The organism is Pseudoalteromonas sp. SG44-1, from assembly GCF_014164315.1.
GTDB lineage: Bacteria > Pseudomonadota > Gammaproteobacteria > Enterobacterales > Alteromonadaceae > Pseudoalteromonas > Pseudoalteromonas rhizosphaerae.
In genome coordinates, this window is sequence record NZ_JACJEW010000003.1 from 1 (window position 1) to 57,671 (window position 57,671).

Annotated in this window: 51 protein-coding genes and 1 riboswitch (1 of these 52 running past the window's edge); of the genes, 27 read left to right on the forward strand and 24 right to left on the reverse strand. The window is 40.6% G+C overall.

The annotated features are described in order from the left end of the window. Positions 1 to 479 (forward strand): energy transducer TonB (locus H5187_RS01840; protein ID WP_182797498.1); only part of this gene is annotated, 479 nt, incomplete at its 5' end. Between the two features lie 146 nt (positions 480 to 625). Here H5187_RS01840 and H5187_RS01845 read toward each other — a convergent pair. Next, on the reverse strand, positions 626 to 871 hold the full coding sequence (locus tag H5187_RS01845) for a DUF3297 family protein (protein ID WP_149982278.1): 246 nt from the start codon (positions 869 to 871) through the stop codon (positions 626 to 628). Between the two features lie 79 nt (positions 872 to 950). After that, positions 951 to 1,112: a hypothetical protein gene (locus tag H5187_RS01850; protein ID WP_182717542.1), complete on the reverse strand. Its 162-nt coding sequence runs from the start codon at positions 1,110 to 1,112 to the stop codon at positions 951 to 953. Positions 1,113 to 1,223: 111 nt separating this feature from the next. Between H5187_RS01850 and H5187_RS01855 the strand changes: the two genes are divergently transcribed. The 5 genes from H5187_RS01855 to H5187_RS01875 all read left to right on the forward strand — a co-directional run bounded on the left by H5187_RS01855 (position 1,224) and on the right by H5187_RS01875 (position 8,934). Then, positions 1,224 to 3,296 carry a TonB-dependent siderophore receptor gene (locus H5187_RS01855; RefSeq protein WP_182739473.1) on the forward strand — a complete coding sequence of 691 codons (2,073 nt, stop codon included), beginning with the start codon at positions 1,224 to 1,226 and terminating at the stop codon, positions 3,294 to 3,296. Next, positions 3,286 to 4,431, forward strand: a complete 1,146-nt coding sequence (locus tag H5187_RS01860; protein WP_182739472.1) for a DUF1624 domain-containing protein — start codon at positions 3,286 to 3,288, stop codon at positions 4,429 to 4,431. Before H5187_RS01855 ends, H5187_RS01860 begins: the two co-directional genes overlap by 11 nt. Before the next feature lie 399 nt (positions 4,432 to 4,830). Continuing rightward, positions 4,831 to 7,104, forward strand: coding sequence for a ferritin-like protein (locus H5187_RS01865; RefSeq protein ID WP_259398452.1), 2,274 nt, complete (start codon positions 4,831 to 4,833; stop codon positions 7,102 to 7,104). A gap of 13 nt (positions 7,105 to 7,117) precedes the next feature. Then, positions 7,118 to 8,059, forward strand: coding sequence for a DUF692 domain-containing protein (locus tag H5187_RS01870; protein ID WP_149982274.1), 942 nt, complete (start codon positions 7,118 to 7,120; stop codon positions 8,057 to 8,059). Then, positions 8,056 to 8,934: a DNA-binding domain-containing protein gene (locus H5187_RS01875; protein WP_149982273.1), complete on the forward strand. Its 879-nt coding sequence runs from the start codon at positions 8,056 to 8,058 to the stop codon at positions 8,932 to 8,934. The genes H5187_RS01870 and H5187_RS01875 overlap by 4 nt, the downstream gene beginning before the upstream one ends. 45 nt (positions 8,935 to 8,979) lie before the next feature. On the opposite strand, the gene nudB is transcribed toward H5187_RS01875, so the two are convergent. The 14 genes from nudB to H5187_RS01945 all read right to left on the reverse strand — a co-directional run bounded on the left by nudB (position 8,980) and on the right by H5187_RS01945 (position 23,673). Next, complete coding sequence (gene nudB / locus H5187_RS01880; protein ID WP_182717536.1) at positions 8,980 to 9,423, reverse strand: dihydroneopterin triphosphate diphosphatase; 444 nt, start codon at positions 9,421 to 9,423, stop codon at positions 8,980 to 8,982. 65 nt (positions 9,424 to 9,488) lie between these two features. Further along, on the reverse strand, positions 9,489 to 10,217 hold the full coding sequence (locus tag H5187_RS01885; RefSeq protein ID WP_149982271.1) for a sulfite exporter TauE/SafE family protein: 729 nt from the start codon (positions 10,215 to 10,217) through the stop codon (positions 9,489 to 9,491). 28 nt (positions 10,218 to 10,245) lie between these two features. After that, complete coding sequence (locus tag H5187_RS01890; protein WP_182767421.1) at positions 10,246 to 10,935, reverse strand: pirin family protein; 690 nt, start codon at positions 10,933 to 10,935, stop codon at positions 10,246 to 10,248. 116 nt (positions 10,936 to 11,051) lie between these two features. After that, positions 11,052 to 11,948, reverse strand: a complete 897-nt coding sequence (locus H5187_RS01895; RefSeq protein ID WP_149982269.1) for a LysR family transcriptional regulator — start codon at positions 11,946 to 11,948, stop codon at positions 11,052 to 11,054. Then, positions 11,941 to 13,794, reverse strand: coding sequence for a monovalent cation:proton antiporter-2 (CPA2) family protein (locus H5187_RS01900; RefSeq protein ID WP_145240191.1), 1,854 nt, complete (start codon positions 13,792 to 13,794; stop codon positions 11,941 to 11,943). Before H5187_RS01900 ends, H5187_RS01895 begins: the two co-directional genes overlap by 8 nt. 52 nt (positions 13,795 to 13,846) lie before the next feature. Next, positions 13,847 to 14,698, reverse strand: a complete 852-nt coding sequence (locus H5187_RS01905) for a pirin family protein (protein ID WP_145240193.1) — start codon at positions 14,696 to 14,698, stop codon at positions 13,847 to 13,849. A gap of 446 nt (positions 14,699 to 15,144) precedes the next feature. Then, a complete protein-coding gene (locus H5187_RS01910) occupies positions 15,145 to 16,035 on the reverse strand; it encodes a DUF4097 family beta strand repeat-containing protein (protein ID WP_145240195.1) in 891 nt (296 codons plus the stop codon). 227 nt (positions 16,036 to 16,262) lie between these two features. Then, the gene (locus tag H5187_RS01915) at positions 16,263 to 18,659 is read right to left on the reverse strand and encodes a PKD domain-containing protein (RefSeq protein ID WP_182767420.1); all 2,397 of its coding nucleotides are present in this window, start codon (positions 18,657 to 18,659) and stop codon (positions 16,263 to 16,265) included. A 317-nt stretch (positions 18,660 to 18,976) separates the two neighbouring features. Next, positions 18,977 to 19,819 (reverse strand): DUF4198 domain-containing protein, encoded by an 843-nt coding sequence (locus tag H5187_RS01920; RefSeq protein WP_182717530.1) that lies wholly within the window; start codon positions 19,817 to 19,819, stop codon positions 18,977 to 18,979. A gap of 36 nt (positions 19,820 to 19,855) precedes the next feature. Then, entirely contained in the window at positions 19,856 to 20,359 is a 504-nt protein-coding gene (locus tag H5187_RS01925; RefSeq protein WP_182735003.1) for a DUF2271 domain-containing protein, read from the reverse strand. Next, positions 20,359 to 20,991, reverse strand: a complete 633-nt coding sequence (locus H5187_RS01930) for a PepSY-associated TM helix domain-containing protein (protein WP_149982265.1) — start codon at positions 20,989 to 20,991, stop codon at positions 20,359 to 20,361. The genes H5187_RS01925 and H5187_RS01930 overlap by 1 nt, the downstream gene beginning before the upstream one ends. A gap of 76 nt (positions 20,992 to 21,067) precedes the next feature. Further along, positions 21,068 to 21,463, reverse strand: coding sequence for a YbaN family protein (locus H5187_RS01935; protein WP_145240205.1), 396 nt, complete (start codon positions 21,461 to 21,463; stop codon positions 21,068 to 21,070). A 298-nt stretch (positions 21,464 to 21,761) separates the two neighbouring features. Continuing rightward, positions 21,762 to 23,060 carry a porin gene (locus tag H5187_RS01940; protein ID WP_145240207.1) on the reverse strand — a complete coding sequence of 433 codons (1,299 nt, stop codon included), beginning with the start codon at positions 23,058 to 23,060 and terminating at the stop codon, positions 21,762 to 21,764. Positions 23,061 to 23,178: 118 nt separating this feature from the next. Continuing rightward, positions 23,179 to 23,673, reverse strand: a complete 495-nt coding sequence (locus H5187_RS01945) for a MarR family winged helix-turn-helix transcriptional regulator (RefSeq protein ID WP_145240209.1) — start codon at positions 23,671 to 23,673, stop codon at positions 23,179 to 23,181. Positions 23,674 to 24,008: 335 nt separating this feature from the next. Here H5187_RS01945 and H5187_RS01950 point away from each other — a divergent pair, with 335 nt between their 5' ends. The 4 genes from H5187_RS01950 (at position 24,009) to H5187_RS01965 (ending at position 30,015) form a co-directional block, all read left to right on the forward strand. Further along, entirely contained in the window at positions 24,009 to 24,860 is an 852-nt protein-coding gene (locus H5187_RS01950; protein ID WP_182739467.1) for a D-hexose-6-phosphate mutarotase, read from the forward strand. 68 nt (positions 24,861 to 24,928) lie between these two features. Continuing rightward, positions 24,929 to 25,501: a PH domain-containing protein gene (locus H5187_RS01955; protein WP_182739466.1), complete on the forward strand. Its 573-nt coding sequence runs from the start codon at positions 24,929 to 24,931 to the stop codon at positions 25,499 to 25,501. Continuing rightward, positions 25,494 to 27,029 (forward strand): PH domain-containing protein, encoded by a 1,536-nt coding sequence (locus tag H5187_RS01960; protein ID WP_182739465.1) that lies wholly within the window; start codon positions 25,494 to 25,496, stop codon positions 27,027 to 27,029. Before H5187_RS01955 ends, H5187_RS01960 begins: the two co-directional genes overlap by 8 nt. Before the next feature lie 145 nt (positions 27,030 to 27,174). After that, positions 27,175 to 30,015 carry a PD40 domain-containing protein gene (locus H5187_RS01965; RefSeq protein WP_182797517.1) on the forward strand — a complete coding sequence of 947 codons (2,841 nt, stop codon included), beginning with the start codon at positions 27,175 to 27,177 and terminating at the stop codon, positions 30,013 to 30,015. A 44-nt stretch (positions 30,016 to 30,059) separates the two neighbouring features. Here H5187_RS01965 and H5187_RS01970 read toward each other — a convergent pair whose 3' ends face one another. Continuing rightward, positions 30,060 to 31,199 carry a PepSY domain-containing protein gene (locus H5187_RS01970; RefSeq protein WP_182739464.1) on the reverse strand — a complete coding sequence of 380 codons (1,140 nt, stop codon included), beginning with the start codon at positions 31,197 to 31,199 and terminating at the stop codon, positions 30,060 to 30,062. 300 nt (positions 31,200 to 31,499) lie between these two features. Between H5187_RS01970 and H5187_RS01975 the strand changes: the two genes are divergently transcribed. The 4 genes from H5187_RS01975 (at position 31,500) to H5187_RS01990 (ending at position 34,312) form a co-directional block, all read left to right on the forward strand. Continuing rightward, positions 31,500 to 32,114 carry a PQ-loop repeat-containing protein gene (locus H5187_RS01975; protein ID WP_149982258.1) on the forward strand — a complete coding sequence of 205 codons (615 nt, stop codon included), beginning with the start codon at positions 31,500 to 31,502 and terminating at the stop codon, positions 32,112 to 32,114. 81 nt (positions 32,115 to 32,195) lie between these two features. Further along, on the forward strand, positions 32,196 to 33,023 hold the full coding sequence (locus tag H5187_RS01980; RefSeq protein WP_182797499.1) for a hypothetical protein: 828 nt from the start codon (positions 32,196 to 32,198) through the stop codon (positions 33,021 to 33,023). Next, positions 33,020 to 33,505 carry a pilin gene (locus tag H5187_RS01985; protein ID WP_182717523.1) on the forward strand — a complete coding sequence of 162 codons (486 nt, stop codon included), beginning with the start codon at positions 33,020 to 33,022 and terminating at the stop codon, positions 33,503 to 33,505. The genes H5187_RS01980 and H5187_RS01985 overlap by 4 nt, the downstream gene beginning before the upstream one ends. A gap of 18 nt (positions 33,506 to 33,523) precedes the next feature. Continuing rightward, positions 33,524 to 34,312 (forward strand): PhzF family phenazine biosynthesis protein, encoded by a 789-nt coding sequence (locus H5187_RS01990; RefSeq protein WP_182797500.1) that lies wholly within the window; start codon positions 33,524 to 33,526, stop codon positions 34,310 to 34,312. A 59-nt stretch (positions 34,313 to 34,371) separates the two neighbouring features. On the opposite strand, the gene H5187_RS01995 is transcribed toward H5187_RS01990, so the two are convergent. Beyond that, entirely contained in the window at positions 34,372 to 34,614 is a 243-nt protein-coding gene (locus H5187_RS01995) for a hypothetical protein (protein ID WP_182717521.1), read from the reverse strand. A 333-nt stretch (positions 34,615 to 34,947) separates the two neighbouring features. On the opposite strand from H5187_RS01995, the gene H5187_RS02000 reads away from it, so the two are divergent. The 5 genes from H5187_RS02000 to H5187_RS02020 all read left to right on the forward strand — a co-directional run bounded on the left by H5187_RS02000 (position 34,948) and on the right by H5187_RS02020 (position 42,851). Next, positions 34,948 to 36,126: an efflux RND transporter periplasmic adaptor subunit gene (locus H5187_RS02000; RefSeq protein ID WP_149982253.1), complete on the forward strand. Its 1,179-nt coding sequence runs from the start codon at positions 34,948 to 34,950 to the stop codon at positions 36,124 to 36,126. Positions 36,127 to 36,141: 15 nt separating this feature from the next. Next, positions 36,142 to 39,312 carry an efflux RND transporter permease subunit gene (locus tag H5187_RS02005; protein ID WP_149982252.1) on the forward strand — a complete coding sequence of 1,057 codons (3,171 nt, stop codon included), beginning with the start codon at positions 36,142 to 36,144 and terminating at the stop codon, positions 39,310 to 39,312. Positions 39,313 to 39,447: 135 nt separating this feature from the next. Beyond that, positions 39,448 to 39,540: riboswitch (cyclic di-GMP riboswitch) on the forward strand. 119 nt (positions 39,541 to 39,659) lie between these two features. Next, the gene (locus H5187_RS02010; RefSeq protein WP_149982251.1) at positions 39,660 to 40,226 is read left to right on the forward strand and encodes a chitin-binding protein; all 567 of its coding nucleotides are present in this window, start codon (positions 39,660 to 39,662) and stop codon (positions 40,224 to 40,226) included. Between the two features lie 102 nt (positions 40,227 to 40,328). Then, entirely contained in the window at positions 40,329 to 42,404 is a 2,076-nt protein-coding gene (locus tag H5187_RS02015) for a S9 family peptidase (protein ID WP_182761805.1), read from the forward strand. A gap of 48 nt (positions 42,405 to 42,452) precedes the next feature. Continuing rightward, on the forward strand, positions 42,453 to 42,851 hold the full coding sequence (locus H5187_RS02020; protein ID WP_182761806.1) for a hypothetical protein: 399 nt from the start codon (positions 42,453 to 42,455) through the stop codon (positions 42,849 to 42,851). On the opposite strand, the gene H5187_RS02025 is transcribed toward H5187_RS02020, so the two are convergent. Next, positions 42,852 to 43,325 (reverse strand): Dps family protein, encoded by a 474-nt coding sequence (locus H5187_RS02025; RefSeq protein WP_145240248.1) that lies wholly within the window; start codon positions 43,323 to 43,325, stop codon positions 42,852 to 42,854. A 349-nt stretch (positions 43,326 to 43,674) separates the two neighbouring features. On the opposite strand from H5187_RS02025, the gene H5187_RS02030 reads away from it, so the two are divergent. Continuing rightward, a complete protein-coding gene (locus H5187_RS02030) occupies positions 43,675 to 43,884 on the forward strand; it encodes a hypothetical protein (RefSeq protein ID WP_149982248.1) in 210 nt (69 codons plus the stop codon). Here H5187_RS02030 and H5187_RS02035 read toward each other — a convergent pair. Further along, the gene (locus H5187_RS02035) at positions 43,881 to 44,477 is read right to left on the reverse strand and encodes an alpha/beta hydrolase (RefSeq protein WP_145240252.1); all 597 of its coding nucleotides are present in this window, start codon (positions 44,475 to 44,477) and stop codon (positions 43,881 to 43,883) included. The genes H5187_RS02030 and H5187_RS02035 overlap by 4 nt on opposite strands. Positions 44,478 to 44,505: 28 nt before the next feature. Next, the gene (locus H5187_RS02040; protein WP_145240254.1) at positions 44,506 to 45,042 is read right to left on the reverse strand and encodes a YaeQ family protein; all 537 of its coding nucleotides are present in this window, start codon (positions 45,040 to 45,042) and stop codon (positions 44,506 to 44,508) included. Positions 45,043 to 45,132: 90 nt separating this feature from the next. Here H5187_RS02040 and ylqF point away from each other — a divergent pair, with 90 nt between their 5' ends. Next, a complete protein-coding gene (gene ylqF, locus H5187_RS02045) occupies positions 45,133 to 46,077 on the forward strand; it encodes a ribosome biogenesis GTPase YlqF (protein WP_182717516.1) in 945 nt (314 codons plus the stop codon). Between the two features lie 422 nt (positions 46,078 to 46,499). On the opposite strand, the gene H5187_RS24530 is transcribed toward ylqF, so the two are convergent. From H5187_RS24530 to H5187_RS02055, 3 genes are all read right to left on the reverse strand, one after another. Further along, positions 46,500 to 47,420, reverse strand: coding sequence for a hypothetical protein (locus H5187_RS24530; RefSeq protein ID WP_259401702.1), 921 nt, complete (start codon positions 47,418 to 47,420; stop codon positions 46,500 to 46,502). A gap of 311 nt (positions 47,421 to 47,731) precedes the next feature. Next, the gene (locus tag H5187_RS24535; RefSeq protein WP_259401703.1) at positions 47,732 to 49,438 is read right to left on the reverse strand and encodes a DUF3857 domain-containing transglutaminase family protein; all 1,707 of its coding nucleotides are present in this window, start codon (positions 49,436 to 49,438) and stop codon (positions 47,732 to 47,734) included. An 88-nt stretch (positions 49,439 to 49,526) separates the two neighbouring features. Next, on the reverse strand, positions 49,527 to 50,111 hold the full coding sequence (locus tag H5187_RS02055) for an ATP-binding protein (RefSeq protein WP_182783464.1): 585 nt from the start codon (positions 50,109 to 50,111) through the stop codon (positions 49,527 to 49,529). Positions 50,112 to 50,414: 303 nt separating this feature from the next. Here H5187_RS02055 and H5187_RS02060 point away from each other — a divergent pair, with 303 nt between their 5' ends. From H5187_RS02060 to H5187_RS02085, 6 genes are all read left to right on the forward strand, one after another. Next, positions 50,415 to 52,061 (forward strand): methyl-accepting chemotaxis protein, encoded by a 1,647-nt coding sequence (locus H5187_RS02060; RefSeq protein WP_182717510.1) that lies wholly within the window; start codon positions 50,415 to 50,417, stop codon positions 52,059 to 52,061. Positions 52,062 to 52,340: 279 nt separating this feature from the next. Beyond that, a complete protein-coding gene (locus tag H5187_RS02065) occupies positions 52,341 to 53,582 on the forward strand; it encodes an OprO/OprP family phosphate-selective porin (RefSeq protein ID WP_145240101.1) in 1,242 nt (413 codons plus the stop codon). A gap of 12 nt (positions 53,583 to 53,594) precedes the next feature. Beyond that, positions 53,595 to 54,578, forward strand: coding sequence for a tripartite tricarboxylate transporter substrate binding protein (locus tag H5187_RS02070; RefSeq protein WP_145240099.1), 984 nt, complete (start codon positions 53,595 to 53,597; stop codon positions 54,576 to 54,578). A gap of 11 nt (positions 54,579 to 54,589) precedes the next feature. Continuing rightward, positions 54,590 to 55,057, forward strand: coding sequence for a tripartite tricarboxylate transporter TctB family protein (locus H5187_RS02075; RefSeq protein ID WP_145240097.1), 468 nt, complete (start codon positions 54,590 to 54,592; stop codon positions 55,055 to 55,057). A gap of 3 nt (positions 55,058 to 55,060) precedes the next feature. Next, the gene (locus tag H5187_RS02080) at positions 55,061 to 56,602 is read left to right on the forward strand and encodes a tripartite tricarboxylate transporter permease (protein WP_145240095.1); all 1,542 of its coding nucleotides are present in this window, start codon (positions 55,061 to 55,063) and stop codon (positions 56,600 to 56,602) included. A 12-nt stretch (positions 56,603 to 56,614) separates the two neighbouring features. Next, positions 56,615 to 57,671, forward strand: the 5' portion of a protein-coding gene (locus H5187_RS02085; RefSeq protein ID WP_182797501.1) for a sensor histidine kinase. Its footprint extends 566 nt past the window's final position; 1,057 of the gene's 1,623 nt are visible here — the first part of the coding sequence; its start codon is at positions 56,615 to 56,617; its stop codon lies beyond the right edge, outside the window.

Consider the following 57,671-nt stretch of genomic DNA (forward strand, 5'->3'; position numbering starts at 1 on the left):
AACCAGAGCTTAAACCGAAGCCTAAACCAGAGCTTAAACCAGAATCTAAGCCCCTAGAGAAACCAGCCCAAGGTGCAGAGGGTGCAAGCTTAGCAATAAATGCAGAGAGCGTTGTCTCTAGTAATAAAAAAGTTGCAACGAATACGCAAAGCTCCCCCCTTAACAAGGGGGCTATTAATGCTAGTTTTGCAAACAAAAAAAACTATGCAACGACCTTATTAACATGGCTAGAAAAGCACAAAGAATACCCAAGAATAGCTAAAAGTAGACGCCAGCAAGGCACTGTAATCGTATACTTTATAGTTGGTCGTGACGGTATGATCGTCACAAGCCGCATAGAGCAAACATCGGGTTACCCAGCACTGGATGATGAAGCCCTCAAAATGTTACAACGCGCACAGCCATTACCCGCCATACCAAATGGTATCGCAGGCAATAATCTTGAGCTTGTTGTACCTGTTGAGTTTTTTATAAGGTAACGGCTTTTAATTGCCAAGGTATCAATGAGTTTAAATAGAGCCGAGTGCAAAAAGGTATTAAAGTAATGTTATAGCGTTATCTAGCGCTAAGTAAAAATCAGTGATGAAAAAGCCGACAAAAGTCGGCTTTTTCAATTAGTTAGCGGTTACTTATAAAACGCTTCTACTGTGCCTTTTACTTTCATAAGTAATGGCTGGCCGCGGCGGTCTAGTGCTTTAGGTGCGGCTACTTTGATCCAACCTTCACTGATGCAGTACTCTTCAACGTCAAAACGCTCTTTGCCGTTAAGTGTAATGCCGATTTCATGCTCGAATACTTCTTCTACATAAAATTTGCTACGTGGGTTGATCGAAAGTTGATCTGGTAATTCTGGTTTATTTGTATCAGTCATAATTGTGATCTGCATTGAATATATTGTGTGCCATTGTAGGCAATACAGGCCTTAGGCTCAATATACTGATCAAAATAAATTAACTGCACAGTTGCTTTGATTGCTTAATACAGTGGCTAATTATTTCGTCACGAGTGACATCTTTGTCAAAGTAATAATCAAAGCGCATAGTGAGGTTAGTCGCTTGCTCTTGCTCAGGCCAATGCCATTTACGAACAAGTTGCAGAGTAGCTGACACCATAGCATTTAGGGTTGGTATTATTTCTTATTAAATTGAACGTTATATTGTATCACCGCTTTGCAATTATGTTATATTATATCCAAACAAGACTAGCAATCATTAAAGTGGATCATGAAGTACTCAGCATTAACTCTTGCCTTTGCAGCACTCTCTTTTGGCTCTAATGCCACAGAATCAGATATAGAAACCATCACAATTGCACATAAACAAGCCTTTAGAGGAGATATTCCTGTTAAAGAGCTGCCGCAGTCAATTACCACATTAAGTAAAGAAATGATGGTTGATAATGGCATCACTAAATTCAGGGATGCACTTGATTTTTCTGCCAGTATTTCTCGCAAAAATAATGGTGGGGCATTGTGGGATAGCTACTCTATAAGGGGGCTATCGGGTAATGAAAATATGCCATCAGGCTATTTAATTAATGGCTTTAGTGGTGGGCGAGGTTTTGCGGGCCCACGTGATGTATCTAACATTGAATATATTGAAGTGTTAAAAGGCCCAGGTTCTGCACTCTATGGTCGCTCTGAACCAGGCGGTACAATTAATATTATTACTAAAAAACCACAGTTCTATCAGCAAGGCCAGTTAAAAGCTGAACTTGGCAGTGATGATCATAAACGTGTGCAAGGTGATTACACTAACGGCCTAACTGAAGATATTGCATTTCGAATTAATGGTGCATGGCAAGATAGTGACAGTTTTCGAGATCACGTACATCATGATAAGTTTGTGATCACGCCTTCGGTGTATTACAGCATCAATGATAAATCGTCATTAACGTATGAGTTTGAGTACGTTGACCAGCAGCAAATGTATGACCGAGGTATTGTTGTACTTAACGATAATTTTGACACCGTACCTAGAAGCCGTTTTTTAGGTAACCCTAATGATGCGCCAACTAAAGTGCACTCTCGCGGACACCAACTTAATTATGACTATGACTTTAATCGCGACTGGTCACTCTTATTGGGCGCTAACCATCGTACCGCTACGTTAACAGGTTTTTCGTCTGATGCTGAACTATCTCCTCCAAGACAGACTTTGTCTTTAGATAATCCTATGCTTACGCGTCAACACCGTTATAGAGATTATTACTCTGATGATTTGTCAGTACGCGCAGAATTAAGTGGTCATTTTGATCTTGCTGATATCACTAACCATGTTTTGATTGGTGTTGATGGGTATGACTATGAGCTTCGCACTGGGCTTTATCGTTATCGTGGTGGTAAAGATACGTACACATTAAATATTTATCAGCCAAACTACAGTGAAGGGCAAGGCCCCGATGTTGCGCAACTGTATGAAAACAATGAAAAGCAAAAGGCATACGGTATTTATGTACAAGATCAGTTAGACCTTACCGAGCGTTTTAAATTAATGCTGGGATTGCGGTTTGATGAAATTGAGCAGAATATTTTCGAGACTAAGTCAGGTGTTGCTTCAGATAGCACGATGAATCGACTTAGCCCACGGCTAGGCATGGTATATGAGCTAAATGATGCGATTAACCTTTATACCAGCTATTCCGAAGGGTTTATACCTTTAAGTGGTACTGACGCTCAGGGTAAATCGTTTGGTTTTGAAGAAAGTGATTCCTTTGAAGTGGGTGTGAAGTTCGGCTTTGACAACGTTAGCGGTATCATCGCTTTATTTGATGCTAGCAAAGGCAACATGTTGGTGGCTGACGATAAGGGTTATTCAAAACCTATTGGTAAAGTAACCAGTAAAGGTATTGAGGTTGATCTGACTGGTAGTTTAGGTGAAAACACTCAGTACACACTTTCGTATGCTTACGTAAAGGCTGAAACAGCCAAAGACATGATTAATGTTGAGTGGTTAGAGCCTATACCTAAAGGTAGCCCGTTAGTTAACGTACCAAAAAATAATTTTTCGCTTTCTTTAAATCACAATACCCGTGTACTTGAGCAAGACATTAAATTTGGTGGTCATTATCAATATATTTCAGAGCGACTAGGCGACCCAGTAAACTTATCTTTTAACTTACCAAGTTATCAGCTGGTGGGTTTATTTGCTCAATGGCAGGCGACTGAACGGACAAATGTTTCACTTAATGTTGATAATGTATTTGATGAAAGCTACATAGCCAGTAGCTACAATGCATTATGGGCCTACCCTGGTGCACCAACACAGTTTAAATTGGGTATAACATATGACTTCTGAACAAGTTAAAAACCGTATTCATAGTATCGATATCATGCGTGGCGTGGTTATCTTATTAATGTTACTTGATCATGTGCGAGAGCGTTTTTTCTCGCAAATGCCGGTATTAGACCCAATGGATGTTGACGTTACCTCTCCAGGGCTGTTTTGGAGCCGTTTTGCAGCGCACTTTTGCGCGCCAACCTTTATCTTTTTAACAGGGCTTTCGGCGTGGCTTTATAGCCACCCAAGCTCAGGTAAAGTACGCTCTGCACGTAGTTTTTTAGTTAAGCGGGGGTTGTTTTTAATTGCCCTTGAAGTTACGGTTATTTGCTTTTTGTGGATTTGGTTTATCCCGACTATTTTTCTACAAGTGATATGGGCTATTGGCCTGTGTATGCTGGCTCTGGCATTACTAATTAACTTACCGCAACGACTATTGTTAGCATTGGGTTTATTGATCGTTTTTGGCCATAACTTACTCACACCAATTACCTTCAGTCCAGATGAGTGGGGTTATACCTTATGGACTATTCTGCACGATCGCGGCTTTATCTCTGAAGGTGGTTTAGTTAATGTCAAAATCAGTTACCCAGTATTACCTTGGATTGGGGTTATATTACTTGGTTACTGCGCAGGCCCACTGTACGCACATAATCGAGACAGTGAAGATCGTAAACAGTGGCTGATTGGTTTGGGCTTAGCGTGTATAGCGTTATTTGCTATTTTACGCGGCTTAAATATCTATGGCGAAACGCTACCTTGGCAGCAGTTTTCAACAGCAGTGCAAACGGCTATGTCGATATTTAACGTTACCAAATATCCACCTTCACTGAGCTTTTTATTAATCACTTTAGCGCTGATGTTTTTTGGCTTATGGTTTTTTGAGCGTCCGTTAAATCGCTTTAGTAATGCTTTAAGAGTGTATGGCTCGGTGCCGATGTTCTTTTATATTTTTCATCTTTACGTTTTATTGATTTTATACACAATTTGCAGAGCTATTTTTGGTGCTAATCATGGTGCATATTTTGCCGTAAATGATATTACATGGATTTGGTTAATTACGGTTGTGTTAGCCGTTACGTTATATTGGCCAACTAAGGCATTTAGTCACTATAAGCGCAAAGCAAATAAACCTTGGTTAAAGTATTTATAGTAACAAACAGCGGTTATAGCGCCGGCTATTTATCCACTTGTTATACCTAGCTTTTGGGGCTGGGTATAACAAGGATATTCAGTATTAAATCTTACTTGCAAATCTACAATGATGCCGATAGAGGTAAATATTCGCAGTAAAATGATTGCTACTAGCGGGTAAACGATATTACTGAGCCGAAACAGCATAATGCTTGTTGGGTGAACGGACGCCACTTTAATGTGCTTATCAACGCGCTTTTTACTGTTTTTGAATAAAGTATTAGTTTTACTTCTGTACCAAATATCTACTTTTGTAATGTATTGTAATACTGCATCGCTGATGAAACCTTCTACACTCATTTGACTTACGCGACAAGTTTCTTGGTCGCATATAACTGTCATCATGGAGCAATTGAAAATGCAGAGTGCACAAAAGGCGGTAAGGATTAACCTCGATCTTGATCTTAAAGTCAGCATCAAACAATACAAAAAAATTAAAGAGCGTCCCGTAAGTTACAAAGACGCTGATATTGCGTGTATAAAAGCCATCGCACAAGCTGCGATTAACGTTGAGTTATTTACCATCCCGTTATATATGACAGGTCTGTATTCAATACAAGGCATGCATGCAATAGGTGGGGATGAAGGCTTGTATCCCGAGCGTTTATGGCCTGGGTTAGGGGCAACAGCAGGCTTTATTCCTAATGAACGAATAGCAAAATTAGATATTACTCCAACGCCAAAACCCAGCAAGCCACTGAGCGTAAATGAACAGGCGTTTAATGCTGTTTATAGTGTGTTTATAGAAGAAATGCTGCATTTACAGTTGGCTTCTAATATCGCCAGTAAACTAAATCTAACTCCTTCATTTACCAGTAATGCACTGCAAACAGAAAAGTTTGGTTGGCATTGTTATGACGATACAACGCAAATCCCGCATATCTTAGATTTTAAAGACTGCAGCCGTGATTTATCAAAACTTAGCCCTAAAGTGAAAGAATACTTTACAACTCACTTTCAGGGTCAAACGCTACAAGATATGCGAGTCAATGCAGCTGCATTGACAAAAGAGCAGGCTTTACTGTTTTTATTGATTGAAGAAACCGAGGAAAGTGCAAAAAAATTAATAATTAATAAAGATTTAGATGGCGTTCGCCCTAAATACTTTGAAACAGCTCCTTTTGATTGGTTTAAAGCAACAGATACAGAAGTTGATTTACCTATGTTTGGTTCTATCGGGCATATGTATTGCTGTTATTGGGACTATCTTGAAATTGTGTATGAGGATGGTAGTAGCTTAATTGATATTTTGGTGAATCCAGCTAAACCTGATTCCGTGCAACGTGATTACTTTAATACTCGTGACTCAGCCGAATATAAACCGCAATACCCGGGGATTAATGGTTCAATCAATGAAAGTAATGATCTAGATAAGTTAAAAATTGAGATTGTTAATAATATCAATGCAATAACGGATCAAGGTGAAGGTAAAGGTGTTGTTTCTGAAATCTGCAGCCGCTGGGCGGCAGAGAGTTGGGTAATAACGTATTTGCAGCAACAAACGGTAGCATTGAAAAGCACACCGATTGAGGCAGATGATCATCAGGTCGCTGCTAAGTTTCAACCTAATGCTGATAACCTAAAAGAAGATTACCCAGCGGATAGCGCTGGGCAAAAGCCACTTCCTGTATCTGGTATTGCATGCGCACGTATTACAAATACTAAAAAAGATCATTTTATTACCTTTGCTGATGTACTTGATTTGATTATTCAATATGAATACCAAGAGGGTCAATCTTACAGTGATAACAACGCGGCCCAAGTGTATATGACCTGGCAAACGTGGCATAACTTGTGCGGTAAATTTACAGTAGCAATGCTTAACCCGCAAGGTGGCGATAAGGCTAAGCAGAAGCACCCAGATTTACCTGCTGTAGTTGATGTAGAAAAAGCATTGAATAATTTGTTTTCTAGCCCTGAACGTCGTGCACAAACACATCAAATTTTTAGTGAATCAGCGGTTGGCACTTTAAAAGGACTTACCACAGCATTGGATCGCTATTGGGGTGGTAAAACGACTGAGTTTCCAGGTCCTGCAATGGGGGGTTCGGGCGATCGAGTATCTATTTGTTGGGCTACAACAGGGCAGGCTCCAGATCTGGTTGCGGGTATTGCGGATATGTCTAAGGATGTTTTATACCATGCGTGCCAAGGTATGGATTATACAAAAGAAAATTCAAATAATTTACCTCCCGCAACAGTGTTCCACAGCTGTAAAGGTTCGAACAATTGCAAAGCGCAAGGTGGGTGTGGGTTTGTGCATAGCACAACACCGGGAGGAAGCTGTGGTGGTAGCGCCCCTGCTGATGGTCCATTTAGCGCTCCTGCAAATAACAAATGTAATAATTTAGGTGGTTGTGCTGTGCCGATTTCTGCCTCGCAGCTATTCCCAAAAGAGCCATCAGCAAAACCCCAGATGCAATTATTTGAATTTGGTGATGGACCAGACTATGCATCTACGGCTAAACCATATACCGACCCAGAAACAGGTAAAGTTCTAGAGCAAATGCCATTTAAAGAAGGTGATGCGGTTTACAGTATCGCGTGGCAGGCCTATTGTAATGCAAAAGGAGTGCAAACTACGCCGCCACCTGCAGATGATATTCGCTTAGCGCTTCCGCCTTCAACTTAATTGGATTGAATACATGACATCATACATACAGAAGCAGCCTTTTGCTGCTTCTGCTATTGAGCAAATAAACCCGCTAGGCTTTGGTTTGGGGTTGCGCAGTGAGCATTATCCGTACTTAATGCAAAAACCAGTAACAGGGGTTGATTGGTTTGAGATCATTAGTGAAAATTACATCGATAATTATGGCTATGGCCGTCATGTATTAGAACAATTGATGGCTGATTTCCCTATTGTTATGCATGGTGTGTCTATGAATATAGGCAGTAGCTCTGCGCTTGATTTTGACTATTTAGAAAAGTTAAAAGCATTGGCGGATTTTGTAAAACCAGCGTGGATATCAGATCATCTATGTTGGACAGGCTTTGCAGGAGTAAATAGCCACGATTTACTACCTATGCCGCTTACTGAGGAAAGCTTAAAGCATGTTATTAACCGGGTTAATCAGGTACAAGACTTTTTACAGCGGCCATTAGTGCTGGAGAACCCCTCTACTTATTTAGAGTTTCAAAACTCGTCGCTCACGGAGCCGGAGTTTTTTACGCAGCTGGTCGAACAAACACAGTGTGCTATGCTGCTAGACGTTAATAATGTTTATGTGTCGGCGTATAATCACGGTTTTTGCCCAAGGACATATATAAAAAACTTACCGCTTAAAAGTATTGTGCAAATGCATTTGGCGGGGCCAACACTCAGCGGGCATTGTTTGATAGATACCCATGATAAACCAGTTCCTGAACCTGTATGGGAATTGTATCAACTCGCGCAATCTTTATGTGGGCCTGTCTCGACTTTACTGGAATGGGATGCAAATATTCCTGCGTTTCCTGAATTAGTCGCTGAGTTAAACAAAGCTAAAACTGTATTAGCGGGTCAAATTCCTCATGCTCCAGTACAAAATAACCACCAACAAGGTTGTATTTCTACACCGCTGGTTTTAGCTAAAGAGAAATTATGAGTGAACATTCATTGAGGCAAGTGCAGCATTGGTTGCAAACAGTATTAATTGTTCGTGGTGATTTGGATGATAAACTCTTACAGGCATATGCGCATGATGGCGTTATGCTTGATACGCTAATTAAAAGTACAGATAAAATTTCAGCCCAGCAGCGAGTAGATATTTACGCTGCAGGTTATGTGCTAAGGCTTGTGGATTGTTTACGTTGTGAGTTTTCATTGTTGGCGCAGTATATGGGAGATACGTTATTTTCCACATTTGCTAAAGCATTTATTGTGACGGTGCCTTCTAAAAGTTGGAGTCTATATTATTTAGGTGAGCAATTCGCCGAATTTTTAGCACAAACTAAACCACAAGGTATAATCGATGTTGCTCAACAAACTATGGTCGATTTACCTGCTCAAATAGCCTTATTTGAACGCACCAAGTCTGAGGTGTTAGTAGCCCAAGGTCTTGAAAAAAATGTAACGGCAACCGAGCTTTCTATCGAACAGCAAATGCTCACGTGTTTAGTAAATAATACTGATATTCAAGCGGCGCCTTGTTTGCGAGTAATAACATTAGATTACCCTATTTTAGAGCTCATTTCACAAATTGAAGCCTGCATAGCAAAATTAGAAGTAATGCCTGATGAGTTGATTTTACCTATTCAGCAACCATGTTACCTTGCTTTAACACGTATACATTATAGATTTAGAGTCTGGTCTTTAGCTCATTGGCAGTATTTGCTACTCGGTTTTTGTATACAAGGAAGTAGCTTTAATATGGCGATTAAGCAAACAGCATTACAGCTAGAGGTTTCTAGCGATGAGTTAACCTCAGACGCAATGATGTGGTTGCCACAAGCAATCAATATGGGCTTGTTGTTTCAATAAGTGCTACAAGTAAGCAGTTAACCTAATTGATAACAATTAAATAAACTATAACGCCAAGATTTCATCGCGATTACTTGGCGACCAGGCTTTGTCAGCCGCTTGTTGTTGCGTTAGCCAAATAAAATCAGTGTGCTCATTCGGATCTAAAGTAATGGCGATATCATCGGGTACGCAAATACTAAAAACATACTCAGTATTAATTAACGCATTGGCTTGATAGCGGTGTCGCCATGACTCTCTAATGGTATATTGATTGGTTTTTTGGTGATCACGTATTGTTAAACCCAGTGCGCGGGCATCTATCCCTGTTTCTTCTAATAGCTCACGGTAAGCTGTCACAATAGGCGTTTCGCCTTCATCAATCCCGCCGGTGACTGATTGCCAAAAGTTAGCATCATCGGTACGTTGGATCAGTAAACAGTCTTTATTTTTTTTATAAATAACAACCAGTACAGAGAAGGGTTTACGAAGTGGTTGGTTATTTAACAAAATAGAGCCTTAAATAGCGTTTGTTGAATCAGTTTACCTAACTACGAAATGTTTAACTAGCCAGATCACATCACTAACAACCAAATACCCAGCAACAAGAGTAGTACATTCATTATTTTCAGAAACTGCGAAGTATTGAGTTTGCCCTGCAACCAGATCCCTAAACGATTACCACAAAAAGCAATCGGCAAGCTGGCAAGTGCAATTAATGCCCACTTTATTTCGATTAAACCCAGACTAATAAAGCCAATAAGCTTGACGGCATTCATCATCGCAAAAATAATCGCCACAGTTGCGACAAATCGTTTCGGTGGTAACTTAATGGTACTGAAATACATTATTAAAGGTGGGCCGCCAGCATGTACTAAGGTACTTGCAATACCGGCTAAACCGCCCATAGAGAAGGCACCTAAACGGCTATTTAAGGCACTCAAAGTAAACTTGCTAAAGGCTAAACTGCGAATAGCAAACACTATACATAAAATAGCAATCGCTGTTTTTATAAACGCCGCGTCTAACCAGCCAATTAACGCATGTGCAATAACTACGCCTACCAATAAACCCGGTAGTAAGCGTTTAAGTTGCTGTATATCCCATTGTTGCCAGTAACTTTTTAAACTAAAGACATCGGCAACAATAAGTACCGGTAGCATCAAACCGATTGCGGCAACAGGGGGCATCACTAGCATTAGTAAAGGGACACTAAACACTCCAAGCGCTCCTGCAAAGCCTGATTTTGACACGCCGGTGAGCAATACGACAAATGCGATGATAGAGAGGGTTGTTACTGTCATTAGTTTTTCTACTTACTGATTATTTACTTTATGCTGGTAGATCAAACCACAGCGCTTCTAAGCTGCTGGTGGCTGTTAATGTTACCCGTTCATTGCGATTTAGTGCAAAGGCATCGCCGTTACTAAAATTTTGCTTGTTTGCGTCTATATGCCCGCAGATAATATGCAAATAACCTTTTCTATCCGCTGTTTGCAATGTATGCGATTGACCCGCATCAAGTTTTAAACGATAGATACTAGCATCTTGGTTGATGCTCACGCTGCCGTGTTCGCCATTTGGTGTAACAAGTGGTGTAAGCTGAGTTGTTTGCGGAATACTTTTTTGCTCATAGCTAGGGGCTATACCACGCAATTTGGGTTGTATCCAAATTTGTAAAAAGTGCGCTGTTGCAGAATTTGAAGCATTATATTCGCTGTGCATAATGCCACTACCGGCACTCATCCGTTGCACGTCACCAGCAGGAACAATGTATTCATTACCAGTGCTGTCTTGGTGTTTTAATGCGCCTGAAATGACATAGGAAATTATTTCCATATCTCGGTGTCCGTGAGTGCCAAAGCCTTGGCCTGCAAGTACTTTATCTTCGTTGATCACTCTAAGTACTGACACCCCCATGTGTTTTAGATCATGGTAATGGCCAAATGAAAAACTATGCTGACTTTGTAACCAACCAAGATCAACTTGGCCGCGCTCGCTGGCTTTGCGTATGTAGTGCATAACTTAACTCCTGATTAAACGCTAATTTGAATAGCAGCAGTATAAGTTTTATAAGGAAGATTAAAATCGCTTTTAAAAGGACTATTTGTTCTAATTAATAGAATGAAAGCCCTTGATTAGCAATCAAGATCAGCCTGCATTACTTGATATCGTAACTCGCCAATGAATGTGCGCGCTGCCGGGCCAAGGCGATCACCGTCTTTAAATAGTAAATGTAGCATGGCACTGCGCTTACTATTGTGGCTAAGATTAAGGGGCTTGAGCCGATTTTGTGCTAACTGATTGGTAATCGCTGTGCTAGGTAGCCAAGCAAAGCCTAAGCCGTTGCTGATCATATCAATGGAAGTCCGCATATGGCTTACTGTCCAGCGCTGGTCGGCACCTAACCAGCCACCGTCTTGTTTATTGTGTAAGGCTGAATCGCGTACCACAATTTGTCGGTGCGATTTTAAATCTTCAAGGGTGATAGGTCGGGTGATGCTATGTAACGCATGATCTGGGTGCGCAACAGCAGTAAACTCGATATTGCACAACTCTTCACTAAACCCGGCTTTGCCAGTGAATCCCGATATTGCAATATCGGCACTGGTGTTCTCTAGTAATTCATTCGCGCCAGTCAGTACTGATTCGTATAATTCAATACGTAATAATGGATACATTGCCGAGGTATTGTTGAGTACTTTATAAAGCAGTGCTTGCGGAAAAACTTCATCAACAGCAATACGTAATTTGCTTTCAATCCCCTCACTGAGGGTCTGCCCAATTGCTTCTATTTTGGCGGCTTCATCGAGTAGGTAATTAGCGCGGCGCATCATCATCTCACCAGCTTCGGTGATCACGGTTTTACGTCCTTCAATAGTAAATAACTTAACACCTAAAGCGGTCTCAATTTTACCAACAGCATTGTGAATACTTGACTGGCTTTTATAAATTTTTAGTGATGCTTGATTAAAACCGCCATGTTCAACCACAGCCCTAAACATACGCCATTGCTCTAAAGTTATTTTAAGCATCTTTATGGTTGTCCTCGCAGTCACCTTGGTCACAGGTATTGAGTGATTCTCTGGCACGTTTATCTTGATTGAGTACTTGTTTTAGATCTTCAGTACGTTGGCGTACAGCTACACCATAACTGTGATCATCGCCCCACAGTTTTGCTAGTTGCAGTACTGAGGCACGATCGTGCTCTCTAAATAAGTGTCCTGCGCGCTGCGAGTCTTCTTTTGAATTTCCTAATAGTTCTAGGGTTTCAACGGCAAGGTTGATGGCAGAGTCAACGGTTTCTCGGTTAAACGCATCAACGTGCAAATTAAGTAATTGGTAAGCATGGCGACGATCTTTAGCGCGCGCCACAATCTTTAAGTGCGGAAAGTGTTTGCGGACAAGTTTAACTATTTCGAGAGTTTTGTCGGCATTATCAATAGCAATAACCAGTAATTGTGCGGTATCAGCTCCAGCGGCTTCGAGTAGTTCTTTACGTGCTGCATCACCATAATGCACCGTATTACCAAAGCGGCGCAGCAGATCAATTTGGCTAGGACTGTGATCAAGGACACTAATATCATACCCTTGGGTGCTCAGTAAGCGCCCCATAATTTGTCCAAAACGGCCGTACCCAGCAATGATTACGTGTTTGGCTGGGCTTATCTGCTCTGGTTTATCAAACTCAGGTTTTGTTGTTGTGTTGCTACGTTTTTGTAATGTGTCGTAAAGCATTAATAGTAAAGGGGCTATTAACATTGAGATGGCCACGACTAAGGTGGTTAAGTTGCTTTGTTCTGGGGTTAAAATTTGCAATGTATTAGTCATCGTCAGGAGCACAAAAGCAAACTCACCACCTTGTGCTAAGGCTAAAGTGAATAACAGTTGCTGGGTATGATGAATTTTAAAAGTTCGTGCTAAGGCATACAAAACAGCGGCCTTTACAACAATTAAAGCGGCAACCAATGTAACCACTAAAGTAAATTGATTAAATAACAATGCAAAGTCGATAGAGGCACCGACAGCGACAAAAAACAATCCTAATAACAGTCCTTTAAAGGGTTCTATATCGGCCTCTAACTCATGACGAAATTCACTTTCTGCCAGTACCACACCAGCTAAAAAAGTCCCTAACGCTGGAGATAAGCCAACATTTTGCATAATCAGCGCAATCGCTACCACTAAAAATAACGCAAATACAGTGAATATTTCCCGCATTCTGGTTTCAGCAATGTACCTAAATAGCGGCGCAGAAATATACTTACCAGCTAAAATAATTGCCGCGATCACTGTTACTGAGGCGGTTACTTGCCCCCAAACTGGCCAATCAGCAGTTAGCGAATTATGCGTGCTGGTGGCATTTAACATTGGCTCAAACGCCAATAATGGTAGTAATGCTAAAATAGGAATAACGGCAATATCTTGAAATAGCAGTACCGAAAACGCATTTTGGCCGGCTTCATTTTTCAGCCAACCTTTTTCTTCCAGGCTTTGTAGCACAATTGCTGTTGAAGAAAGCGCGAGCATTAAACCAATTGCTAGTGCTGTTTGCCAATGCATGGCCATAAACCAATAACAAATTGCAAAAATTACCGCGGCTGTTAGGGTTACTTGCAAACCCCCAAGCCCTAAAATAGAGTGGCGTAACTTCCAAAGCCTTGCTGGTTGTAGTTCAAGGCCGACTAAAAACAGCATCATTACTACACCAAATTCAGCAAAGTGCATAACAGACGTTTGATCGCCCACTAACCCCAGCAAATACGGGCCAATTAAAATACCTGCCAGCAAATAGCCGAGTACGGAGCCTAACCCAAGGCGTTTTGCGATAGGCACCGCAACAATGGCTGCGGCTAAATAAATTAATGCGATCTCTAACATAGTTGTCCTTTGCTAATACTGGCTAACTTATTATGCCTTAAAATACTGTTTACTATAGCGGAATAAATTCTTTATCGTCACCAGGGATTTTTGGGAAACGTTGAGTTTGCCAGTCTTGTTTTGCCTGCTCTAAGCGTTCTTTGCTATAAGCAACAAAGTTCCAATGCAAGTATGGGACTTTTTCAAATTTATCGCCACCGAGCAAAATAAAGCGTGCATCACTGGCAAAGTGAATATCAGTATCGAGGTTATCAAGTAGGATAAAATCACCTGCTTGATAATCCTGTTGACCCACGGTAACGCTTCCATAAATAACATATAACGCGGTTTCTTGCTGTGGGTTAGGCGACTTAATTTGACTATTGGCGCTGCCAACCACATCAATATAAAACATGGGGGAGTAGGTTTTAACTGGGGAGCTTAATCCGTAAGCTTCACCAACAATTAAGCGCATCATGATACCTTCATGAATTATGTGTGGTAGTTGCTGTTTTTTTATATGGGTGAATGAAGGCTCAATCTCAGTCATATTTTCTGGTAGCGCAATCCAGCATTGTAAGCCGTCAATATGATGCGGGTTAGCGCGCACTTCAAAGCTTTCTCGTTCTGAGTGAACAATGCCTTTACCTGCCGTCATCCAGTTCACATCGCCTGGGTGGATTTCTAAATTATTACCTAGCGAGTCGCGATGTAAAATGCTGCCGCGAAATAAATAAGTGAGTGTTGATAAGCCTATGTGCGGGTGAGGGCGAACATTGATCCCTTGGCCAACAGGAAAATCGTTTGGTCCCATGTGATCAAAAAAGATAAATGGTCCCACCATTTTTTTATCAAAATTAGGCAGTACGCGCTTTACGTTTAAGCCACCAATATCATGTTCAGTTGGGTTGAGTATTTTAGCCATGTTTTGCTCCTTAAAGGTGACCAAGCAGAGTCACGTTGATTCGATTAATTGAATACATAAGTTATAGCCCTAACAATAGATGATCACTTAATTTCGAGTGTCACTATTGATGCTTGATTAATAATATACTCAGGTTAAAAGAACGAAAATTAGTAAAAATAGGCATTAACATTCTTTTTTAAAGAATTTTAATGGTGTGTTGTATGGCACTAAAAGGAGCTTTATGCGTAGTAAACAGTGCTTACTATTACTTGTTGATGTTTTTAATGCAAAATACCGCAGGTAGGGAAACTAGCGACGACACATTTACGCTCATCAAGCATTGCGATAAGACGCTGAGGGTATTTGCGATTAGCAAAACATAGCAGTTGTTGTGATCACACGACCGACAACACAAAATTAGACAGTAAAAAACGGCCAATTACTTGGCCGTTTTACATCAAGAGTTAGTTAAGTTTTACTGGGCCGTTGATATTATCGATGCTCAAATCACCAGAGCCAGCGTCAATGATGGTGAGACCTTTACTGTCGTTAACACGAATACTGCCTGAGCCATCCTCAATGGTGACTAGGCCATTTACATGTTCAACATAAATATCACCCGATTCATCTTCAATGGTGATGTAACTGCCTAGAGTTTTGGCATTGATGCTGCCAGAGTTATCGTCAATATCTACGCTGCCAGTGATATTAGTAAGGGTTATATCACCCGAATCATCTTCAATAGTCATATTGCCAGCAACGTTACGTGCAGTAATACTGCCAGAGTCATCACTGATCTCTACATTACCAGTAATATTTTGCAGATCGATATCCCCTGAATCATCGTCAATTGTGACGTGATGACCTTGATCAATACGAATGCTCCCTGAGTCGTCATCTATAATGATATTACCTAGTACACCAGCAATATCTATATCGCCAGAGTCATCGTCAATCTCAAGGTTAAATGAGCTTGGCACAGTAATAACTAAATCAATACTGGGTGAATTACCTTGATATACCACTATTCCTGATGAACTATAATTTTTTGCTATAAGTACGGCTTTATCGCCTTTTTGTTCCAGAGTAAGTATGTAAGGGTCATCACTTTTTGCTGTATAAATAGTGGCATCTACGCTGATGTTAGTTGCTGTGGTTGAGCCGATCACTTTAAGTGAACCCGCCTCAGCATTAATACTTAGTTGCTGTAATTGTGACGCTGATATTGAGCGTTGCTGCTGTTGTTGTATATTGGCTGACGAGGTTGAAACATGCACAATACAGCCACTGAGAAACAATAGGCTAGTGGCAATAGGAAGGGCTTTGGCTAGCAAAGAAAGAGGTTTGTTGATCATTATTTATTTTCTCATTGTTAATTATATTTTACGATTTGCTAATTTATAGCAAAAACAAAGCCAAAATTTAATGATTTGTTTTTATTGGTTTTTATTTTTATTATCAGATAAGTATAGCGAATAAGTGGTCAAAAATACCAAATTTAGGGTTGTTCTTAATATTCTTTAGATTGGATCTGGAAGGTACGCTAAGCCACTTCAACACGCGTGAAGTGGCTTAGTTTTTTCTAATTATTACAAATGGTGATTATCGCTAAGTTTGGGGGCGACTGAGAGTAGTAAATAGCAGTACTTGAATAAGATGTATTGCGCACATTGTCTTCAACCACGGTTATTTCATATGTTGCAGTTACAGGGAGTGCAATATTTAGTGTGCTATCTAGATATGTGTTATTACTTTTTTGTAATATCAAAGGCTTGGTTTCATCATACTGAGCCTGAAAACTATTCGACGTTAAAATAGTATCGATCATTTTAAAGCGCAGATTTACGGTGTCGGGTCCAGTAAAATCAGGACAGACGAATACAGAGACTTCTACATCTTGAAAAACCGGTAGGCTTGTTTGATTAATATTAATGATAAAATCATTTTGTGTTATCGCTGCTGAACTATACTCGCTAGTTGCCAGTCTTTCATCTGCTGTAGAAATACTAACAGTTGCGCCCTGTTCAACACTAACTATTGCCTCAAAGAAGCCGCTGCTATTTGTAGTATGCTGCTTACCATTTATCATCAGTATAGCGTTATTGATACCAACTTTAGCTACGTTGGTAATTTGTCCTTTAACTATGCCTGTTAGTAAAGCGGAATCGGTAGCAGAGATCGCAAACTCCATTACAGCTGCATTGCCCTCAGCATCAGTAACAGTAACAGTGACATTATAGCTACCTATAATATCAGGGGTAAATTCAGCGACGCCATCTTTTATGTTTACCAGTGCTGCATTTGACTCATTAGGCTTGGTAAGCCCCCAAGTATAATTAAGATTGGTCTCTTCAGGGTCGTAACTTTGGCTAACATCAAATGTTACTATATTACCAACAAAAGCCTGACGTAATTGTTCGCCTTTAGAAATAATGACTGGCTTTGCATTGTCTCTAACTATGATAGTGATTGTTTGCGTATCGGAGTCTTTATTACCATCATTGGTACGTAACGAAATAACAAAACTTCCTGCACCTGATGCTTTAAAGTAAGGTTTAGCAACGTCTGTGTTAGAAAGCGTAGCACGTCCTAATGGCGATAAAATTTCCCACTGGTAGGTAAGCTCTTTGCCTTCAGGATCTGTGCTTTGTGAGCCATCAAGTTGAATTTCTTCATCGACTAAAATAGGTGCTACATCAGCAATAATCGCTGTTGGTTTTGCATTGGCTTGAGCGTGAAGAACGCTTATTACTTGCTCAGAATTAAGCTGTCCGTCTGATACGATTAATGTGATCACATAATCACCTTCAATATCAGCACTGATAGAAGGGGTTGCTGTCGTACCTTGGATTAGCTGCGCTTTACTATTCTCAGGTCTGCTTTTTATCTGCCAAAGGTAGCTTAAGGGTTGCCCTTCAGGATCGTTGCATTGTTCGCATTGCAGAGTAATAGTTTCAGCTAAGTTAATGTTTCTCTCAGCTACAAGTTGTGCAATAGGAGCTTGATTTGCTATCTCTACAGTTAAAGTAACTGTGGCGGTATCAGTTTCACCATATTGATCTTTAACTGTTAGTGAGAGCGTGTACTCACCGAGGTCTAAAGAAGAGAAGCCTGCGGTATTGCTTAAGTTATCAGTGAGTGTCGGGTTGCTATCGGCAGGTTGTGCGGTAATAGTCCACAGATAACTTAGTGTATCACCTTGATCAGGGTCACTGCTTTGCTTGCCATCTAATGTGACTATGCTGCGAGGAGCGACGGTTTTATTTTGTACTTTAATAACCGCTTGAGGAGCTGAATTTTCGTATAAAGATTCACTTTTTATCATTACCTCGTTGCTTGCTGTTTCCCCCAGTGAATTAGTAATGGTTAGCTTTATTGCGTAAGCACCTGTTTTATCTGCAATGAATTTGCTGGTAACGCTATTATTATTTTCTATGATTGCATTGCTGGTAAGAGGCTTTGCCGTAAACTGCCATAAGTATTTATTTATTACACCGTTAGATGTGCTACTTAGCGCACCATTTAATGCAACCACATCACCTTGTTTTACTGTTTGAGTAAGTCCTGCATGAGCAATTAATTGCGTTGGATCGGCTTTAATTTCAATTAATTTTTCAACTGGGGCGCTCGAAAGTTTGCCATCGCTCACAACTAAAATTAGTTTATAACTCTTTGCTTCAGCAAGTGATACTTCAACTTTATTTTCATTATCAACAGCAAGAGCGATCTCATTTTGTCCGTCTGCAGTGGTTAAGCGCCATTTATAAACTAATGAATCGCCGTCGGGATCGCTGCTTTTTGTACCGCTAAATGTTAGCGCGGTATTTACCCGCATTTCACCGGTTGGTGCACTGATCATGGCAACGGGTTTATTGTTAGTGACTTTATTGGTTGGTTTTTTTTCTGAGTCACCACCTCCTGAGCCACAGGCTGTGAGAGTTAGGATCAAAGCTAGCTGGATTAAAAAACTCCATTTCATATTACTTTCCTTGTTGTTGGTTTTGTTGTGTTTAGTGGTACTGTAAAGCTAAGCCTGTAGTGCTTGCTATTAAATTTAAATGAGGATTATTTCTGGTTTGAATTAGATTGGTATAAAGTCCATTTTTCATAATATTTATTTCCGTTAAATATTTTATAGTTATGTTAATTTAATTGTTTATAATATGAACCCAAAAGAGGGAAAATAAAAGAATTAAATTCAAATTTTAGAAAAATTTTGGCGCTAAGTTGTTTATGTGTTTATTTCGAGTTGTAGGCCAAGCTAAGTTACTTGGCCTTTATTTTTAATGAGGGGTTTTATTCAGGTGCTACATCTAAGGTAGTAAATAATGAATAACGTACGCTATCGATACCTTTTTCAGTTGAACCTTCGCTCACACTTGCTTCAATAAGGTATAGTCCAGGGTGTTGCCATGTGTTAGTGAAAAAGCCGTTTTTATCTGTGGTTACTTTAACTTCGCCACGTTCGTTACGATAACGTGTATCACCTTTTAAGATGGCAAGTTCTATGTTGGCAGCAGGTTTACCGTCTTTTAATAACTGAAAACGCGCCTCTTCACCAACAAATAAATCATTAGGATGAGTCGGGCCGCTGATCTCTAAGCCTTGACCAAGTAGCGCAGGTTTTGAGGTGCCGTTGCGGCTTACAAATGTATCTACCGTTGCAATCGATTTTGTGGTTTTAATATCGGTTGCATCAGCTGGGATATCTTTACTGTCTTTAGGGCCAAATACACGGCCACGTTCGCCTTTGGCATCTTTATAAAAAGTCATTAGTCGTGGTTCTTGGCTCATCGTTATATGATAAGTACCTTCCCCAGCTAGTTTTACCGCCGCTGAATTTTTACGTTGCAGATAATATGCACGAATTTTATCGCTAACTGGTTTGCCATCAGGGCCGATTGCCATAATCAGATTATCATCATATTCCGCGCCTTTTTGTGCTGGACGATATGCTTTATCTGGTGCGAAAATTTCATTCGAAATACTGGCATCGATCATCACATAATGTGCTTTGTCGCCTGAAAGAGATGTGTGCGAAGGCACTAACCAGCGAGCATGTGCATTGGCATAGCTAGATGCTAGGGCAGTGAAAGTAAGTGCGCCGATAAATGCGCTTTTAAGTAAATTGATTTTCATAGTCTTTCCTTATTTAAATTGTTTTAGCAGCTACATTTACTGACTTTTAATGGTGACGAAGCTTTGTGAAAATTCATTGGTGCCATCGATGGTGATCTTGCCGTCTTTATTTAGATCAAGTTCTACACGGGTGTAATCACGGCCACCTTCTTCGCGAACGACTTCTAAATTAAGTAAATACTTGCCTGCAGTTACGGCTTTGCCATCTAGATCTGTGCCATTCCAGTTAATGGTGTAAGTACCTGGGCGCTTTGTTGCACCTGTTACACCATCAAAGTTAGCGTCACTTTTTCCGGCTTTACGCCACCACTGGCGTAAGTCTTTAAACCATTCTGCTTTTTCAACCCATAAGGCAACCGTGGTTACATGCTTACGCTCTGGGGTTTCTAGCCAAACCGCGACATAAGGTCGATGGTAAGGTTGTACGTCTAGATCAGGTAGGGTTAGTTCTATTTCAAGTTCAGCGGCATTCGCATGAGGTTGAAACAAAGCTGCTGTAAATAAAACAACAGCGCTTATTAAGGTATTAAGTTTTAGCATTAAGACACTCCTTTTAGTTGCGGAACCCAGCATAAATAAATGACTGCTGGTGTTGCGACCCCAAGCACTGTTAGCCATATTCCTACTAAGCGTTTTTTTCTATTTTGAAATAAAATAATCATCCCGGTGATAGCAAAAAAAATCATTAACACGGCTGATATATCAATCACCCAGCTCCATGCTTCGCCGCTATGACGGCCTTTATGTAAATCGCCAATTAAGCTTAAAAAGCCGCCAGTTTGATATTCGAGATTCAGTTCGCCACTGATGAAATTAAGTTCTGCGAAGGCAAAACCTGCAGGCAGTGGGTAGTCGAGCATCACGAGTGCATCTTCTTTTTCCCAGTCGATACTTTTTACTTTAGTTAAGCCATATTGGTTGGCTAAGTAAGCTTCTATTTCAGGGTATAAAATGGGTAAGGTTGCTAGGTTTTCTTGGCCCTGCTCAAGTAATGCACTTGGGAGTGATGTGGTTAGTTGCCCATCACTTTTATCGCCTTCTAGCCAATCAACATGATTAAGTACAATCCCACTGACAGCAAATAAAATAAGCAAAAACAGCAATGCTGTTGATAGATAAATATGCAACGCACGACTGGTACTATATAAAGTTCGTTTATTTATTAACGGCATAAATAATTTAGTAGTTAAGCAATATTATCTACATGGTAATGATTTGCATTAGTTATCACAACATTATTTACGAAATTTACATTGGTAGGTATTTTGAAGGGCGAGAGAGTAAATAAATCATAACCGCTATTTCGATGCAGGCTACCAGCAGTAAAACCCACCACGGCGGTGCACAAAGCAGCAATACAATAAAGCCAAGTGACATACCAATACCCGCAAACCACTTCGCCTTTACGGGTACTACTTTGTACTTTTGCCAATGGCGTAAGGTTACGCCATAACGAGGATGATTGAGTAACCAAGCAGCGAGTTTTGGGGACGAGCGAGTAAAGCACGCTAATGCCAAAATGAAAAAAATAGTGGTGGGCATCACAGGTAAAACAATACCTATAATTCCCAGCCCAACCAAGGCTAGTCCTAATAGTTGATAGCCAATACTTTTATAAGTGGCTAAAATTACTTTTAAATTCATGAATAGACTTGTGCCTGATAAAGTTGAAAACGGCTAAATGCTTGGCAAGCAACGTTAAACAATATGCTGCTAGTTTACTCAGCATTGTCAGTTAATTGTACTCGATGACGTTATACTCTGCCACGTTCAGCGCCTCAGCTTGCGATTCAGCCTGATGCCGCTGTTCTTTTTATATCCTATTATGAGTTGATGGGAATGTAATTGCTTGCAGTCATTGCTTACAGCGTTATGACGGATGAGTTTATGAGGGGGTAACCTCTTAAGACTAACCCCCCTAATTACAGGCTGACTTTAAAGATTAAAAGTAATAGCCAATATTAATATTAAATCGACGCTCGGTTTCATTACTATCACCGGCAACAGAGCCACCTACAAATGCTTGATTGCGGGCATGAACTAAATCAAAGTAAGTGAACAAGCCGCCAGCCGCGACGGATACCCCGGTAACATTCATCCAAGTATCGGCAGTGTCATCAGACTTGTTATAGATCGCGCTGTAATCATTATAAAATTGCAGGTTGCTTACTGGACCCCATTCAACCGGTACGCTGTAAGCGACATTAAAGCTACTGGTGGTTGCATCGGTCGCAATAGAGTCATAAAACCCATATGCGCCAACCGCGATACGATTAGTGTCATCGATATTGTAGTCATATTCGCCATGCTGTAGCTGAATATTCCAATTATTGATAACGCTGTTTACATGCAGTGCCCATGCGTTGTAACTTCCTGCGCGGTCTTGGCCGTCATGTAAGCCACCGGCCAAGCCTGATATTCCGACTTCTGTGGTCATGCCTTTGCCGTGTTCAAAGTAATAGGCGTAGCGGCCGGCAAAGGTATTATACTCACCAAGCCCTTTGCTCGGTTCGGCATAAATACCCTCGTCGACGGTGCGACTACCAACAATATCGTACGAATAGCGATGGCTGCGATCTTCAACATAACCATCGACACCACCGAGTTCGTCATTTTTGAAAAAACCTAAATCGAGCTGCCAGTTATCAGCTACTTTACGTTTAAACATCACGCCTAAATCATGATCGTCTTCTAAACCAACGTAGTAGTTTGCACTAAAGAAATAGTTATGGGAGTTATAAGGATCATTACCAAACGGCACTTTTGTGATACCTACTTGCACTTGCCAGTCGTCAGTAAATTGATAGCCTGCCCATGCTGATTTTATTGCGGTCATGTAATCAAAAAAGCGGATCTCTCCGCCGATCAGCACTCCACCAATATCGCCAGAAACATTTAAACGGAAAATATCAAAATCAAAATCGCCACCACGGTTTTTATTGCCGTCATCATATGAGGTGTGACTGTAGTTAGTACGAATTGCACCACCAAATTTAACTCCGGATAGGGCTGTTTCGGTATTATCTTGAGTTTGCTTTGCGATAGTCTTGGTCTGTTCTTCAAGCTGTTGATTAACTTTAGCTTGTTTTGCTTTTTCAGCCGCAAGCTGCTGTTGCAGTTGCTGCATCTGTTGTTGGAGTTGAGAAAGTTGAGCTTGCATAGCATCAATGTCTGAAGCATATGAGGCGCTGCTTGTTGCGCCTAGCATAGTCGCGAAAGCTAACTTTGATAGTTTAAGCATGATAAATCGCTATTCTTGATATAGGTCTGTATAGAATAGACTAATTGTACCTTTAACCCAAGTTAACTAACCATGCGTTCTAGGGTAATCATTTGTTTAATATGATTTTATAAACTATTTATTCGGTGGGTTTGCCTTCAGCGGCGCGGGTCAGCACACCAACTTCTAATAAAGGAGCTGCATCTATACTTTGAGCATCCATCATAGTAGCAATACGCTGCATTGATGATAGTAGCTGGCTTTGTTCCCACTCGTCTAAGGCTGAGAACTTTTCAATAAAGTGTTCTTGTAACGGTTGTGGTGCTGCTTGCAGAATCGTTTGACCATTTGCAGTGAGGTAAAGACTCACTCGACGTTTGTCTAATTGGCTGCGAACACGCGTCACTAAATCGCGGTTTTCTAAGCGATCCAAGATATTAGTTACAGTTGCAGGACTCAGGTTTACATTTTGGGCAATGCGACTGGCTGTAATACCATCAGTTTGTGCTACTTCAGTCATAATTAATAGCTGCGGACCGGTAAGGCCGGAGATTTTATTTAACTGCTTAGAATGGAGGTCGATCGCGCGGATCACTTTACGTAAAGAAACCAATAATTCGTCATATTTTTTCATTTTTATCTCATTCGCAGATGGTTTGCGGTCAAGGCGCTCGCGCAATCAATAAATATTACACATCTAATAAATAGAGTTCAAATAGATAAGGTCGATTTATACTGTATTATTGGCTTTACACAGATCTGTGGCTGTTTTTTATTTGTTTTGAGTTGAAATTAAATTTAGTTCATTTGCATATTATTTAATTAAACGTTTTTGGTGCTGAGCTTACCTATAAGTCATGACAGAGTGAAAAATTGTAAATTTGACATAAAAACTCACTAAATAATATTTACTAATTGGTTGGGGATTGGGTAAGGTGAGATAGGTTTTTCATTTTTATGGGACGTATAATGAAGTTATCTCCATCTGTAAGCATCGAACAAACTGACACTGGTTTAGAATATATCAATGTTGCAAGCGAGCTTTGTAGCGCTAAAATTTTTCTACAAGGTGCACAACTCACTGAATTCACGCCAAGTGGCAAAAAGCCATTAATTTGGGTATCAAGCGAAGAAGATTACCAAGAAGGTAAAAGTATACGTGGTGGCATTCCTATTTGTTGGCCATGGTTTGGTGTCAATCCAAATCCTGAGTGGCCAATTCACGGTGTAGCACGTACGAGCTTATGGCGAGCAGATGAAGTTGCAGAGCAAGACGATGAAATTCGAGTTAGCTTAACCTTGCCAATGGCACAAGTTGATGAAACCTACTGGCCACACAAATCAAAGCTAAAGGTTGAATTTATACTAACTAATCAGCTTGAAGTGCGTTTAACAACCACTAATTTAAGTAACCAAACTATTACTTTCACGCAAGCGCTGCACACTTATTTTCCAACCCCTGCTATTGAAGAAACTCAAGTGGATGGGCTGCAAGGTTCCAAATATATTGAGTTTAGCGAAGGCCCGTTTGATCAAGATGGACTGGTTGGTTTTGCTCGTGAAACAGATATGGTTTATACCCAAGCCGCAGTTATCCAGCGTATTATTACCCCGGATGGAATTATTGAAGTCGGCCGTGAAAACTCCAGCTCTTGTGTGCTGTGGAACCCGTGGATTGATAAGTCTAAGCGTTTATCTAATTTTGCTGATGATGAATACCATACAATGTTGTGCCTTGAAGCGGCAAATGTAATGGATGATAGTGCGATTGTAGCGCCAGGCGAAAGTCATACCTTAGCGACGACCATTCGCTGGGTGTAATATAGGGCCGCAACTTTGCTATAAATCAAAGCCAACGTATCAAATCGTTGGCTTGTTAAGGAAAAAAAGTGTTCGAAAACCACCAACTGGACGTCTTACCCCAACATCAACAAATAGTATATAAGCCACTGGCAGATAAAGCGTTGCTGCACGCTCAGCTTAACTGGCTGCTGTTTTATCTACCATTAACTGCAATATTAGGCGCTGTTTGCTTTTTTAATCAGGAGTTTGCAGCACTGGCACAAACGAGCTTACTGATTGGTTTACCAATTATTTTAGCTTTATCGCTAGCTTATAACGTTGTCAGTATGCGACTTAAAGGAATTGCTATGCGTGAGCATGATATAGCTTATCGCAAAGGCGTTATTTGGCAGCAGGTGACGATTTTACCTTTCTCACGAGTGCAGCACACAGAAATACATCGTGGCCCTTTGGAGCGAAAACTGGGCTTGGCTAGCTTGCGTTTGTATAGTGCTGGCGGAATGAGCGCCGATCTCAACATTAGTGGCTTAAGTCATGATGATTGTAAAAATATCCGTCAGTATATTCAAAAGTACACTGAAGCAAAACAAGTATCTAACAATACCAGCAATCAAGCCGGTGATAGTGTATTAGCTACTGATGAGTCGTTAAATGGATAATTTGAAATGGCAGCGTGTTTCGTCTTGGTCACTGGTTTATTTTATCGTGCATTTTGCTTTCCGATTTGTCAAAGACGGTGTATTTAACTTACTACCTATTATGGTTGTGTTTGTTACGCAAGTTGAAAATAAGTGGTTTTGGGGGCAAGTTGCATTAGCGGTAGCGATTATTAGCTTGTTAATTTATTCATTTTTTTACTATATTAATTTTCGCTTTTGCATTACTGATGAGCATGAAATATTACTTAATAAAGGGGTGTTTAAAAAAGAGCGTTTAACCTTGAACTTTTTGCGAGTGCAGAATGTTAATATTGCCGAACCGTTTTATTTTAAGCCTCTGGGTTTGGTTAACTGTATTTTTGATGCCGCTGGCAGCACTAGCCAAGAGGCTGTATTACCCGGGGTTACATCGCTATATGCAGAGCAAATGCGCGAGCGAGTATTGGCTTATAAAGAAACCCAACAACAAACTGCAGCTAAGCAGCAACCTGAAGATACACATACCAACGAACCACAACAATGTTTGCTGCTGAGCAATAAAGAAGTTGCAAAATTTGGCTTGATGTCGAATATGGCTATTTTGGCATTAGCAGCGCTTGCACCTTTTATGAATGTTGTGCTGGAGTTTTTAGAAAAAGCGGTGATCAATCGCCTAGAATCATTCTATCAGCAAGAAGTGGGCGTGTTGGTTGATGCTGCAGCACTCGCTGTGTTTTCAATACTTGTGCTTGTTGTGTTGGTTGCCGTTTTATTATCGGTATTAATGTCATTAATCCGCTTTTATAATTTTCAGCTTTACTTTCAGGCCGGAAAATTTAAACGCATTGCTGGATTATTAGAGCGTCATCAGTTGTCGGTGAGTCTTGATAAAGTACAATCGCTGCTGATTAAGCAAAACCTAATTGCACGACTACTTAAACGTTATACCGTGCAGTGCTTGCAAGCAACCAGCGGCGGCTTTAGCGCGGGCGCAAAGAGCAAACAAAGCTTAGTGATGCCAGTGCTTTCACTTGAGCAAGTAAAACAAGTTTGTCAGTGGGTACATCCTTGGCTTAATTTAACCAGTGATGATTTTAAAGCACTCAACTTTAAAGGTGTCGAAAAAGCGTTACTGATCAAAAATCTATGCTTTTATGCTTTGTTACCGAGCGCTTTAATTGCATTTATGGGCTATGCAGGACAAGGTTACAGCCCGGTATATGGCCTGCTTTGTGCTGTATTACTAAGTTCCTTGGTGTACTTATCATATCGACGATACGGTTATTATTTTTATCAATATCAAGGGCGATATTACGCAGTGTTTCGCAGTGGCATGATAAGTGTGCATTATCGAGTGTTTGAACTATATAAAGCGCAAAGCACGCGCGCAGTAAGCACTTATTTTATGCGAAAAAGTGGTTTGAAGAGCTTGTCTATACAACTCGCTGCGGGCACAGCGACTATGCCTTATATCAAAGCAGAGCAAGCCGATGAAATTATCGACTTTATTCTCTGCCAAGCTGAATCTGATCAACGAAGTTGGATGTAATTCACCGCTTTCAAGTTCTTAGGATGGTATTTTATTAGGTTATAAAGCGTAATAGCGGTAACTCACGTTTTCTTACATTTTTATGCTCTCTTTTTAGACTAAGTTATGACAATAATGGGTTTAAAATAAGAGATCAGGGAACATGATGAAAAAAACCTTACTCGCTACTTCGTTATTATTAGCCACACATACACAGGCCGCCGTGCAATGGCAAACTATTCATACCGAACACTTTAATGTTCATTACAGTCAAGAAAATGCAGATTGGGCACGCTCTGCGGCCAATGAATTAGAAATCGTCCGCAGCAAAGTGCTTGAGCAACAAAACCGTGCTTTAGATGAAGCGGTTGATGTGGTGGTGTTTGATCCACTCAATGCCGCTAATGGTTTTGCATTACCGGTTTCAAATAAGCCATTGATGGCGCTTTTTACTACACCACCGCAGTCAGATACAGTGATCTCAAATAATAGTGGTTGGCAGCAATTACTGGTACTGCACGAATATATTCATCTAGTGCATTTAGCACAACCTACCCGCAGTAAATGGCGTCAAGAGCTCAGGAATATTTGGGATTTATACGATATAAAACACAGCGAGATGCCTCGCTGGGTGGCAGAGGGTTACGCAACATTACTTGAATCGAAAATGACGGGGCGTGGTCGGTTATTTGATAACTACAGCGAGGCGATTTTAATCGAATTTGCTCAGCAAGGTGCATTGCCCCGCTATGATCAGTTGAATAGTACAGATGGTGGCTTTATGGCTGGCTCTATGGCGTATTTAATGGGCGCCCGATTTTTAGCTTGGCTAGAGAAAAACTATTCAGAGCAAACCCTTGATGCTGTTTGGACGCGTATGCAAGGGGTTAAGCAACGCGAATTTGATGACGCATTCGAAGGGGTCTTTGGTGACTCTGCGAGTAAGTTGTATCGACGTTTTATTGCTGAGTATACCTATCAAGCAATGAGTAAAGAAAGAAGTGAACAGTCACTTACTAGTGAGCTTTGGTTGGCGTTAGATCACTATGCTAGTGGTCCTGCTTTATCACCAAATAGCGAGCAACTTGCAGTGGTGGAGCGTGATCAAGACTGCAAGACTCAGTTAAAACTCTACAGTACTGAGGATAACCTCAAAGCTGCAGAAGAGTTTAACCAAGAGCAACAAGAGCTACTCGCTGATGATCCTAAAGATGTTGCTGATAAACCACCCAAGGTGTTTCAACGTAAGCAAAAGCAAGTCTTGAATCAAATCAACCGTGCGGGTATTCAAAACCCACAATGGCTAAATGACGACGTGTTGTATTTTTCAGCCTACAGCAACGTAGATAATATTGATAATCAGCGTATATCAGATATATTTAGCTGGGATACGCAAACCGGTGAAGTTACCAAACTAACTGATTTAGCTGGCCTGCGGCGCTTTAGTATTGCAGATAATGGGCAAACACTTTATGGAGAACAGGTTAAAGGAGGTTACTCAGAGTTAGTGCGAGTTGATTTACAAACCGGTCAAGCTCAACCATTATTCGAAAAAAGTCTAGCAACGGTTTACGATTATCCTGTAGTTAGCCCCGATCAACAGCAACTCGCCTTTCTTAAAACTGAGTTTAATCATAATTGGCAATTGTATATACAAGATATTGATGGACAAAAATCAATTGCTGTACCAATGCCTAAGGGATATCAATACTTATCACAACCAAGTTGGAGTGCGGATGGCAAGCAGCTTTATTTTGTTGCAGGATTAGCTCAGGCAACGGATATCTACCGTTATGATTTAACTACACAACGTTTGTTCAAGCTGACTCAAGGTCAACAAGCGGTTGCTAATCCACTCGCATTATCTGACGGGGATTTACTGTATTTTTCAATCAGTAGTGATGGCCCTGACATTATGCAGCTACAGGTAAATAATAACGAAGAAGAAATCACCGATTTTGCAACTAACAGTATTGCGCCTTTGTTGCTTGTGAATGAGCACACCTTGCCAAAAGCTCAAATATATCAACAACCCATTGGTGAGCAAACGCACTACGATATTTGGCAGCAAAAAGCCACTTTTGCGTTAGGTGAACAATATCATTCAGCCTCTGCGGCATTATTTTCAGCGAGTATTAAAGGCAGCGATTTACTCAAGCAATTAGATTGGCAGCTGGGCTACAGTGTTGATTTACATGACACTGCACTGCAAGGCATTTATGCCCAAGCACGTTACAGTGCGCTTGCAATCAAGTTTGACAGCCAGTTATTTTCTTATGATTTGAATGCTAGCAAGCAATATCAGCATGGCCTGTTGGCTGATCAGTCAGTGCAAGGCGGCTATATTGCTGCCAGCCTGCCACTGAGCTTTGGAGAGTTTAAAGTACAGCCAGAACTGGCTTATAACTACTCAGAGATAGATGATGCAAATATCAAGCAAGAGCAGAGTTCACAGTGGCTTAGAGTCGGCTTGAAGCAATCTTGGAGCTATGACAGACAAGATTATGCCATTGGCCAAGCGATTGATGCGCGTTGGTATAGTGGCGATAGCGACACGCAGAATTGGCAGGGCTATGATGTTGCTGCGCAGCTATTTGGTAAAGCGCTGGCAATCCCGATGTATGCTAATTATAGCCAGCAATATAGAGATGATAGTGAGTTGCGATTAGGTGGTTTTAGCTCTTCGTTGTTATCAAAAAATATTCGCAGTGACCTTGTTTTTGCACCTGAACTGCCCTTTTACAGCGCTATTGGCAAACGCTATCAAGGTTATGGTGGAGGTATTAGCTGGGCAGAAGGCATGCCATGGTTGTACTATCAACAGCATCAGATTGACCAACAGGTATACGGGCAAAGCTATGGTGTGAAATGGCAAGGCCCCTTTAGTTTTGGCTTAGGCCCTGCAGGCCTCAATGATGTGAAACTTGATTTTGGCCTAGTCAGAGTCGAAGGCGACAGCTTTGATGATGAGCTTAGAGGCTGGCTCGGGTTTTATTATTCGTTGTAAATTAATGGAGGCTCCAAGGAGCCTCTTCTATCGCTTTGTCTAAGTTAAGTATTTAATGCTGTCGCTGTTCGCCTTTGCTCGCGATTTCTTTGTGATTGTTTTTTACGGTTACGGCGGCTAAGCCACAAGTAAAAACCAGTGCCTGCAAGCCATACTGGGCTTAGGCCAATCACGCACCATAAGATTTTACTGAGTAAACCGGCAAAATAACCAAAGTGTAATTTTCTAAAGCTATCAATTACTTTCCAACCAATGCCGACTTCGCGAATATCCCAGTTAGCTATATGTTCACCGGTTTTTTTATCATAAGTAATGGTGTTGGCGTATTCGCTTGCCAGTGGATTGTTGCTATCAACTTCACCAAATAGCGTAATGTTTTCGTCAGGCTCCAGTGGCATAACTAAAAAAGTACCATTAAATGTCGGGATTTGTTTTTTGCTATCATCCAGAATGGCTTGAAAGTTAATGGTATCGCTATGTAAGTTTTTGGTGAGTATAAAATGCTGTTCTTCTGCGTGTTCGACTACTTCGTGATACCACACAGCCCAATTAAAGTAGCCGCCAGTGATCGCCAAAATTAAAATAATGGGTGAGCCAAGTACCCCTGTCATTTTATGAATATCGCTTAGTACAATTTGCAGCGTCGCCTTGAAGCGTACTGAAAATAAACGTTGCCAAAATTTACGATAAATTATTAAGCCTGTAACGCCGAGGATAAATAGAAAGATTGCAAAAAAGAACCCAAGGACGGTGCCTGTTTGACCAGGTAGAGTTTTTAAATCGTTTAGCAAAAATGTGTAATGCAGTTCTAAAAACCAATCTGTGAAGTAGTGACTAGTGCTAACTGGCTGCGAGAGTATTTCGCCAGAATATTGATTGATATGAAATTTATACCAAGTGTCGGTACCGCGTTCGATTAAATAAACCCGATCAGCAGTATCATCATTAAATATTTCCCAACTACCTACTACATAGCTAGGAAATTCATGCTCAGCAACCGCTATTAATTTATCAATGGGTTTGCGTTCTGCGTGACTATCAACGACAAAGTGACTATCTGGCATGAGTAAGCCATCAATTTCACTTTTAAACACTAATACGCTGCCAGTTAGACTGATCACAATAAGTGGAATCAAAGCACAAAGCGCAATCCAACTGTGTATTTTAAAAAGTGTTTTTCTCATAAGGCAAAGAGTCGTCAAAATTAATTCGTTGCATGATAACAATTATCAATGTTATTTCAATTCTATGCGATGAGATGTTTGCTTACTAACGGCAAAGTGTCAGTCGAAACATGGAAACTGTAAGGTTAACTTGCCGCAGGAGTAGTGAGTTTATTTTGTACAAATGGTTGCTTGTTTTTATAGGACCTTTACAATGCCGCGCCTTACATAAAGCATATAAAAACAGTGGTTTACACTGACTTATTGTTTTGTTTATAAGTTGCTAACTTATTAATCAATTACTAACGAACGAGGTCTACTTTGGCGCATTACCTGCCTATTTTATCATCATTTATTTTAGTGTTTAGCTTTTTACCATTACTAAATAAAATTCGTAAAAACCGCAGTGTATCGGGGTTGTCATTATTAATGATGACCTTTGGGGTGGCGCAAAGTATTTATTTTATTGCATTTAATCTCTTTTTTGAACGTTACTACATGGTACTACCGTTTGTGGTGACCGGGTGTTTAAGTGGCTTAATCTTGTATTATTTTGCTCGATATAACGCCAAAACTAGAGAGCGAACTCAGTTGGCCGCTATGTTAGGTTTTTCACTATTACCGTTTTTACTGCTAGTAAACCCACAGCTAGAGACTGCTAATGTACTTACTTGGCTTACTTTTGTTGGCTTAATAATGAGTTCGGTGCGAGTCATGCCGCAAACCTATAAAACGCTGCGCAGCGGAGATATAAGCAACTTAAGTGCTCGTTATTTTAGCTTACAGTTTATTGCTGGTGTGTGTGGTTTATTTGCAGAATTAGCGATGGCAGCACCAAGTACTTCGCATCTTTTAACATTTGTGATGATCTTACTGACTAATGCTGCGCAACTTGGTTGTATTCAATATTATAAAATGCGCCCTGCAATAATATAGAATTGTTTGTTTTAAAAACAAGCGATTCCAAAGTTACTGTTTTTATGGCAAATTACCTTATCGAGATAAAAGGGATAAGGTATGAATTGGAATCAACTAGGTTACTTATGTCGATTATTTTCGCCATTAAGTAACCTTACACCTGCACAGAAAAAGCAACTAAGCAGTGCCGAGCATTTACGGGTTTATAAAGCTGGGCAGCACAGTAGTCAATTAGCTACAAAATTATCAGCACAGCTTATTGATAACCGTTGTGAACACGAGCAGCAAAGACTTGCGTTATGTTATGAACAATTACCAAATGCAATTAGTACTAACGGCTTTAAATACGGGAGCAGATTAAGCTATCTGGTATTTATTTTTACTGCTTTTATTATCATTAGTCTGATTTATCAGGTTTTTGTTATACCTTCCTTTTCAGCTGTATTGAGTGACTATCATGCTCAATTAAATAACTCGCTTAGTGATGTGGCACAATTTTGGTATATATTTGTATCTCTACAAGGAATGCTTCTTTCATTAATTTTGCTCAGTGTTATACGCCTAAGCCAAATAGGCAATCTACTAAAAGCAGAACCATCATCAAGTTGTATCGATTTTATTATCCCCAAAAAAATTCGCCAGCAACACAGCGAGCTAATTGTAATACTTGAATTTCCTGTAAACGGGGCAAGTGAAAGTATTAGCTTCCCTGAGGTTGAGCATTTACAAAGTTGTCAGTTACATGGCTTAGATATTAGTAAAGAATTTGTGCTTTTAATAAAGCAAAAGCTGGCGGTGTTTAATCAAGATGCTAAAAGGTATTTGAATAAACTCATTACTATTTTCACGATTACTTTAGTTATTGCGATTGCATTATTTTTGAAAGAGGCTTATCGGCCTATCTTCGCATTGGGAGAGATCATATGAAAAATAAAGGATTTACCCTAATTGAGCTAATGGTTGTGATTGCTATCATAGGCATTCTAGCTTCTGTGGCATTGCCACAATACAGTAAATATATACAGCGCAGTGAGCTTGTAGACCCCTTAGCAATGGCTGCCGTTATACGAGAAGATGTAACGACTTTTTATTTAGAGCAAGGACGATTTCCATCAAACAATGAGGAAGCCGGTATACCTGCGAGTAAGTTTTTAATTGGCAATCGAGTAACTGGTATTGTCGTTGATGTTGGGGCTATTCATATTAGCCTTGGTAATAAAGCGTCAGTGCCTTTGCAGGGGACGATATTAACATTTCGGCCAGCTGTGGTCACGGGTAGTCCGGGTAGCCCTATAGCTTGGTTATGTGGCTACGATCAGCCAGTCGCAGGTATGCAAGCAATGGGTGAAAATAAAACCACCGTACCCAAAGATATTTTGCCGTCATCGTGTAAAGAACTTAAATATTAAAATATTATAGGTAAATGAATGCAACTGACTATCCATCAAGTAGACGCTTTTACTAACGAATTATTTAAAGGCAACTATGCAGCGGTTATTGATTTAGATAATTGGCTTGATAATGAGCTGATGCTAAACATTGGCGCAGAAAATAACGTATCCGAAACCGCGTTTACTTGTCGTCAAGCTGATGGCAGCTACGCTATCCGTTGGTTTTCACCATTAATGGAAATAGACTTTTGCGGACATGCTACACTCGCTGCGGCATTTGTGTTGTGCGAACAGCACAATTTATCGCAAATTCGTTTTCAAGCTGCTGCAGTCGGTGAGTTAGTTATTAATAAAAATAGCGATGGCAGCTTTGCCATGACTTTTCCAAAACAAACTCCTTTTGTCACAACAGAAATACCCTCTGAGCTATTTGCTGGCTTGTCTATACAACCCGTTAAGGTGTTGAAAAACCAACAAGCTTACTTTGCTATTTATGATAGTGAGCAAGATGTGCTAGATCTTAAAACAGACTCTGCGCTGCTTAAAACATTGTTTCCGCTAGATGTAGTTGCAACCGCACCAAGCGCAAAATACGACTTTATTTCACGTTATTTTTGGCCTGCTAATGGCGGTGATGAAGATTACGTTACCGGCTCAATTCATACCGGTCTTGCGCCTTATTGGGCTAAAGAGTTAGGTAAAACCTCGTTAAGTGCTTATCAAGCTTCTAGCCGTGGCGGACATCTGCATTGTGAAGTTGCTGCGCACACAATTACTGTAACTGGCCATGCTGTGCGCTATATGCAGGGCACCATATATTTATAATGACTATTTAATTGCTACCTTGCGGTAGTTTAATGGTGATTTGCGCGCCATGCGCTGTGTTAGCTAACTGCAGGGGCACTAATTAGGCGCTCATAGCGTGATGCATATTGACCATACACAGGCGTCATAATATCAATATCACCTTGTTGGACGGTCACCACATTGAGCGTACTCGCATTTAGCTGCGGCACAGCAGGTTGCACCGCAAAATAGCTGATGCTTGCTAGCAGTATGAGTGCGGCAACAATGAGGGCTATTTTAACTTTGTTTAGTTTTGTGGTTTTCTCAATATTAATATTCATAATCTACAAATCTACAAATCTACAAATCTACGAGGTTGATAGTGTAGTTAATGAAAGTTTGATGCCAGAAATGAATACTATTTATTTTCAGTTTGTTAAGTATTTATATGGTGATTCTAAAGTGATAGCTGTTCGATATTGAACACGCAGGTGTTCGGTTTTGAAAATAACAGCAGCCGCAGGAGATAGATTTATTATCCGAAGCTCAGGTTATTTAAATAAGGACTTTGAATCTTTTTGATACGGTTTTGTAACAGTTCCTTACAAATGTCACGTTAATGTTTCATTCAGCTCTGTTATTATGGCTTTAGTAAAATATTTAGGGGACTGATTATGCGAACAACGATATTGAAATGGACACTTCCATTTGTCGCGCTTGGCTTAGGAATTGTTGGCTTTGTGGGAATTAATGCGATTGCCCAAGAGCCAGAAAAAAAAGAAATAGTCGACACTCGGCCGGTTGTAAAAGTTGAGCCTGTAGCTGCCAACGATCATCAAGTGATTATTAATAGCTATGGCGAAGTTAAGCCACTTGAAAGCACGCGTTTATCAGCGCAGGTGTCGGGTGAGGTTGTTAGTTGGCATCCTCACTTTGTTGCTGGTGGTATTGTTGCTCGTGGCGAAACCTTATTTACTATTGAGAAAGATAACTATGAAGCGGCGCTATTACAAGCCCAAGCTGAACTTGCTCAAGCAAAATCACAGTTAATCGAAGAGCAAGCACAAGCACAAGTTGCGGCGGATGAAGTAAAGCGCTTTCCTGGTAAAGAGCGTACTGCATTGTTTTTACGTGAGCCACAAGTGCTTAGCGCGCAAGCATCGGTTAAGTCAGCGCAAGCACGATTAAAGCGTGCGCAACGTGATTTAGATAATTGCGAAGTAACAGCTCCTTATGATGCACTGGTTGTAAGTCGCGATATTGGTGTAGGCCAGTATATAAATATGGGCACACAAATCGGTGAGTTAAATAATATTGAAACAGCCGAAGTGATTATTCCGATCGCTGGCTTTGACAGTGTGTTTTTACCTGAGCGAGTTAAAGGAATTACTGCAACGGTAATAAAAACCGGTTTACATGGGTTTACGCGTCAAGCTGTGGTTGATCGTGATTTAGGTATTGTTGATAGTGCAACTCGTATGAGTAGCTTAGTTGTTCGTATAGATGACCCGTATGGGTTGGTTAATAAACAGCAGGCAATTAAATATGGCAGCTATGTACAAGTCAATTTTGCTGGCACTATGCTTAATAATATCTATCGCTTACCGCAAGAACTGGTGAATAACCAAATGGTATGGATTGTTAATGATGAGCAGCAACTTGAGCCACGTAAAGTGAAAGTGATCCGCGAAGAGGGCGAGTTCTTTTATATTAGTGATGGCTTAGAGGCTGATGATCAATTAGTTATTACCTTACCTGAGTATCCGCAAAAAGGCATGGCAGTGAAAATCGCTGGTGTGCAGGATGTTAAAAAAGTTGATGCACTCGATAGTGCAACCACTGAAAAACTATAAAGGGTAGACTGCGTTATGAGTAACACTGAACTACCAAATACACCAGACTCAACGGTTGAAAAGCAGACTGGTATTATTGCCTACTTTGCTAATAACTCTGTAGCGGCTAATTTAATGATGGTTTTCATTATAGTAATGGGGATCATTAGTTTTTTAACTATCCAACGACAAATGTTCCCGAACATTGAAATTAATTACATTACAATTAATGCGAATTACCCTGGCGCGTCACCGCAAGAGATGGAAGAAAGTATCCTCGTTAAGATTGAAGAATCTTTAAAAGATATTACCGAAATTAAAAAAGGTGTATACCGCGCATTTCGTAACGGCGGCAGCGCCCAGTTAGAAATCAATACTGATGCAGAGCTCACCGATGTACTGGATAAAATTAAGTTGCGGGTTGATGGTATCGCTACTTTCCCCGCAGGCATGGAGCCGGTCACCATAAGTCAAATAGAGTTTCGCCAAGATGTAATAGGCATGACATTAGTTGCCGACCTACCACTGAATGAGCTCAAACCGATAGCTAACCGCATTGAAGATGAGCTATTACAGCTATCAAATGTATCACTGGTGGTCAATGATGTACCACTGGATGAAATTGCCATTGAGATTGAACCAGACACATTACGTCGTTACAACTTAACCTTAAGCGAAGTCGCTGATGCTGTGCGTCGTTATTCAGCCAACTTTTCAGCAGGACAATTAAAAACCGATGCTGGGGTTATTTCTGTACGAGTTGAAAACCAACTGTATTCAGGTGAGGAGTTTCGCCAAATACCAGTAAAAATTGGTGATAACGGCGCTAAAGTTTTACTGCAAGATATTGCAATTATTAAGGACCAATTCACCGAAGGCGAACGTTACTTTAAGTTCAATGGTGAAAATGCCGTTTATTTATCAGTAAAAGCGACGGAAGAGCAAAGTATTATTCCTGTTGCGGATTCAGTTAAAGCGTTTATTGATCAAAAAAATAAAGACTTACCGCCGGGTGTCCGCTTAGAGCCATTAATGGATATGACCTATTACTTAAATGCTCGCTTAGATATGATGGTAAATAACCTGATCCAAGGTGCAATTTTAGTCGCTATTATGCTTTCTTTGTTTTTACGCTTTAAGCTTGCGCTATGGGTAATGATTGGCTTGCCGGTATGCTTTTTAGGCGCCATGATGATGATGCCGCTGTTTGGTGTAACCATTAATATCTTGTCATTATTTGCCTTTATTATGGTGCTAGGGATTGTGGTGGATGACGCCATTGTCATCGGAGAAAGCGCCTACACCGAAATAGAGAAAAAAGGCGGTGGAGTTGTTAATGTCGTTAATGGCGCTAAAAAAGTCGCAACCCCAGCAACCTTTGGGGTGTTAACCACAGTTGCGGTATTTGCGCCATTTACGTTATCGACAGGCCCTGAAAGTGCATTCTTTTTTGGGATCGCAGTCGTGGTTATGTTGTGTTTAATATTCAGCTTAATAGAATCAAAGCTTATTCTACCTGCACATATTGCCCATACTAACTTCCCGCCAATTAAGCCAGATAGCTGGCGAGCACGTTTTAATAAACGCTTTTTTGGTTTTGTAAATGGACCATATCGACGTTTTATAGTGCGTTGTGTAGAGTGGCGTTGGGCGGTACTGTTCTCGTTTATTTCATTACTGATCGTCACTTTTGCCTTGATTGCATCAAACAATGTGCGTACTGGTTTTATGCCGAAGATCCCGCATGACTATCCGCAGATCAACTTAGAGATGAATGATAATGTCTCTGATATACAAACCATTGAAGCAATTCGTGAAATCGAAGCTATGGTGATTGCCGTTGATAAAGAGACTGAGCGGGAATATGGTCAAAAACTAATTAGAGATGTACTCGTGTTTAACCAAGGTCGTACTGAAGCGCAAATACTCGCACCATTAGTTGAAGAGGATTTACGTCCTTATAACGCGTTTGAACTTTCTCGTCGTTGGCGTGAAGCGATGCCAACCATTGCTGGTGTTAAGTCGCTTATTATTTATGACGATGTGAATGCTCAAGGTGGTGGTGATGGTGAGTTTGGTTACTTGTTATATGGCTCAGATATCGACACTTTAAATGATGCCGGGCGTCGTTTTATTCAATTATTGCAACAACAAGACGGTTTGTTTGATATTAGCTCGACTATTGACCCTGCCAGCAAAGAAGTGCAAATGAGTTTAAAACCTGTGGCTTATGACCTCGGTTTAGACTTAGCCTCAATAGCAAATCAAGTTGGCGCAAGTTTTTACGGTGGTGAAGCACAGCGTGTTATTCGCCGTGGTGAAGAAGTGCGGGTGATGGTACGTTATCCAAAACTAACCCGTGAAGCGTTTTCATCGCTCAAGCATGCAGTTATCACCACACCGCAAGGTAAAGAAGTGTTACTTGGTGATGTGGTCGAGCTGACTGAAAAACCGGGCATTAGCTATATTCGCCGTGAAGGTGGTTATCGTACTGTGTATGTTTATGGCAATATCGATGAAGAAGTGATCGAGCCAAATGAAGTAATTACACAAGTAAAAGACAAGCTATTACCTCAACTAAAAGAAGAGTTCCCAAGCGTTAAATCAGAGCTTGGCGGTGCTATTGAAGAGCAGCAATCACAAGCTAATCAGCAAAAAATGTTCTTTTTTGGTGGCATGATTTTAGTATATATCTTGTTGGCTGTACCTTTGAAAAGCTATGCGCAACCTTTGATTGTAATGTCGGTGATCCCGTTTAGTTTGACGGGGGCTGTATGGGGGCATTATTGGTTTGGCTTAGATCTAACCTTAATGTCTGGCTTTGGTATCATTGCCGCAGCGGGTGTAGTTATTAATGATTCGCTGGTTATGACCGACTTTGTTAACCAAGCTCGCCGTGAAGGTATCGCTATCAAAGATGCGGTGATAGAGGCCGGTTGTGCCCGCTTTAGACCAATATTGCTGACATCAATCACGACCTTTGCGGGCGTATTGCCGATTATGTTTGAAACCAGCTTACAGGCTAAATTTGTAATACCTATGGCTGTAGCGCTTGGATTTGCAGTAATGTTTGCAACCTTAATCACGTTAATATTAGTGCCGTGTTTGTACATCATAATGAGTGATGTAGGTAAGGTGTTTAAAGCTTTATTTAATGAAATTATGCTCTTATTTAAAAGTAAACAAGGGCCGCAGTTAGATCGTTAGTTTCAATTTGTTACTACGGACTTTAAAAGCCAATACGTAATGTATTGGCTTTTTTATTTTTATATACCTTAGTATTGGTTTTTATTGGCGGTTACATTCTTTAGTTTGATCTTTGAGCTATGTCACATTATACTCACGCTGTTTTGGCAAACTAATCGAAAGGTTAGGACGCAAAGTTTCCGGTCTAAGGTTTTAGTGTGCTAAAACTAAGATAGCGGGGCCGTTGCACAGGGTAATTTTAGCCTCACTGTGTGTCATCAGCCCTACAATATAGTTAAAAAGTATTTCTTTTATCCAATAAATACTGGATAGTACCTATTAGATGTTCTTAAGGTGTTGCTTTGTTTATGCATACGTCATTGGCCTGTGGAAATTGGATGCCAATAGGTTGTCTAAATCATCATACCCAATTATTTGTGGGTGATATGGTGACAGTGACTTTTTATGACACGCAAGGAGAGCTAGTCGATTTATCATTTAAATATGAAATTATCACCGAAGAACAAGGTGAGCCACATAATTGGCCGCGTTTTGTCGCGGAATATATTAATACCCATATACCACTAGTTGAAGCAGGAAGAATGACTGAGCAAGGTTTAGTGGTAGCTTATCGTTCAAACCAGATTTATGCACTTGAAGGCTGCGGGATTACTCGTGCGGAATTAACTTTTCAATGTATTGCTAAATGTGATGATTACCAAGCCGTTAAGCCTGCATATGACTATATCTACCCTGAAAAATGCAGTGTTTATAATGCGGGTGTAAAAGTGTTACAGCCAAAAACAGGCTTAATTTATAAATGCAAACCTTGGCCTTTCAGCCAGTTTTGCAATGTGAAAGAAGAAAATAATCCACTTTATGAGCCCGGTGTGGGACAAAGTTGGGATTTAGCCTGGCAGCAAGTTTCCCCTTAATGCTATTTAGCATTTTTCGGCCCACTCATTGAGTGGGCTTTTTTATGCACTTTTGAAAATTATGTTAAACTCCAGCCATCGAAATTTTTTATTGGTTTTTCTGTGGCTCTATCAAACTTATCGTTGTCTTCACTTCCTAATGCTCCTGTTGCACGTAAACAGCCGCACACGTTAACAACACACCAAAAAATACGCATTGATGATTATTATTGGATGCGTGATGACGAACGAACAGAGCCAGCGATGCTGGCACATTTAGCCGCTGAAAATGACTATTGTGAACAGCAATTAGCACCTATTCAGTCTTTTCAGAAGCAGTTATTCGAAGAACTAAAAGGGCGTATTGTTAAAGACGATAATACTTTTCCTGTTAAAGATGGTCAGTATTGGTATCACTCTGAAGTACGTGGCGATGATGAATATTCTCGCCATTACCGTAGTCGTCAGATGGATGCGGCAGATAAGCAGCTACTGTTAGATGTAAATATACTTGCAGAAGGTTTTGAATTTTATGAATTAGGCGAGGTGGCAATTAGTCCTAATGAACAATTGTTGGCTTACTCTGAAGATACCGATGGTCGTCGTATCTATACCGTAAAGTTTAAAGTTATTGATAACGATGATTTACTTGAAGATGTATTAGAAAACACCGAAGGGCAAATCGTTTGGGCAAACGACAATAAAACGGTTTTTTACGTAAAGAAAGACCTTAAAACGTTATTAGGTTATCAAGTTTATCGCCATGTATTAGGTACTAAGCAAGCGCACGATGTATTGGTATATGAAGAGCAAGATCGAAGCTTTTTTATGGGGCTTGGTAAAAGCCGTGATGAGGGGCTGATCATTATTGATTTAGCCACTACAGAAACGAACGATACTTGGGTGCTAGATGCTGATCAGCCGCAAGGAGTGTTTACTCAGTTACTGCCACGCGAAGAAGGGCATGAGTTTGATGTTGATAAACTCGGCGATACGTTTTATATCGTGACCAATTGGCAAGCTAAAAACTTTCGTTTAATGACGGCTAATACAAGCACCATTGCAGATAAAACACAGTGGCTTGAGCATACCCCTCATCGTGATAGCGTTTTATTAGAAGGCGTAGAGCTGTTTGACGATTTCTTGGTGCTTACTGAGCGCGAGCAAGGACAAACACGCTTTGTGGTCATTAATAAGCAACAGCAGCGTATGACCTTAGAATTTGATGATCCTTGTTATTATGCTGCCATTGCAATGAATCCTGAGCATGATACGTACGTAGCTCGTATTTATTACTCAAGCCTCACCACGCCAGGTTCATTATTTGAAGTAGACTTAAATAATGGTGATAAAACTTTATTAAAACAACAGCAAGTATTAGGCAGTTTTGATCCGCAAAACTATGCCTCTGAAAGATTAATGGTAACAGCGCGTGATGGTATTAAAGTGCCCGTGTCGCTGGTTTATCGTAAAGATAGTTTTGCTAAAAATGGCACTAATCCACTGTTTCAATATGGTTATGGGGCGTATGGCATAACCATCGATCCGAGTTTTTCGAGTACCTCATTAAGCTTACTCGATCGTGGTTTTGTGTATGCCATAGCACATGTTCGTGGTAGTGAGATGTTGGGCCGTGATTGGTACGAGCAAGGCAAAAAACAACATAAGCAAAATAGCTTTAACGACTTTATTGATGTAACCAAAGCATTGGTTGAGCAAGGTTATGGTGCGCAAGATAAAGTGTTTGCTTCAGGCGGTAGTGCCGGTGGCTTACTAATGGGAGCGGTTGTTAACCAAGCGCCAGCGCTTTATTTAGGAATTGGCTGCCATGTGCCATTTTTAGATGTGCTAACCACCATGCTGGATGAGTCAATACCTCTAACTACCAATGAATACGATGAATGGGGTAATCCAAATGACCCTGCCTATTATGATGTGATTGCTCAGTATTCACCATATGACAATATTACCGCACAGGCATACCCACATATTTTAGTGACTACCGGTTTGCATGATTCACAAGTGCAATATTGGGAGCCGATGAAGTGGGTGGCTAAAATGCGTGAATATAAAACTGACGATAATATTTTGGTGTTTAAAACCGATATGGATGCCGGTCACGGCGGAGCATCAGGGCGTTTTAAAAGCTTGGAAGAAAAAGCATTAGAGATGGCTTTCTTTATCAGTTTGGCTGATTAAGTGTGATTTTCTATTCAATTGAGTTTCACTATGTTTGGAGGCACTTATATGTTTAATGTACATGGGCGCTGGGAATACTCAATTGAATCACCAACAATATATATCAAAGTGATTGGATGTTTTAATCGAGAAGGTATACAGGCTTTTACCAAGGATGTATTTGCTGATTTAGCAAAGTTGCCGCCTCAATCCATTGAATATGCGGTGATTAACTTAGCCGAGTTTGAATTAGCGACCGCAGATAGCTTGGCGGTTGCAACTGAATACTTTCATGGTGTTAAAGCGCGCGGTTATAAACGTATTGTTTATATTCAAGCAAGTGCTGTAGCGAAAAGTTTGCTGGAACATATTTGGCGGGGTAGCGATATGGATATACAATTTTACGATGATATTCCAGGTTACTTAGCTAAGCACCCGGAACATCTATATATTAAAACCTGGTTATGATTAATTTAAATATGCTTTAAGCATCCACACTAGCTTCTCTTGCTCAGTTATATAATCACTCATCAATGAAGCCGTACCTTCATCTTGTGCATCACTTGCTTGCTCTAAAATATCGCGCTGCATTTTAATTAGCGTGCTGTAACCAGCGAGTAAGTTTTCGACTGCAGCGACACCATCACTGATATTTTTTGCTTCTTTAATTTTGCTGATCTCTAAGTAATCAGAAAATGCATGCAGTGGTGCGCCATCAAGCGTTAAAATACGCTCAGCGACTTCATCTACTTTTAAAAGTAATAGGTTATAAATTTCTTCAAACTTGATGTGTAGTTCAAAAAAGTTGCGACCTTTAATATTCCAATGAAAACCGCGGGCATTCATATATTGAATTTGATAACTACTTAGCAGGGTATTGAGTGACTTGACGATATCTTCACTTTTCGCGCTGTTAAGACCAATTGCGTTTACCTGTGACATAACTTCTCCTTAATAAACTGATAAGATGTTTTCTAAACACTGAAGCAAGTATCAGCCATTTTTAGTAATCTGTAAAATGGTTAAAATCGATAACCTTAATAGATTTTACCTATTAGCCAACCTGCTGTAGTAATTAATTTGTTCGTACAATAGAGATGGGCTCCAATCTTTAAAAAACCACCCTAAAAATCAAAATAACCGCAAATCGCTTAATAAAAGCACAATAAGATGATCTAAAACAAGCTTTTATAGCAAGCTATTACATGGCGAGTGGTTATTTGATTTAGGTCAAAATTAACGTTTTTAGTCGGCGCATAATCAACACAGATAAATTTGATGGAGAGATAACATGCAGGCTAAAACACAAAAAGAAAGTAAAATGGAATTAGTTGTTATTGGTATAGCGTTGATTGCATTTGTAGTTGGCTTAGTCGGCCATTTAGCAGGAGCAAGCTTTGCTAACTTTGATACCTTTGGTTATATCGCAGCGCCAACACCACTGATCTTAGCAATCATCGCATTTGTTGCCTATAAAGTGGCTGCTAGTGCAGAAGATTAAACCAGCAACTCAACAATATAATTCATCACTTGGCGTGAGTAGATCATACTGGTGTGACTTAAATGAAACACTTTATGTTCTGCCATGCCTTTGAGTTTGGTTTCATCAATTAATACCGTACCATCTGATTGACTACCTTTGGCAATTAGCGGCATGAGGCCGATCGGTAAATCGCCAGCAATACTATAAAGCTTGGCATTAAATGGCCAATCACCATTTTCGGTCAGTAAAAACTCCACACTGTTTTTTAAAAATACATCAAAGCCTTTTTGCTGCATTCTGCGGGCTATATGGCTGCCTTTATGCGGTGTGCCTAAAGTAATAACTTTTGTTACGTTTTGGCTTTGCTCTGAATTTGCAGCAAGGTATGCACGCGCCACCAGTCCGCCCATTGAATGACAAACAAGGGCCGTATTTTTATCATTAATAAAATTATCAATCTGTTTAAAAATAGCGGCGCGATCGGGAGACAATGTATTGTAAGAGAGGTTGAGAATATCCAACCCAGACTTTTCGAGCTGCGAGCATAAAGGGCGCATTACAAAGCCAGACATATACAATCCGTGTAATACCACAACGCGTTTAACAGTCATACACCCTCTTAATCTATTGAACCTACAATTACATTAACTGTACTGGTTTTATTTCAATGTTAACTGAATCAGAGCTCACCCATACATCACCATCTTGAATGGTAATAGTCAGCGATATATTGCGATCAACCAGCGCTGCCAGCGCTTGAGTTGTAGCAAAATCTAAACTAAAAATACTTAAATTTTTAAACTCATACAATTTAGGTTGATGCTTTTGCCACCAAATTGCTTGGTTGTTTTCACCATAAGTGTATAGCACCACTTTTTTAGCTTTATTACAGGCTTTTTTAACACGCTTTTCATCAGGTAAACCAAGCTCAACCCACAGCTCGATCTCATCGCTATAGCTTTTATGCCACAGCTCTGGTTCATCATCAGCCGATAAACCCTTAGTAAATTCTAAACCATCACAGGCATTAAGTGCATAGGCAAGCAAGCGGATCATCAAGCGTTGCTCGGTTTCTGAAGGGTGTTGTGCCAAGGTTAAATTAAAGTCTTGGTATACGTTGCGGTCCATATCGCTTAGCGATAACTGCGCTTTAATAATCGTCGATTTAAGAGCCATAACAGTTTATTTAAAAAAATTTGCGTCAGTATAGCGCAATTAAGGGCTGAGCCAGTTAAAATAGCCCGAAATTATCTGTAGGAGTTAAAAATGGCTATCCAGTGGTTCCCTGGGCATATGAATAAAGCCCGTAATGAAATTAAAGAAATAATGCCACAAATGGATGTGATCATTGAAGTGCTTGATGCGCGCATTCCTTACAGTAGTGAAAACCCGATGGTGGCGACGTTGCGTGAAGGTAAGCCGGTCATCAAAATTTTGAATAAAGCTGATTTAGCCGATCCTAAAATGACGCAAACGTGGAAGGATTACTTTGAGCAAGAAAATGGCGTAAAAGCGATTGCGTTTGGTAATGATAAAGCGGCTGAAGTTCATCGTATTAATGAACTGTGTAAAAAATTAGTACCACACAAAGTCGGTGCTGATAAGCAAATTAAAGCCATGATCATGGGTATTCCTAACGTGGGTAAATCTACGTTAATTAATGTGTTAGCGGGTCGTATTGTTGCGAAAACAGGCAACGAACCGGCGGTTACTAAAGCGCAGCAACGTATTAAGCTAGAAGACGGCATCATGCTTTACGACACACCGGGTATGTTGTGGCCAAAAGTTGAAAATGAAAACTCAGGCTACCGTTTAGGTGCTACAGGTGCGATACGTGATACCGCACTTGAATATGAAGAAGTCGCTAGTTACACCGCTGAATATCTATTGCGGGCGTATCCTGAACTTTTAAAAGCGCGTTATAAAATTGATGAATTACCTGAAAATGATTGGGAATTTGTTGAAATGGCGGGTAAAAAGCGTGGTTGTATTCGTGGTGGTAACCAAATTGATACTTATAAAATGTCAGAAATTCTAATTAATGAACTACGCGATGGCATAATTGGTCGTATCACTATGGAAACTCCAGCTATGCGTGAAGAAGAAGAAGTGATGGTTGCAGGGCTTCGTGCTGCGGCTGAGGCTAAAAAAGCAGCTAAAGAAGAAGAGAAAAAACAACGTCGAGCACGAGCACGTAAAAACCGCCGGTAATTGTTTTTCCACTGGTTAGCTCACTAAATTACAGACATAAAAAAAGCCCGTAAGGGCTTTTTTAGTTTCATATCTACCGTCACCGATATGAGCAATGTAGCAAGTAAAATAGTAGGGCGGTTACCTGTCACCAACATCAAGGGGCGTTGCGGTTAGTAACAGGTAACCTTAGCTGTTTACGTGCGCCACACGTGTTTCAGGGTCGAGAAACAAATCAGTTTATTCCGTACAAGTCGTTGTGCTTTGCGTCTTGTTGATATTGATTATCAGTTAGATCTTATGATCTGTCAACACCCATTTGCAAATAATTCTCATTTATTTTATTTGCTGATAAAAACAACAAATAAAGCACTTTGTTGGCATTAATATTACACAGCCCGATTTCTTGCTGATATTAGATTATTTTGCTTGCTTGCTAATGCTTATGGCGTCTTATTACTTGCAATGCGGTTATTTATTTGTTCTACCAATTCTTTATCTTTGCTTCCTTCGCTATTAACTATAAGTAAAAAGTGCTCGCCTTGTTTGTCGATAACTTTAATCACTGTATTATCAAGTTGTGTTCTGCCATAAGTGACTTCGACGCTAGTAACATCCTTAAAGTGTTTTAAGTTTGATTCAAGTTGGCCTTGTTCATTTTGCCAATAGCTAAAAATGTAGTTGTCGCTTATACCATTGCCGTCGTTACGAAAATCTACCCACGCATCGCTGTAAAAATATAAAACATCTTCATCAATAGGTACTAATTGATGGCGTTTTAAGAATTGCATTTGAAATGACCACAATTTATCGCCTTTTACGATAGCGGTACTCGGTAATAAATAGACTTCTTCCAGTAAGCTTAAAAATAAAATAGGTACCCAGATTATGGCGATAACTATATTTCTTACTCGCCATTTAGAATTGTATGCAAGTGCGTCAGATGATTGGTTTAGGTGTTGAATGTAATTAACTAATGGCAGCCATAAAAATGGCAGGATACAAATAGCTATAGTAGTTGCTTCGTCAATACGGGTCATGAGACTTGCCAAAATAACCAGTAACCACGCAATAATTGCCAAGACGTTTGGCATGATTTTATTTTTATTGTGCTGCGTTTGGCTGTGTGCAACTAGCTCTAAATATAAAGAGTAATAAAAAAATATCGCGAAAATCCCGCGAGCAATCGGCATGATATGACTATTTTGCTGTATTTTAATTGCTTTCCAGTTGCGATAACTCCAGTAGTTAATAAAAAGTCCTAAAGTAAAAATACTATAAAGAATAAACTTTGCATTAGTAACTGGGTAAAACTGCGCATCACTAAATGTTGGGCGCTTTGCTGACTCGATACGCCATGCCACAATAAAAAATATCAGTGCGAGCAGGTAAGCAAGTAATACTACAATGATCCAATTATCGTTTAAATCAAAACTGCTAGTGGTATCTGCAGTTACATATTTAACAATGCCAAACTGCGCATTGTCGATTAGCTTGTCTCGTTCGCTCAGGTACAGTTTAATCTGATCAGCTGGAATATGATCTTGTTTGGCGCTAAATGAAAAATCGAGTGTTAATATATTGTCCGTAAAGTGGATATTCTTTTTGAAATTAAAGAACGCATTATCAATTTCACTTTGCTTATTATCAAAGTGCCAATTTGGTTCTTCAAATTTTATTTTAATCGTTGTTTCAATATTATTTGGGTACTTAAAATACAGCGGCGTTGTGCGATTAATTTGATCGGGTTCGTAAACGCTATTTTGTATCTCTGAGGCATAAAAGTCAGCTCTGAGTCCTTCGTCGTCAGATCATTAATAAGGTAAAACTCGTCACTTAACAGCTCGCCGTTATTTGTATTCTCAGTTACCGTCATCGGCTTATCAATGGTTATACCTTGAAAATAGCCTTGGTAATATTCTAGGTAATCTTTCGCTATTTTATCGAGTCCATTGCGGGCTAATGAACTGCGTCTATTTACAGCATCAAATTGGCTATATATGTAACTAGTTTGAAATGTTGTTGGCTGTTCAGGTTTAAGAGCTATGGTGTAGTTATCATGCGTTTTAATTGTAATACCATCGACAGGGGGACTCATTTTTGTAAGCTGTTGCTCAAAAGGTTTAACAATCAATGCATAACCATAATTTGGTTGTGCTAAATGCGCTAAAGTTCCGGTTTGATAGTTTATTGTTGGATCTAGCCAATAACGTTGACCTGCATGCTCAAGCGTGACAATGACATGATCAAATATTTGCGCTGAGGCTGGTAGTTCAATTAACCGTTTACCTTCGTCAGTGTTCACTAATGCAGGATAGGCTTTGATCCCCATTGCTTTAAGTAATGAAATTAGCAGTACGGTTTTGTCTTTACAATCACCATAACGAAGTGCCAGAGTTTCAGATGCCGACGTTGGTTGGTGGGAGTTAGTACCCATCTCCAAGCCTAAATAACGAACCTCGTCTTGACTGAATTTTAATGCAGCGGCGATACGATCGGAGGCTTGTGGATTATGCATGGCTATTTCATCGGCAATGAGTGTTACAGGATCTGTTACTTCTATTGCGGATTGATATAAAGGGGCTGCCCAGTTAGCAACTTCCTGCCATGATTTTAATTCAGAGAAAAAAACCTGTTTATACGGGTTATACCAATATGGTGTTTGGCTTGAAGATGTGATTGTTGCTTGATTGTGTAAGCTGATTTGATAGTCATGACCAACAGCGAGCGGGGTGTCTTTTATGTCAACCTCGCCGTTAATTGTATTGATATAAAGTGGTGTGGGTTTTTGCCATAACACACGCATAAATTGTTGCGCCACCGGTACCGACCAGTTTAATGTGCGAGACGCGCTAAAATGTTGGTAAATAGGGTTGCGGCCAGTAATCGTAAAGCTGTAATCGAGCTGGTCGTTAATGCGCATATCATCAACAATAATATTTAAACTTAGGCTGCCGTTGTAAATTCCATTGGCTAATTCGGTTTCTCGTTGTAAGACCTTAAATTGTGCGCTAGCGAGTTTATTTATGTATTGCCCATCTCGGATAAGGCCAAGACTATTGAGTGTGAGGGTTTGATAACTGGGATCAAAGTCTAAATTAAGTTGGCTAATGTAATCGATGCCAGTTTGGTTCACCGCCTGCATCACAGTACGCGTGTAGCGCTGCTGAGGATGTTGAGCAGATACTTTTATTTGGGTATCAAGTAATCGGTAATAAGTACCATCGACGATTTGGTTGACTGGGATTTCCGTTTTAATCAGTGGCTGTTGTTTCACCCAATCATCTGCAGCTTGGATTTGGTATTCTTGGCTGGTGCTATAAAAACTTATAACTAAAAAACACACACTGAGTGTGAGGCTCGTTAATTGAGTCCATTTCATTATTGTTCTTCTTTTTGGCTGGTTTTAAGTGTCCCTATTGTTGTTAGATTACCAAGCTATGGCTTATAAGCCAATAAAATACAGGGCATTATCTTGGTAAGGTAACTAATACACGAGTACCTTGACCTTCAGGATTGGCTAATAATTGTAACTGACCACCTTGATTACGAATGAGTTCGCGGCTGATCACTAAACCGATCCCTGCGCCTTGCGCTTTTGTTGAATAAAAAGGCACAAATAGGTTTTCAGGATTTGTAATACCAGTGCCGCTATCGAGCAGCTTAATAACAACTTTATCTTTATGTTGTTGCCAGCTAAGAGTAGGTGCGCTTCTACCTCCGGCTTCAAAGGCATTTTTAATTAGGTTGATCAGTGCTTGTTCTAACTGGCCTAAATCTACATTGAAGTGCTGAGCTTCGACCATGGCGCTATCGGTATTGGTTAAATAACGCTGATACTTTGATTTTAAACGGCCAAAGCCACGTATTTTTATTACAAAATCAGCTTGAGTTACGGTGGCTATTTGCAGTTGATTAGCCGCCAATGCGGTAGGTGCTAGCCATGAGTAAATCAGCCAAATAATAAGCGCTATGCTAATAAGTAAGGTACCAAATATGAGTTTTTTACGCTGACTCGGTTTGGTGCTGCGTTTTAAAGTGCTATCTATATCCATGGCATTGGTAATTTGTTGTTAAGGCAATTGAATAGCCTAAAGCGAATAACATGCCAAACTATAAGTGATTGAAATTACTTGGTTTGCTTTTTTATTGTTAGAAGCAGTTTCCCAGCTTTGGGAAAATAAAATTAAAAGTGGGAGTGTGGCTTATAGGGCTTAATAAATATACTTGGAATGGTCGTGGCTATTAGTTTTTTTAATTCTTTTTGTTCATTTAGTTTATTTGTTTTTTCAGGTACATAGCGCTATTTTTCTTTTAAACACATCCTCCCATTGCCCGCAAACTGATAAGTGATAAAAATGAGCCAATTTATAAATAACCTTAGCTTTCGAGTTAAATTTGCTATTCCTGTCGTCGTCGCCTTAGTTATTTTTTCGGTGTTGTCGGGTTACGTGTTGTATACGTTTAAAGAGCAAGCTCGACTTAACAGTTTTATAAGTTTAGAGGTGCGAACGGTGCTGGACGATCTTGAAGACGGCTATCGTGATCTCTTTCAGGTGAAAACGGCAGGTTTGAGCATGGTGCTAGGACAAGGCGACAAACAAAACTATATAGTACAGCTTGCAGAGTACCGAGATAATATAGTCCGTATCGACGCGCGCCTTTCTAGCCCATTAAAGCTGGTGAAGTCTGGCTACATTGATGCGATCAATGCACAGCGGGTTACGAATATCAAAGCCGATGTCGCTATTTGGTCTCGTTACTACCAAGCACTTTTTAGTGATCACCAGCTTGCGGCTAGTTACTTAGCTGAGCATAAACAAGATATGGAAGCAGTGTTGGCGCGTATTCGCAAAAATGTTACTAGCATGCGTGATGAAATAGATGCCAAACTTACAAATTCTTTAATTGAAGTAACCGCTAATCAAGAGTCTGCTAGCTTTGCTTTGCAGTTTGGTATTGTATTGAGCTTTGTTTTATCAATAGCTGCAACTTGGCTGCTGTCTACCGTTATTTTGGCGCCGTTAAAGAAAATGCAGTTAGCATTAGAAAACATAGCTAGTGGCCAAGGCGATCTCACGCAACGGTTAAACAGTGAGTCAAACGATGAAATGGGTGCGCTTGCGCGTTCGTTTAATACCTTTATCAGTAAAATTCATAACACAGTATTGGCGGTTGTCGGCTCGGCTGAACAGGTGCGCAATGAAACTGAAAGTTTGCGCATTATTACTGCAAGTGTATTAAGTGAAGCCAGTAATCAGCAAATAGAAAGTGAGCAAGTGGCAGCTGCGGTAAATGAAATGAGCACGACCAGTGATAACGTAAGCCAAAACGCTAATGATGCGGCCAGTGCCACAAGTACTGCTAATAATGATGCCAATGTAGCAAAAGCCACAATTGAAGAAACCATTTCGTTAATTAATCAACTGGTGACCGACATTTCGGCATCGAGCGACGTAATAAACACCTTAGAGCAAGATGTAATGAATATCGCCACTGTGCTTGATGTTATCCGTGGTATTGCTGATCAAACAAACTTGTTAGCGTTAAATGCGGCCATTGAAGCCGCGCGCGCGGGTGAGCAGGGGCGAGGCTTTGCGGTCGTTGCTGACGAGGTGCGTTCATTAGCGAGTCGCACGCAAGATAGTACCGGAGAGATCAACGCTATGATTGAAAAGCTCCAACAAGGTACCAATCAAGCGGTTGGTGCAATGCAAGCCAGTACCAAAAGCGGTCAACAAACGATTGAGCACTCTCGCGGTGCCGCGCAATCGGTGCAGCGTATTAATGACGCAGTTACCATTATTAACGATATGAACATGCAAATTGCCACCGCTGCCACGCAGCAAAGCCAAGTGAGTGAAGATGTGAATATCAATGTGCAACGTATCGCTACATCAAGTGGCAATATGCTAGACAAAGTGGATCAGGCTGAGCGTGCATGCCAAGCATTGGCACAGCAGTGTCAACAGTTAGACAACCTAGTAAGCAACTTTAAAGTATAAGTATTATCAAGGGGGTGAATTATTTATCACCCCTTAAGATGCCTCTTTTAGCTAAACCTCAATAAATAATCAATTACTATCAACGAGTTATTAAACTGTAGTTTTGTGCATATTGTGCGTGATTTTTATGCGCTAAATGCATTTTAAGCAGATCAATGCAGCTTAAATTCTAAACATTTCGTTAATCTGACGTTAACACTATGCTCGAAGACAGATAGCAGTGTGTAGTCGCTCATCTAACGACAACAAAATCATCAACAGGTGTGGAGAGAACAACCAATGAAAGCAAGTAACACACAATTGGCTTTAGCCATTGCAGCAGCACTAGCAAGTACCTCAGCATTCGCTGCCAATGACACTGAAAAATTACAGCAGCAACTAGACGAACTACAAAAAGAAGTCGCTGCGCTGAAGAAGTCTAGCGGCTTTAATTTGGAATTTGGTGGTCGAGTGCAACTTGATTACAACTATTTTGATGGTGCATATAACGCGAATAATGACGGTGATGCGGGCGGTGATTTTTTTGCGCGTCGTATCCGTACTTATGTTGAAAGTGAGCATGGTAACTGGGATCACAAGTTACTGCTTGAGTTTGCCGAAGGCACAGCAGAAATCGTGATGGCGCGAGTTCGTTATAATTTCGATAATGGTCTAAAAATTAAAGCGGGTAAAATCCGTGAAGACATCACCTTAAATGGCTTAACGAGCTCTAAGCATACCAATACTATAGAGCGCAGTACGCTAGCCAATACTTTTTCGCCGTTCTTCCGTTGGGGAGCGTCAGCGTCTCAATACTTTAAAGACAGTGGTTTTCGTTATGCCGTTGGTGTTTATAAAAATGATGCCTTTGGTGCTACGGGTCATGACGAAGATGATCAACTAACACTCGCTGCAACGGGACGTGTTACTTGGTCAAGCGCAGCCCCAGGCGATGTGATTCATTTAGGTGCGTGGCATTCATACCGTGATATGGGTGGTAACGAGTTAGGTGCGCGCTTTGCCCGTGGCGAAATACGTGAAGCCAATGTACGTCTTGTTGATTACGCGGTGGGTGGTAATGCCGTGGCATTGGATAGTTTGTCGCAAAGTGGTCTTGAGTTTGCGTATCAAGCTGATGCATTAACGCTAGAAGCTGAATACGCAAGCCGCACACTCGATGCTGTTAATGGCGCCGACCCGCTTGATGGCGAGCGTTATGACGGTTTTCATGTATCAGCGAGCTACTTCTTAGGTGGTGAGCAACGCAGGTACAAAGCCGGTTCAGCATTATTTGTACAACCTAAAGGCATTAAAGATGCGTGGGAGCTTGTCGCCCGAGTATCACAAATGGATGCAACAAGTAGCACACAAGGTACTGAAGTAACTACTTATACCCTAGGCACATCCTATTATATCAGCAGCGATATCAAATTTATGGGCAACTTGATCTACAGCGATGTAGAGGGCCCAGGCGCAACTGCGTTAGTGGGTGATGAAGACTCAGGTATGGGCTTTAGTGCGCGCATGCAGTATTTATTTTAGGAGTAAATTGAGATGAACTTACTTAAAAAATCATTTAAATCATTTAAAACTACGGTACTTGCGGCATCGTTAGTACTAAGCAGTCCGTTTGCTATGGCTGACATTCACTTTTTAGTACCGGGCGGCCCTGGTGGCGGCTGGGATACCACAGCACGCGGTGTGGGTGAAGGTTTAGTGAAAGCGGGTATTGAAGATAATGCGTCTTTTCAAAATATGTCGGGCGGCGGCGGTGGCCGTGCAATCGCTTATCTGATTGAGTCTGGTACTAAAAAAGGCGATATCTTAATGGTTAACTCAACACCTATCGTGTTGCGGGCACTAACCGGTAAAATTCCTTACAGCTACCGTGATTTAACTCCCGTTGCCAGTATGATTGCCGACTACGGTGCATTTGTAGTACGTAACGATTCGCCATTTAAAACCTGGCAGGATGTGATCGCAGCAATGAAAGAAGATTCAGGCTCTGTAAAAGTAGCTGGTGGCTCTGCACGTGGCAGCATGGATCACTTAGTTGCAGCGCAAGCAGTTAAAGCGGCAGGCCTTGACGGACGTCGTTTGCGTTATATCCCTTATGACGCGGGTGGTAAAGCCAAAGCAGGGTTGTTATCTGGCGAGGTTAACTTACTTTCTACCGGACTTAGCGAAGCGTTAGAAGTCGCTAATGGCGGTCAAGCGCGCATTCTAGCTGTGACCTCTGGTGAGGCACTACCAGATTATCCACAAATTCCAACCTTAAAATCACTTGGTTATGATATGGAGTTTGTTAATTGGCGTGGTTTCTTTGCGGCACCCAATTTACCGGCTGATAAACTTGCAGAATACACCGAGAAGTTACGTAAATTACAAACCACTCCAGAGTGGGAAGTAGTCCGTGCACGTAACGGTTGGTTAAACCTATTCCAAGAAAAAGATCAATTTATAAAGTCACTTGAACAGCAAGAAGCACAGCTTAAAGTTGTTATGGAAGAACTCGGCTTTATTCGTACGTCACGTTAATCGAGGCTTTTATGTTGAATCGCGAACTACTAGGGCCAAGTTTATTCTTGGCGCTATTTACCCTCTACGCCATTGTTGCATGGCAAATTCCGTTACTCCCATTTGAAGAGTACGAAACGGTTACTTCTGCCACCTTACCTAAAGTATATGCGGCATTTGGTATTATCGTTTGTCTGCTTTCTATCGGGGCTACTTTACTTAAACCAACTGCAGCCGTTGATGAAGATAATGCGCTCGAAAAGTCACATGTATTGCGAACAATCGGGTTGCTTATATTGATGGTGATATATAGCGCAGCGCTTGAGCCTATTGGCTTTTTAATCTCAACCAGTGCGTTTTTATTAGTTGGCTTTTTTGTTATGGGTGAGCGCCGCAAGGCTATTCTCTTATTGGCCTCTATCCCTGTTGCTGTAGTGTTTTGGTTTTTAATGACCCAAGTGCTCGGTATTTATTTGGTTCCTGGCAACCTGTGGAGTTAAGTTATGTTTGATGGAATTATGCTGGGCTTGTCGACCGTACTAGACTGGAACAATTTATTGTATGTCATAGTGGGTTGTTTTGTTGGTACCTTTATCGGCATGCTTCCGGGGCTTGGGCCAATTACTGCTATTGCGTTAATGATCCCAATTACTTATAGCATAGGTGCCGATTCAGGGATGATTCTGATGGCGGGGGTGTATTACGGTGCAATTTTTGGCGGTTCAACATCATCTATTTTAATTAATGCCCCAGGGGTGGCGGGTACAGTTGCGTCCTCCTTTGATGGCTATCCGCTGGCTAAACAAGGTCATGCTGGCAAAGCATTGGCGATAGCCGCTTACTCCTCCTTTATCGGCGGAACCATAGGCGCAATTTTATTGATGGTTGCAGCCCCCTTGTTGGCAAAAGTATCGCTGAGTTTTCAATCTCCAGATTACGTTGTACTGATGTTTTTAGGTTTAACAGCGATCGCGGCGTTTTCTAATAAAGGGCAATTTTTAAAAGCCATGATGATGACAGTATTTGGCTTAATGCTCGCGACTGTGGGGATTGATCCATCATCTGGTACTGAGCGTTTTACGTTAGGCCAAGCTGACTTACTTGATGGTATTAGCTTTTTATTAGTGGCAATGGCTACTTTTGCATTGGCTGAGGCGCTTATTAATGTAGTGCGTCCAGAGAAAAAAGAAACTAAAAGTATTAATGATTCAGACACACCGCAAATCGGTTCAACTAAATTGACCAAAGAAGAGATCAAAGACATTGCGCCAGTTATTGGCCGCTCGTCTATACTTGGTTTTATTGTTGGCGTATTGCCGGGTGCAGGTGCCACTATCGCTAGCTTTATGGCGTATGCGACGGAACGTAACTTAGCGCCTAAAGGCTTAAAAGAAAAGTTTGGTAAGGGTTCATTACGAGGCTTGGCAGCGCCAGAGTCTGCAAATAATGCAGCATGTACCGGTTCATTTGTACCATTACTTACATTAGGTATTCCAGGCTCGGGTACTACCGCTATTATGTTAGGTGCCTTAATTGCTTACGGTATTCAGCCAGGTCCAATGCTGATGCAAGAAAACCCAAGTGTATTTTGGGCGGTTATCGTTAGCATGTACTTTGGTAACATCGTATTGCTGATTTTGAATCTTCCTTTGATACCATATTTTGCAAAAGTATTAGCGATGCCAAAATCAGTATTAACGATAATGATTTTGTTCTTCAGCTTAATTGGCGTGTATTTAGTTTCCTTTAATACCTTTGATTTATTTATGATGGTTGGCTTTGCTGTGGTGGCGTTGGTATTACGATTACTGGCTTTCCCAATGGCACCATTACTATTAGGCTTTATTTTAGGCGACATGATTGAGCGTAACTTCCGTCGTTCAATGATGATCTCGGATGGTTCATTAAGCTTCTTATGGGAACGCCCACTAACATTGAGCATTTTTATTATCTCAATATTAGTGTTGTTATTTCCATTAAAAGACTTTATAACCCAACGCCGGGCAGATAAAGCGGCGCTTAAAGTGAAGCAAGAGCATGCATAATTGAGGTAAAAAATGAGCTACACCAAGACGCAAAATCCGCTGCAAAACATAGTTAAAAAGCCTAAGCGTTTAGAAACGCGGTTAATAATTTGGGTTACAGGGCTGTGTGTATTACAAGCGGTGTTATTTGGCGGTTTGGTGTATCGAATTACCGCACAAAGTTTGCATGATCACATTGGTGACAAAGCACTCGCTGTGGCGACGAGTATTGCATCAAGCGATGATGTCGTTAAAGCTTTAAAGAACCCTAGTAACTTGGTGGCAATCAACCAAGAAATAGAAAATCTGCGCCAGCTAACTGGCGCAGATTTTATTGTTATTGGTGATAAAAATGCGCATCGAATCGTCCATCCAGATAGCAATAAACTCGGTAAAAAAATGGTTGGCGGTGATAGCCAAGACGCGTTACACGGCGAGCGTTATATTTCAGTGGCGCAGGGCAGCTTAGGTGAATCCATTCGCGGTAAAGTGCCGGTATACGATGAGCAACAAAATATTATTGGTTTGGTCTCGGTCGGTTTTTTAGTGCAATCGGTTGAGCCGTTGATCCGTGAGCGGATTGTTGAAATTATGATTTGGGGTTTGTTGTTAGTTGCTTTGAGTATTATTGCCGCTATCTTTATTGGTCAGCGAGTAAGAAATGCCATCTTTGGTTTGCAACCAGATGAAATAGCGAGGTTGTTTTCAGAGCAGGACGCTATTTTAAATACCATGCGTAGCGGTGTTGTTGCACTTGATCCCGACGGACGAGTACGCAAACTGACTCAGCGTGCTTGCGAAATTTTAGATAAACCAGTCGCCTGTACTAATCAGTCATTAACTCTGAAAGATTTACTGCCAGAGCATGCTGAGTTTTTATTACGAAATCAGCGTCGTAAAATGGTTGGCTTTGAGTTGTTTGCTGCGGATAAACGTTTGGTGTTGTCGCGTTTTTCATTGCAAGTGCAAGGGCAGGCGGATGGTATTTTACTCACTCTGCGCCCAGCTGATGAGCTTGAATACTTGAGCCAGCAACTTACTAAAGTACAAGCATTTGCCGAGTTGTTAAGGGTGCAAACCCATGACTATT

Bases quoted from the DNA above. Each gene is read 5' to 3' on its own strand.
- H5187_RS01845 (WP_149982278.1), bottom strand. From the start codon at position 871: ATGACTGATACAAATAAACCAGAATTACCAGATCAACTTTCGATCAAC.
- H5187_RS01850 (WP_182717542.1), bottom strand. From the start codon at position 1,112: ATGGTGTCAGCTACTCTGCAACTTGTTCGTAAATGGCATTGGCCTGAG.
- H5187_RS01855 (WP_182739473.1), top strand. From the start codon at position 1,224: ATGAAGTACTCAGCATTAACTCTTGCCTTTGCAGCACTCTCTTTTGGC.
- H5187_RS01860 (WP_182739472.1), top strand. From the start codon at position 3,286: ATGACTTCTGAACAAGTTAAAAACCGTATTCATAGTATCGATATCATG.
- H5187_RS01865 (WP_259398452.1), top strand. From the start codon at position 4,831: ATGCAGAGTGCACAAAAGGCGGTAAGGATTAACCTCGATCTTGATCTT.
- H5187_RS01870 (WP_149982274.1), top strand. From the start codon at position 7,118: ATGACATCATACATACAGAAGCAGCCTTTTGCTGCTTCTGCTATTGAG.
- H5187_RS01875 (WP_149982273.1), top strand. From the start codon at position 8,056: ATGAGTGAACATTCATTGAGGCAAGTGCAGCATTGGTTGCAAACAGTA.
- H5187_RS01885 (WP_149982271.1), bottom strand. From the start codon at position 10,217: ATGACAGTAACAACCCTCTCTATCATCGCATTTGTCGTATTGCTCACC.
- H5187_RS01890 (WP_182767421.1), bottom strand. From the start codon at position 10,935: ATGCACTACATACGCAAAGCCAGCGAGCGCGGCCAAGTTGATCTTGGT.
- H5187_RS01895 (WP_149982269.1), bottom strand. From the start codon at position 11,948: ATGCTTAAAATAACTTTAGAGCAATGGCGTATGTTTAGGGCTGTGGTT.
- H5187_RS01900 (WP_145240191.1), bottom strand. From the start codon at position 13,794: ATGTTAGAGATCGCATTAATTTATTTAGCCGCAGCCATTGTTGCGGTG.
- H5187_RS01905 (WP_145240193.1), bottom strand. From the start codon at position 14,698: ATGGCTAAAATACTCAACCCAACTGAACATGATATTGGTGGCTTAAAC.
- H5187_RS01910 (WP_145240195.1), bottom strand. From the start codon at position 16,035: ATGATCAACAAACCTCTTTCTTTGCTAGCCAAAGCCCTTCCTATTGCC.
- H5187_RS01915 (WP_182767420.1), bottom strand. From the start codon at position 18,659: ATGAAATGGAGTTTTTTAATCCAGCTAGCTTTGATCCTAACTCTCACA.
- H5187_RS01920 (WP_182717530.1), bottom strand. From the start codon at position 19,819: ATGAAAATCAATTTACTTAAAAGCGCATTTATCGGCGCACTTACTTTC.
- H5187_RS01925 (WP_182735003.1), bottom strand. From the start codon at position 20,359: ATGCTAAAACTTAATACCTTAATAAGCGCTGTTGTTTTATTTACAGCA.
- H5187_RS01930 (WP_149982265.1), bottom strand. From the start codon at position 20,991: ATGCCGTTAATAAATAAACGAACTTTATATAGTACCAGTCGTGCGTTG.
- H5187_RS01935 (WP_145240205.1), bottom strand. From the start codon at position 21,463: ATGAATTTAAAAGTAATTTTAGCCACTTATAAAAGTATTGGCTATCAA.
- H5187_RS01940 (WP_145240207.1), bottom strand. From the start codon at position 23,060: ATGCTTAAACTATCAAAGTTAGCTTTCGCGACTATGCTAGGCGCAACA.
- H5187_RS01945 (WP_145240209.1), bottom strand. From the start codon at position 23,673: ATGAAAAAATATGACGAATTATTGGTTTCTTTACGTAAAGTGATCCGC.
- H5187_RS01950 (WP_182739467.1), top strand. From the start codon at position 24,009: ATGAAGTTATCTCCATCTGTAAGCATCGAACAAACTGACACTGGTTTA.
- H5187_RS01960 (WP_182739465.1), top strand. From the start codon at position 25,494: ATGGATAATTTGAAATGGCAGCGTGTTTCGTCTTGGTCACTGGTTTAT.
- H5187_RS01965 (WP_182797517.1), top strand. From the start codon at position 27,175: ATGAAAAAAACCTTACTCGCTACTTCGTTATTATTAGCCACACATACA.
- H5187_RS01970 (WP_182739464.1), bottom strand. From the start codon at position 31,199: ATGAGAAAAACACTTTTTAAAATACACAGTTGGATTGCGCTTTGTGCT.
- H5187_RS01980 (WP_182797499.1), top strand. From the start codon at position 32,196: ATGAATTGGAATCAACTAGGTTACTTATGTCGATTATTTTCGCCATTA.
- H5187_RS01985 (WP_182717523.1), top strand. From the start codon at position 33,020: ATGAAAAATAAAGGATTTACCCTAATTGAGCTAATGGTTGTGATTGCT.
- H5187_RS01990 (WP_182797500.1), top strand. From the start codon at position 33,524: ATGCAACTGACTATCCATCAAGTAGACGCTTTTACTAACGAATTATTT.
- H5187_RS01995 (WP_182717521.1), bottom strand. From the start codon at position 34,614: ATGAATATTAATATTGAGAAAACCACAAAACTAAACAAAGTTAAAATA.
- H5187_RS02000 (WP_149982253.1), top strand. From the start codon at position 34,948: ATGCGAACAACGATATTGAAATGGACACTTCCATTTGTCGCGCTTGGC.
- H5187_RS02005 (WP_149982252.1), top strand. From the start codon at position 36,142: ATGAGTAACACTGAACTACCAAATACACCAGACTCAACGGTTGAAAAG.
- H5187_RS02010 (WP_149982251.1), top strand. From the start codon at position 39,660: ATGCATACGTCATTGGCCTGTGGAAATTGGATGCCAATAGGTTGTCTA.
- H5187_RS02020 (WP_182761806.1), top strand. From the start codon at position 42,453: ATGTTTAATGTACATGGGCGCTGGGAATACTCAATTGAATCACCAACA.
- H5187_RS02025 (WP_145240248.1), bottom strand. From the start codon at position 43,325: ATGTCACAGGTAAACGCAATTGGTCTTAACAGCGCGAAAAGTGAAGAT.
- H5187_RS02030 (WP_149982248.1), top strand. From the start codon at position 43,675: ATGCAGGCTAAAACACAAAAAGAAAGTAAAATGGAATTAGTTGTTATT.
- H5187_RS02035 (WP_145240252.1), bottom strand. From the start codon at position 44,477: ATGACTGTTAAACGCGTTGTGGTATTACACGGATTGTATATGTCTGGC.
- H5187_RS02040 (WP_145240254.1), bottom strand. From the start codon at position 45,042: ATGGCTCTTAAATCGACGATTATTAAAGCGCAGTTATCGCTAAGCGAT.
- ylqF (WP_182717516.1), top strand. From the start codon at position 45,133: ATGGCTATCCAGTGGTTCCCTGGGCATATGAATAAAGCCCGTAATGAA.
- H5187_RS24535 (WP_259401703.1), bottom strand. From the start codon at position 49,438: ATGAAATGGACTCAATTAACGAGCCTCACACTCAGTGTGTGTTTTTTA.
- H5187_RS02055 (WP_182783464.1), bottom strand. From the start codon at position 50,111: ATGGATATAGATAGCACTTTAAAACGCAGCACCAAACCGAGTCAGCGT.
- H5187_RS02060 (WP_182717510.1), top strand. From the start codon at position 50,415: ATGAGCCAATTTATAAATAACCTTAGCTTTCGAGTTAAATTTGCTATT.
- H5187_RS02065 (WP_145240101.1), top strand. From the start codon at position 52,341: ATGAAAGCAAGTAACACACAATTGGCTTTAGCCATTGCAGCAGCACTA.
- H5187_RS02070 (WP_145240099.1), top strand. From the start codon at position 53,595: ATGAACTTACTTAAAAAATCATTTAAATCATTTAAAACTACGGTACTT.
- H5187_RS02075 (WP_145240097.1), top strand. From the start codon at position 54,590: ATGTTGAATCGCGAACTACTAGGGCCAAGTTTATTCTTGGCGCTATTT.
- H5187_RS02080 (WP_145240095.1), top strand. From the start codon at position 55,061: ATGTTTGATGGAATTATGCTGGGCTTGTCGACCGTACTAGACTGGAAC.